Origin of the sequence: Butyrivibrio sp. AE3009 (genome assembly GCF_000420845.1) — a bacterium.
Taxonomy (GTDB): domain Bacteria; phylum Bacillota; class Clostridia; order Lachnospirales; family Lachnospiraceae; genus Butyrivibrio.
Genome location: NZ_ATVS01000011.1, coordinates 57,672 through 107,091, shown reverse-complemented (window position 1 = coordinate 107,091; position 49,420 = coordinate 57,672). Strand labels below are relative to the sequence as shown.

At 45.6% G+C, this 49,420-nt stretch carries 42 protein-coding genes, 2 tRNA genes, 1 pseudogene and 1 riboswitch (1 of these 46 running past the window's edge); of the genes and pseudogenes, 35 read left to right on the top strand and 10 right to left on the bottom strand.

The annotated features are described in order from the left end of the window. The 3 genes and pseudogenes from G588_RS22725 to G588_RS0107985 form a co-directional block, all read left to right on the top strand. Nucleotides 1–1,287: pseudogene (locus G588_RS22725) on the top strand (hypothetical protein); the annotation flags it as partial. Between the two features lie 185 nt (nucleotides 1,288–1,472). Continuing rightward, nucleotides 1,473–3,005, top strand: coding sequence for an alanine/glycine:cation symporter family protein (locus G588_RS0107990; RefSeq protein ID WP_022778224.1), 1,533 nt, complete (start codon nucleotides 1,473–1,475; stop codon nucleotides 3,003–3,005). 29 nt (nucleotides 3,006–3,034) lie between these two features. Then, nucleotides 3,035–3,937, top strand: a complete 903-nt coding sequence (locus G588_RS0107985; RefSeq protein WP_022778223.1) for an SGNH/GDSL hydrolase family protein — start codon at nucleotides 3,035–3,037, stop codon at nucleotides 3,935–3,937. 172 nt (nucleotides 3,938–4,109) lie between these two features. Here the strand turns inward: G588_RS0107985 and G588_RS0107980 are convergent, their stop codons facing one another. Then, nucleotides 4,110–4,538, bottom strand: a complete 429-nt coding sequence (locus G588_RS0107980) for a hypothetical protein (protein ID WP_022778222.1) — start codon at nucleotides 4,536–4,538, stop codon at nucleotides 4,110–4,112. 373 nt (nucleotides 4,539–4,911) lie between these two features. Between G588_RS0107980 and G588_RS0107975 the strand changes: the two genes are divergently transcribed. The 6 genes from G588_RS0107975 to G588_RS0107945 all read left to right on the top strand — a co-directional run bounded on the left by G588_RS0107975 (nucleotide 4,912) and on the right by G588_RS0107945 (nucleotide 10,473). Continuing rightward, the gene (locus G588_RS0107975) at nucleotides 4,912–5,901 is read left to right on the top strand and encodes a LacI family DNA-binding transcriptional regulator (protein ID WP_022778221.1); all 990 of its coding nucleotides are present in this window, start codon (nucleotides 4,912–4,914) and stop codon (nucleotides 5,899–5,901) included. 117 nt (nucleotides 5,902–6,018) lie between these two features. Next, nucleotides 6,019–8,331: a glycogen/starch/alpha-glucan phosphorylase gene (locus tag G588_RS0107970; RefSeq protein WP_022778220.1), complete on the top strand. Its 2,313-nt coding sequence runs from the start codon at nucleotides 6,019–6,021 to the stop codon at nucleotides 8,329–8,331. 153 nt (nucleotides 8,332–8,484) lie between these two features. After that, nucleotides 8,485–8,898 (top strand): acyl-CoA thioesterase, encoded by a 414-nt coding sequence (locus G588_RS0107965; protein WP_022778219.1) that lies wholly within the window; start codon nucleotides 8,485–8,487, stop codon nucleotides 8,896–8,898. Nucleotides 8,899–8,926: 28 nt separating this feature from the next. After that, entirely contained in the window at nucleotides 8,927–9,280 is a 354-nt protein-coding gene (locus G588_RS0107960) for a C-GCAxxG-C-C family protein (protein ID WP_022778218.1), read from the top strand. Nucleotides 9,281–9,410: 130 nt separating this feature from the next. After that, nucleotides 9,411–10,130, top strand: coding sequence for a sulfite exporter TauE/SafE family protein (locus tag G588_RS0107950; protein WP_022778216.1), 720 nt, complete (start codon nucleotides 9,411–9,413; stop codon nucleotides 10,128–10,130). Between the two features lie 37 nt (nucleotides 10,131–10,167). Beyond that, nucleotides 10,168–10,473 (top strand): GIY-YIG nuclease family protein, encoded by a 306-nt coding sequence (locus tag G588_RS0107945; RefSeq protein WP_022778215.1) that lies wholly within the window; start codon nucleotides 10,168–10,170, stop codon nucleotides 10,471–10,473. A gap of 211 nt (nucleotides 10,474–10,684) precedes the next feature. On the opposite strand, the gene G588_RS19625 is transcribed toward G588_RS0107945, so the two are convergent. The 3 genes from G588_RS19625 to G588_RS0107930 are packed head-to-tail and all read right to left on the bottom strand — an operon-like array spanning nucleotide 10,685 to nucleotide 15,491. Continuing rightward, a complete protein-coding gene (locus G588_RS19625) occupies nucleotides 10,685–13,759 on the bottom strand; it encodes a DEAD/DEAH box helicase (RefSeq protein WP_022778214.1) in 3,075 nt (1,024 codons plus the stop codon). Between the two features lie 11 nt (nucleotides 13,760–13,770). Further along, nucleotides 13,771–14,748, bottom strand: coding sequence for an alpha/beta fold hydrolase (locus G588_RS0107935; RefSeq protein ID WP_022778213.1), 978 nt, complete (start codon nucleotides 14,746–14,748; stop codon nucleotides 13,771–13,773). Continuing rightward, nucleotides 14,745–15,491: a glycerophosphodiester phosphodiesterase gene (locus G588_RS0107930; RefSeq protein WP_022778212.1), complete on the bottom strand. Its 747-nt coding sequence runs from the start codon at nucleotides 15,489–15,491 to the stop codon at nucleotides 14,745–14,747. The genes G588_RS0107935 and G588_RS0107930 overlap by 4 nt, the downstream gene beginning before the upstream one ends. Nucleotides 15,492–15,696: 205 nt before the next feature. Here G588_RS0107930 and G588_RS0107925 point away from each other — a divergent pair, with 205 nt between their 5' ends. The 7 genes from G588_RS0107925 to G588_RS0107895 all read left to right on the top strand — a co-directional run bounded on the left by G588_RS0107925 (nucleotide 15,697) and on the right by G588_RS0107895 (nucleotide 22,478). Then, nucleotides 15,697–16,248 (top strand): TetR/AcrR family transcriptional regulator, encoded by a 552-nt coding sequence (locus G588_RS0107925; RefSeq protein WP_022778211.1) that lies wholly within the window; start codon nucleotides 15,697–15,699, stop codon nucleotides 16,246–16,248. Between the two features lie 24 nt (nucleotides 16,249–16,272). Next, nucleotides 16,273–17,208 carry a MurR/RpiR family transcriptional regulator gene (locus G588_RS0107920; protein ID WP_022778210.1) on the top strand — a complete coding sequence of 312 codons (936 nt, stop codon included), beginning with the start codon at nucleotides 16,273–16,275 and terminating at the stop codon, nucleotides 17,206–17,208. 9 nt (nucleotides 17,209–17,217) lie between these two features. Next, nucleotides 17,218–18,522, top strand: coding sequence for an NAD(P)/FAD-dependent oxidoreductase (locus G588_RS0107915; RefSeq protein ID WP_022778209.1), 1,305 nt, complete (start codon nucleotides 17,218–17,220; stop codon nucleotides 18,520–18,522). Nucleotides 18,523–18,548: 26 nt separating this feature from the next. Next, a complete protein-coding gene (gene cmk, locus G588_RS0107910; protein WP_022778208.1) occupies nucleotides 18,549–19,211 on the top strand; it encodes a (d)CMP kinase in 663 nt (220 codons plus the stop codon). A gap of 15 nt (nucleotides 19,212–19,226) precedes the next feature. After that, complete coding sequence (ispH, locus tag G588_RS0107905; RefSeq protein WP_022778207.1) at nucleotides 19,227–20,081, top strand: 4-hydroxy-3-methylbut-2-enyl diphosphate reductase; 855 nt, start codon at nucleotides 19,227–19,229, stop codon at nucleotides 20,079–20,081. Beyond that, nucleotides 20,062–21,204 (top strand): 30S ribosomal protein S1, encoded by a 1,143-nt coding sequence (gene rpsA, locus G588_RS0107900; RefSeq protein ID WP_022778206.1) that lies wholly within the window; start codon nucleotides 20,062–20,064, stop codon nucleotides 21,202–21,204. Before ispH ends, rpsA begins: the two co-directional genes overlap by 20 nt. A 488-nt stretch (nucleotides 21,205–21,692) precedes the next feature. Continuing rightward, on the top strand, nucleotides 21,693–22,478 hold the full coding sequence (locus G588_RS0107895) for a CheR family methyltransferase (protein ID WP_022778205.1): 786 nt from the start codon (nucleotides 21,693–21,695) through the stop codon (nucleotides 22,476–22,478). A gap of 70 nt (nucleotides 22,479–22,548) precedes the next feature. On the opposite strand, the gene sdaAA is transcribed toward G588_RS0107895, so the two are convergent. From sdaAA to G588_RS0107880, 3 genes are read right to left on the bottom strand one after another with little or no spacing between them, the layout of a single operon-like run. Continuing rightward, on the bottom strand, nucleotides 22,549–23,433 hold the full coding sequence (sdaAA, locus tag G588_RS0107890; protein ID WP_022778204.1) for an L-serine ammonia-lyase, iron-sulfur-dependent, subunit alpha: 885 nt from the start codon (nucleotides 23,431–23,433) through the stop codon (nucleotides 22,549–22,551). Between the two features lie 18 nt (nucleotides 23,434–23,451). Next, nucleotides 23,452–24,120, bottom strand: a complete 669-nt coding sequence (sdaAB, locus tag G588_RS0107885; protein ID WP_022778203.1) for an L-serine ammonia-lyase, iron-sulfur-dependent subunit beta — start codon at nucleotides 24,118–24,120, stop codon at nucleotides 23,452–23,454. Nucleotides 24,121–24,158: 38 nt separating this feature from the next. Beyond that, a complete protein-coding gene (locus tag G588_RS0107880; RefSeq protein ID WP_022778202.1) occupies nucleotides 24,159–25,358 on the bottom strand; it encodes a ribonuclease H-like domain-containing protein in 1,200 nt (399 codons plus the stop codon). Between the two features lie 280 nt (nucleotides 25,359–25,638). Between G588_RS0107880 and rsxC the strand changes: the two genes are divergently transcribed. The 6 genes from rsxC (at nucleotide 25,639) to G588_RS0107850 (ending at nucleotide 30,881) form a co-directional block, all read left to right on the top strand. Then, nucleotides 25,639–26,955: an electron transport complex subunit RsxC gene (rsxC, locus tag G588_RS0107875; RefSeq protein WP_022778201.1), complete on the top strand. Its 1,317-nt coding sequence runs from the start codon at nucleotides 25,639–25,641 to the stop codon at nucleotides 26,953–26,955. Between the two features lie 16 nt (nucleotides 26,956–26,971). Further along, the gene (locus G588_RS0107870; protein WP_022778200.1) at nucleotides 26,972–27,922 is read left to right on the top strand and encodes an RnfABCDGE type electron transport complex subunit D; all 951 of its coding nucleotides are present in this window, start codon (nucleotides 26,972–26,974) and stop codon (nucleotides 27,920–27,922) included. After that, the gene (locus G588_RS0107865; protein WP_022778199.1) at nucleotides 27,919–28,530 is read left to right on the top strand and encodes an RnfABCDGE type electron transport complex subunit G; all 612 of its coding nucleotides are present in this window, start codon (nucleotides 27,919–27,921) and stop codon (nucleotides 28,528–28,530) included. Before G588_RS0107870 ends, G588_RS0107865 begins: the two co-directional genes overlap by 4 nt. Then, nucleotides 28,530–29,312 carry an electron transport complex subunit RsxE gene (gene rsxE / locus G588_RS0107860; protein ID WP_022778198.1) on the top strand — a complete coding sequence of 261 codons (783 nt, stop codon included), beginning with the start codon at nucleotides 28,530–28,532 and terminating at the stop codon, nucleotides 29,310–29,312. Before G588_RS0107865 ends, rsxE begins: the two co-directional genes overlap by 1 nt. Nucleotides 29,313–29,314: 2 nt before the next feature. Then, nucleotides 29,315–29,908: an electron transport complex protein RnfA gene (locus G588_RS0107855; RefSeq protein WP_022778197.1), complete on the top strand. Its 594-nt coding sequence runs from the start codon at nucleotides 29,315–29,317 to the stop codon at nucleotides 29,906–29,908. Between the two features lie 178 nt (nucleotides 29,909–30,086). After that, entirely contained in the window at nucleotides 30,087–30,881 is a 795-nt protein-coding gene (locus G588_RS0107850; RefSeq protein WP_022778196.1) for an RnfABCDGE type electron transport complex subunit B, read from the top strand. 53 nt (nucleotides 30,882–30,934) lie between these two features. Here G588_RS0107850 and epsC read toward each other — a convergent pair whose 3' ends face one another. Beyond that, on the bottom strand, nucleotides 30,935–31,834 hold the full coding sequence (epsC, locus tag G588_RS0107845) for a serine O-acetyltransferase EpsC (RefSeq protein ID WP_022778195.1): 900 nt from the start codon (nucleotides 31,832–31,834) through the stop codon (nucleotides 30,935–30,937). Between the two features lie 288 nt (nucleotides 31,835–32,122). Here epsC and G588_RS21465 point away from each other — a divergent pair, with 288 nt between their 5' ends. The 11 genes from G588_RS21465 (at nucleotide 32,123) to G588_RS0107790 (ending at nucleotide 47,367) form a co-directional block, all read left to right on the top strand. Continuing rightward, a complete protein-coding gene (locus G588_RS21465; RefSeq protein ID WP_022778194.1) occupies nucleotides 32,123–33,802 on the top strand; it encodes a flagellar hook protein FlgE in 1,680 nt (559 codons plus the stop codon). A 243-nt stretch (nucleotides 33,803–34,045) separates the two neighbouring features. Then, nucleotides 34,046–34,132: riboswitch (cyclic di-GMP riboswitch) on the top strand. A 267-nt stretch (nucleotides 34,133–34,399) separates the two neighbouring features. Beyond that, entirely contained in the window at nucleotides 34,400–35,227 is an 828-nt protein-coding gene (locus G588_RS21460) for a hypothetical protein (RefSeq protein WP_022778193.1), read from the top strand. Then, nucleotides 35,220–35,816: a signal peptidase I gene (gene lepB, locus G588_RS0107830; protein WP_022778192.1), complete on the top strand. Its 597-nt coding sequence runs from the start codon at nucleotides 35,220–35,222 to the stop codon at nucleotides 35,814–35,816. Before G588_RS21460 ends, lepB begins: the two co-directional genes overlap by 8 nt. A 43-nt stretch (nucleotides 35,817–35,859) precedes the next feature. Next, a complete protein-coding gene (locus tag G588_RS0107825) occupies nucleotides 35,860–40,896 on the top strand; it encodes a Spy0128 family protein (protein ID WP_022778191.1) in 5,037 nt (1,678 codons plus the stop codon). A gap of 104 nt (nucleotides 40,897–41,000) precedes the next feature. Beyond that, nucleotides 41,001–42,398, top strand: coding sequence for a SpaH/EbpB family LPXTG-anchored major pilin (locus G588_RS0107820; protein ID WP_022778190.1), 1,398 nt, complete (start codon nucleotides 41,001–41,003; stop codon nucleotides 42,396–42,398). Nucleotides 42,399–42,588: 190 nt separating this feature from the next. Next, nucleotides 42,589–43,440: a class C sortase gene (locus G588_RS0107815; protein ID WP_022778189.1), complete on the top strand. Its 852-nt coding sequence runs from the start codon at nucleotides 42,589–42,591 to the stop codon at nucleotides 43,438–43,440. Beyond that, nucleotides 43,433–44,500: a Cna B-type domain-containing protein gene (locus G588_RS21455; protein ID WP_022778188.1), complete on the top strand. Its 1,068-nt coding sequence runs from the start codon at nucleotides 43,433–43,435 to the stop codon at nucleotides 44,498–44,500. Before G588_RS0107815 ends, G588_RS21455 begins: the two co-directional genes overlap by 8 nt. A 21-nt stretch (nucleotides 44,501–44,521) precedes the next feature. Further along, a complete protein-coding gene (locus G588_RS21450) occupies nucleotides 44,522–45,229 on the top strand; it encodes a sortase (RefSeq protein WP_022778187.1) in 708 nt (235 codons plus the stop codon). Between the two features lie 225 nt (nucleotides 45,230–45,454). Continuing rightward, nucleotides 45,455–46,228, top strand: coding sequence for an adaptor protein MecA (locus G588_RS0107800; protein ID WP_022778186.1), 774 nt, complete (start codon nucleotides 45,455–45,457; stop codon nucleotides 46,226–46,228). A gap of 13 nt (nucleotides 46,229–46,241) precedes the next feature. After that, nucleotides 46,242–46,985: an arginase family protein gene (locus tag G588_RS19600; protein WP_022778185.1), complete on the top strand. Its 744-nt coding sequence runs from the start codon at nucleotides 46,242–46,244 to the stop codon at nucleotides 46,983–46,985. A 43-nt stretch (nucleotides 46,986–47,028) separates the two neighbouring features. After that, nucleotides 47,029–47,367, top strand: coding sequence for a hypothetical protein (locus G588_RS0107790; RefSeq protein ID WP_022778184.1), 339 nt, complete (start codon nucleotides 47,029–47,031; stop codon nucleotides 47,365–47,367). A gap of 27 nt (nucleotides 47,368–47,394) precedes the next feature. Here the strand turns inward: G588_RS0107790 and G588_RS0107785 are convergent, their stop codons facing one another. Next, nucleotides 47,395–48,759: an MATE family efflux transporter gene (locus G588_RS0107785; RefSeq protein WP_022778183.1), complete on the bottom strand. Its 1,365-nt coding sequence runs from the start codon at nucleotides 48,757–48,759 to the stop codon at nucleotides 47,395–47,397. A 173-nt stretch (nucleotides 48,760–48,932) separates the two neighbouring features. On the opposite strand from G588_RS0107785, the gene G588_RS0107780 reads away from it, so the two are divergent. Both G588_RS0107780 and G588_RS0107775 read left to right on the top strand, forming a co-directional pair. Next, a tRNA-Leu gene (locus G588_RS0107780) sits at nucleotides 48,933–49,015 on the top strand. 50 nt (nucleotides 49,016–49,065) lie between these two features. Next, nucleotides 49,066–49,149 (top strand) — tRNA-Leu (locus tag G588_RS0107775). A 78-nt stretch (nucleotides 49,150–49,227) separates the two neighbouring features. On the opposite strand, the gene G588_RS0107770 is transcribed toward G588_RS0107775, so the two are convergent. After that, nucleotides 49,228–49,420: the 3' end of a CapA family protein gene (locus tag G588_RS0107770; protein WP_022778182.1), read on the bottom strand. 1,133 nt of this gene lie beyond the right edge of the window; only the last 193 of its 1,326 coding nucleotides appear in the window; its start codon lies off the right edge, out of view; its stop codon occupies nucleotides 49,228–49,230.

The window sequence follows — 49,420 nt, the reverse complement described above, 5'->3', positions numbered from 1 at the left end:
GCACCTGCGGATATGGACGCAATGATGGCAGCAATGATGGCTGGAGAGGCAGCACCAGAGGCAGCCGCAGCCGAGGCTCCGATAGATATTCCTGCAGATATACCTGTAGCAGAAGCACCGGTAGAGATGCCTGCAGATATGTCAGTAGCAGAGGCACTTGTAGAAAACGTAGCAGCTGAGGAAGCGCCGGCAGATATGGATGCAATGATGGCAGCGATGATGGCCGGAGAGGCAGCACCAGAGGCAGCCGCAGCCGAGGCCCCGATAGATATCCCTGCAGATATACCTGTGGCAGAGGCACCTGTAGAGATGCCCGCAGATATGTCAGTAGCAGAGGCACTTGTAGAAAACGTAGCAGCAGAAGAAGCGCCCGCAGATATGGACGCAATGATGGCAACAATGATGGCCGGAGAGGCAGCACCAGAGGCAGCCGCCGAGGCCCCGATAGATATCCCCGTCGATATACCTGTAGCAGAGGCACCTGTAGAGATGCCCGCAGATATGTCAGTAGCAGAAGCGCTCGTAGAAAATGTAGCAGCCGAGGAAGCCTCCATAGATATCCCTGTTGCAGAACCGGTTGCTCTGGATGCGGAAGCGCTTGATATAGATCCCGTTCTTGCAGCAATGATCGCTGCAGGAGATGCACCGATGCCGGGAACAGAGACCGCAGAAGCAGCCCCTGAGGTACCCGTTGAAATGGCAGCAGAGATGCCGGCAGCCGAGGAAGCTCCTGTTGAAATGGATGCGATGATGGCAGCAATGATGGCCGGCGAAGCAGCAGCCGAGGCGCCTGCAGATATGCCTGCCCTTGAAGAGATGCCCGCAGATATGTCAATGATGGAGGAAGTTCCGGAAGAGGAGACCTCTGCAGAGATGCCCGATATGATGCTGAACGTCGATGCAGATGCGCTTACAGAGCCTCCTATTGAAGAGGATGCCGTAATCGAAGGAATCAGTCAGACTCTGTCGGAGTTTGATCTGTCACAGGCAGCAGATGCCCTTACAGGTGAAGTGGAAGATATAGAGAAATTCCTTGGAGCTGAGGACTATGAGTACACCAAAGCCATTCTTGGTATGAAGACCACGATCCTTCTTCGCCTCGAGGACGGCAACACCATGGCAATCCTCTTTGATTCCGACGAATTTGATTCACTGGAGAGCGGCTTCGAAAAAGACGGCAAGACAGCTTACAAAGATATCATGAACGACCTTATCAAGGATACCATCAAGCTTGGCGGAGGTTCCAGGATTGAGAGGCACAAGGGAAGCAAGGTTGTAGCAAAATAAATAAAATAGCATTCAAAGGTGTCGTACCTATAACGGTCCGGCACCTTTTTTCTGCCCATCAAGCGCTTTTTGCAAGACAGACAGCATTTTATGCTGACGAAATACCGTAGATCAGGCGTATAATGAAATTATAGATATATTCTTGGGGACAATTTTTTTTTTTGATTAAATCGGAGGAAAAAAGTATGGATGGATTATTGGCGTTTATCACGGCAGTATGTGGGAGAATTCAGGTTGTTTCCGATCTTTTTTGGGACTTCCCCACGAATTTTTCATGGTATTCAAACATTCCCATCTTGGGAAATTTCTCACTGGCTATCATTTTGCTGATTGGCTCGGGTATCTATTTTACGATCAGACTTCGTTTCATTCAGGTTCGCAAATTCAAACATGGCATCGAGGTTCTTAAGAACAGCAAGGCCAAAACAGGAATCTCGCCTCTGGCCTCATTCTTCCTATCAACTGCCATGCGTGTCGGCCCGGGGAATATCCTTGGTGTCACCGGTGCGGTATCGGTGGGCGGCCCCGGAGCCCTGCTCTGGATGTGGATCTCAGCCTTTTTCGGAATGGCAACAGCCTTTGTCGAGTCCACCCTTTCCCAGATATTCAAGGAGGAAAAAGACGGAGAGTACATCGGAGGTATGGCCTTTTACGGCAGAAGACTTCTTAAGAATTCCGCAGTTGTGGGCGTTGTTCTGTCACTGATGTACATCATATATGCTATTTTGTGCTTCCCCGCCCAGGGCTTTAACACGGTTTCTGCAATGGGACAGATCTGCAGTATCGTAAGCGGATCAGACCTTCCTACAACTCATCCCGTATACTGGATCGGCTTTGCCATCGTAATTATTGCAACCGTTGCCGTATCCTTCGGCGGAACCAAAAAGATTTCCAAAGTAACTGACGTTCTCGTACCGATCATGGCTATCGTATACGTGGTTACAGTGCTTGTTCTGATCCTTATCAACTTCACACGTATTCCCTGGTTCTTCTATGCCATTTTTACCGAGGCCTTCAAACCTGAAGCAGTATTTGGCGGAGCCTTCGGAATTGCCCTTATGCAGGGCGTTAAGAGAGGTCTTATGTCCAACGAAGCCGGCCAGGGTACCATCACAATGCCCGCAGCTGCTTCCGATGCAGCGCACCCCTGCGATCAGGGCTGTGTTCAGGCCATCGGCGTATTTTTGGATACAATCGTCATCTGTACACTTACAGGATTTGTTGTTATCATGGGTAGAGTATGGCTTACAGATGCCGCTGACGCATGGTTTGAGCTGGGCAAGCTCCCCAAGTATCTGGCATCGGTCACAGAGCTTACACCCGGAACTTTGTTTAACAGCGCCGTGACCCTTTTGGTATCACTGTGCTTTGGGCTGTTTGCATTTACCTGCCTTCTGGGCTTCATGTCATTTTCTGAGATCTGTGCAAACAGAATCAGCAAGAGCGCCGCATTTATCAATGTTATTCGTGTAATTGACATCGCCGTTATCTGCTTCGGAATGCTTACATCAATCGTAGGAATGGACCTGGGAGCACTGTGGGATCTGTCCGATTTTGCCAACATTCTCATCGCTTATTGCAATATACCTCTTTTGTATATGGGCTTTAAGTATGTTAAAAAAGCACAGGAACACTTCGAGAAAAATGACGGAACTCCCTTCACCTCCAAGGTGATCGGAACAGAAGCGGAGGTCTGGGATAAGAAAGCCAATAAGTAAAAAACAATAAGTAAAAGATGGAGTAATTTATGAAAAATAAGTTTGTAGCAGCCATGATCCTTTCCTGCGTTATGCTGTTTGGATGTGGTCAGAAAGAAATAACCGCCGAGTCCGGAGTTTCAGAGGCTTCATTTGTGGAAGTGGTTGCAGAAGAGGAAGGTAGCGCAGAGGAGGCATCAGCTGATAAGACAGAGGCCCCACAAGCAGAAGAGGCCACAGCGCAGATGTCCCTTACAGACAAGAACGAGGCGGGCTCCGATGCATCAAGCGCTGCTACCACGCAGCCTGCAGATAAGGAAGCAGCCCAAAAAGACGATTCCGCAGCCGTAAGTTCGACAGCTCCCGCAGAACCTGATAATCAGGAGACTACTGCAGAAACTGAGAGCCCTCAGCAGCCGGAAGCAGCCGCAGCAGAGCAGCCTAAGGACTACGGAAGGATCTTTTTTATCGGAGATTCCAGAACCGTAGATATCTTCGACGGAGAAGGCTACGAGATATATGATCTTAATCAGGGCGGTGTGAGAGTATTTGCCGAGAATGGCAAAGGCTATGACTATTTGGTTGAGATTTTGGGACGTTATGATTCGGAATACGATACAGTTGTAACCTGGCTTGGCTGCAATGATCATTACAACATAGAACAGTACAAGACCTATTATGAAGGTCTTCTTGCCAGAGGAATCAACCTTGTGATCTGCAATGTGGGACCCACAGCCAATGAGTGTCTTGACGAATGGGACAGCACCAGATACCGCAACGAAGACATGGCGGCCTTTAACCAGCAGATAACCGCCTGGGCAAACGCACACGGAGTCAAAGTTATCGACATGTACTCCTACGTCTATTCCAATCTTCAGATTGACTCCGACGGAATCCACTACAGCCCCAAACCCAACTCCTTTGAATGGAGCTTTATCATGGGCTCCATGTGATTGGTGAATGCAGTAAACCTAGCTGAATTAATGGGACTGCACGGGGAAAATACCGGAAAACACGCAGTTCTTGTACGACGCGATGATTTTCGAAACGAGAGAAAAAAGGAATGTCGACTATCCATGAAAGTGAATAGGAGTCATTCCTTTTTTGAGTTACTCAGTATTAAATTTAAGCTGCGGGTCTATTGGAAGCAGATGACTGATTTGCAGCGGCCTGTTTTGCAGCTTTTCTCTTCAGATCTCTGATGTAGCAGTATACGTTAGCTGTGATACAGAAAACAATGCCGAGGAAATTGATATAAGTCTCGCTGTTTTCATCCATCTTCATACCGTAAACGGTGATGAGGTATACAATGATCAAAGGGATAAAGCATTTCAAAACGGTCAGAATGGAGTGCTTCAGGTACAAAAGACCAAAGGTTATAAGCTCGAAACAATCCTGATGTGCTACAGCTACAGAAGTTGCCATTATAATTGCGCAGCCCTGAATAAACAGGAAAAACGCAATATCAAATTCAGCCCCGGATAACACGAAGTAGCTTGCAGAAACAGCCAGTGAAATGAAAACATCAATAACAAATCTTAAGCTAGGCTTCATCTCTTACATCCTCCCCACAATCCTTTTTTCATCATAGACAAAATCCTCCTTGATATAGAATTTATGCGCCATTTGATTATATTTAACGGAAACATGCCAGTATTTTACTGCGTTCTCCTAATTCTATCTACCTAAATATTGCTATTTATCAAGCTTTTATGGCATAAATCTACATCCACCCCCCCATAAATACGAAGCTTTGACCATCCATTATCTCCTGGCCGCACATATTAGCTGCCATAGCTAATCCGCCTATATTTTGTAGGCTGATGTTTTTATGCAATTTTCATTGGACATACCTGTCGTAAAAAGTTATGATTATATCATGTACGGAAAACGCTTTCCGAAAAAACGGGTACAGTAAGGAGAATAAATGGTTTCCATCAAAGATGTCGCCAGGGAAGCAGGCGTAGCCATATCAACTGTTTCCAAGGTGCTAAACAACTATCCCAACGTCAGCGAAGCAACCAAAGCCAAGGTAAATGAAGTAGTTGAACGCTTGGGGTTTGTACCAAACGCCGTAGCCGCTACCCTTTCTTCCAAGAAGGCAGGCAGAGTTGCACTTCTCATCAAGCTCAATCTTGAGACCCAGGCCAGTGACGAGATCGGCATGCAGTACATATCAGGAGCCGTCCATAAGGCCAAGGAACTGCAGCTGGATGTCATCACCGTTTTTACTTCCATGATCGAAGATATGAACCTTGAGGAAGTCACCAGCTATTTTGCCTCCCAGGGGATTAAGGGCATCATCGTTTACGGCCTAACCACTAAGGACAAGGTCCTTCATAGGCTCATTGACAGCGGAAAATTCAAGATGGTGGTCATCGACGCACCAATGGTAAATGACACTACATCATCCGTCAGCGTCGACCATGAAAAAGCGCAATATGACGTTGCCAAGAAGACCATTACGGAGAACAAGTGCAAGAAGGTTCTGTACATTGCCGGAGAAGAAAACGGCTATGTCACCGCAGAGAGGCTTAATGGTATCAAGAAGCTCTGCACCGAGAAAAAGCTCAAGCTCACCGTAAGAAACGGCGGTTTCTCTGAGCTTAAGGCCAGAGAGATCACCATGAAATTTGCCAAGAATACAAACTGCGTTGTCTGCGCCTCGGATCTTATGGCCATCGGAGCCATGAAGGCTCTGATAGACATGGACATCTTCAGACCGGTCTGCGGCTTTGACGGGATACTGCTCATGGGCTACGCCGGTAAGCAGATGAACACAGTCAAGCAGGACTTTGTTAAGATCTCTGAGGAAGCTCTTATTGAGCTGGACAGACTTATGAGCGGAGAGAAGGGCAGAAAAGTAGTGATACCCCATACTCTGGTGAGAATCAAGTATGAGGATATTATCCGCTGAGATTATTTTGTAAGAAAAAACTTGCGGAAAACGTTTTCTCATGGTAAAGTATGTATTATGAATTAAGAAAACGTTTTCCTGGGAAAATTGTTTTTTATTGCGAGAGGAGATATTAAAATGTCTAAGCACACCAACATGCAGCGCGACGTTCTGGTTCTTAATCTTGAAGAGCAGCTTGAGCAGCTGGCTGACGAGAAGTTTGGCAAGAGCCTAAGGGAACTTACGGACCGCGAGACCTACTTCGTTCTTCTGGAGATGACAACACGTCTTATGAATGTTGCCGAGGTTTATAACGGTGAGAAGAAGGTTTACTACATTTCAATGGAGTTCCTTATCGGTAAGCTTCTTTCCAACAACCTTATCAACTTGAGAGTATATGACAGAGTTAAGGCTATTCTTGAGAAGAACGGCAAGAATCTTGCAGATATAGAGGAGTGCGAGCCTGAGCCTTCACTTGGTAACGGCGGTCTCGGAAGACTTGCAGCATGTTTCCTTGATTCCATCGCAACCCTTGGACTGGCCGGAGAGGGCATCGGACTCAATTATCACTTCGGACTTTTTAAGCAGGTATTCAAGGATCACCTTCAGAATGCAGAGAAGAACGACTGGATCGAAGACCAGTCCTGGCTTGAGAAGACAGATACTACCTTCGAGGTATCTTTTGGCGATAAGAAGGTTGTTTCCCGTCTCTATAACATGGATGTTGTGGGCTATGACACCGGAGTTAACAAGCTCCGCCTCTTTGACATTGAGTCCGTAGATGAGAGCCTTGTTAAAAAAGGCATCGACTTTGACAAGACCAAAATAGATAAGAACCTTACTCTTTTCCTCTATCCGGATGATTCCGATGAGGCAGGTAATCTTCTTAGAATATATCAGGAGTATTTCCTGGTTTCAAATGCAGCACAGCTTATCTTAAGAGAGCAGAAGGAGCGTCAGTATGACCTTCACGAGCTCCATAACCATGCGGTTATCCAGATCAACGATACACATCCTACAATGATCATTCCTGAGCTTATCAGGATTCTTGTTGAGGAGAAAGCCTTCAATATCGATGAGGCCATCAACGTTGTAAGTAAGACCTGTGCCTACACCAACCACACAATCCTGGCAGAGGCTCTTGAGACCTGGCCCCTTGAGTATCTTGAGAAGGTGGTTCCTCAGCTTGTTCCTTACATCAAGGAGCTGGATAAGAGAATCCGCGACAAGTACAAGAGAAATTCCAAGGTTTGGATCATCGACAAGCAGAAGAAGGTACATATGGCCTTCATCGATATCCACTATGGCTTCTCAATCAATGGTGTAGCAGCTATTCATACAGAGATCCTCAAGAACAGTGAACTTAATGATTTCTACAAGCTCTATCCTGAGAAGTTCAACAACAAGACCAACGGAATCACCTTCCGCAGATGGCTTCTTTCCTGTAACCATCCGTTGGCAGATTTCCTGTCAGAGACCATCGGAGACGGCTTCAAGAAGGATGCAAACAAACTTGAGAAGCTCCTTGACCACATCGACGATGAGGCAGTTCTCGATAAGCTCGAGGCCATCAAGAGAGGCAAAAAAGAGGAGCTGGTTGCTTACCTCAAGGAGCACGAGGGAGTAGAGGTTGATCCCGATTCCATTTTTGACATTCAGGTAAAGAGACTTCACGAGTACAAGAGACAGCAGATGAATGCTCTTTACATTATCCATAAATACCTTGAGATCAAGGGCGGCAAGAAGCCTGCAAGACCTCTTACCTTCATCTTTGGTGCCAAGGCTGCTCCTGCCTATGTAATCGCAAGAGACATCATCCACCTTATTCTTGTTCTTCAGGAGATCATCAACAACGATCCTGATGTTAACAAGTACATGAAGGTAGTTATGGTAGAGAACTACAATGTAAGCTACGCTGAGAGACTTATCCCTGCCTGCGATGTATCAGAACAGATCTCTCTTGCATCCAAGGAAGCTTCCGGAACCGGCAATATGAAGTTCATGCTGAACGGCGCCGTAACCCTTGGAACAGACGATGGTGCCAACGTAGAGATCCACGAGCTTGTAGGCGATGACAACATCTACATCTTCGGTGTCAGCGCTGATGAAGTAATCGAGCACTACAAGAAGGCTGATTACGTTTCCAAGGATTACTACAAGAAGAGTAAAGTAATCAAGGAAGCTGTTGATTTCATCACCAGCAAGGAAGCCCTTAAGGTTGGTCACAAGGAGAACCTCAAGAGACTCCACGACGAGCTCCTTAACAAGGACTGGTTCATGACTCTCATCGACCTTGAGAGCTACATAGAGAAGAAGGATCAGATCTTCGCTGATTACGAGAACCGTGATAAGTGGAAGAAGATGATGCTGACCAACATTGCAAAAGCAGGATTCTTCTCCTCAGACAGAACAATAAATGAATATAACAGAGATATCTGGCATCTAAACTAAGTTAGGGCTTGAACTGAATCCACGCGCCCCGGACAGAAATGTTCGGGGCGTTTTTTCATCTTATGTTCCTGATTTTTTCCTTTACCTTAACTGACCATGGCGATATAGTAAGATGTGACATTTTTTGGTTGGCTTTCAACATGAGGTTATGACATGGACTATATTCATACAGTGCAATATTACGAAACTGACAGGATGGGGATCACACACCATTCCAACTACATCAGGTGGATGGAGGAGGCAAGGGTGGATTTTCTTTCGCAGATAGGCTGGGATTACGCCAGACTTGAGGAGATGGGGATCATCTCCCCGGTCCTTAATGTAACCTGTGATTACAAGAAGACAACGACCTTCGCTGATCAGGTTTCGATAAGTGTTTCAGTAAAAGAGTTCAAGGGAGTTAAGCTCCACCTTGCTTATGAAATGAAGAATAAGGACGGAAATGTGGTTTGCCTGGGCACATCATCCCATGCTTTTCTTAATACGGAGGGCAGACCAATAAGGATGAAGCAGGAGTATCCTGAATTATTTAACACTCTTTCCGGGCTTGTTGCAGCAGACAATTGATTTTAGTTTTTTATAGGAGGATATCATTATGACAGAATTAGAAACTAAGGCCAGGAATTTTCACAAAAATGGCAATAACTGTTCAACTTCCCTGGCGTTAGCATTTGCAGAGACGCTTGGTGTATCTGAGGATGAGGCAAAGAACCTGGTGCCTGCTCCAAGAAGTATTGATGGTAAATGCGGAACATATCTGAGCGTTGTAGCTATGCTTGAAAAACTTGGTATAGATAAGGCTGCCGAATATGAGAAGGCCTTTCTTGATAAGAACGGAAGTCTTGATTGTAAGACCCTGATCGCTCAGAGAACCGGCACAGGCAGAACCTGCAATGATCTTGTTGGCGAAGCTGCTGCCATGCTTGAAGAGATGATAAAGAATGCCTGAGCATGCTCTTGTAAACACAGGGGCGCAGCTGACTGCTGATGATAATGCCATAATAAGTACTATTGCTAAAGTAATCTGCATTTTACTGGCAATTTGGATAGTCAAAAATACAGATAAGTAAAGGGATTTTATGATCTTTTGGATAATTGCAACGATTTGTGCCTTTTTTGTTAAGGGCCAGTGCGGGTTTGCCAACACTCTCGTTTTTACCTCAATACTGAGCTTTGGCAATGCCAATATAAATATTTCTCCGGTGGAGCTGATCCTTGGCTATCCCACCAATCTGATAATCAGCTGGAAAGAGCGCAGATCCATAGATTTAAAAATCTGCATCCCGCTATCGGTTCTGGTGATTGCCGGCAGCCTTGGAGGTGTTCTTTTTCTTAAAAATGCTGATGTGACAGTCATTAAGATTATCTTCGGCGTGCTTGTGATTTTGGTTGGTATAGAGATGCTCTTTAGAGAGTTTTCTTCGAAAAAAGCGAAGCAGTCGAGGATACTTCTGACGGTCATAGGTATTTTATCAGGCTTTTTGTGCGGCCTATACGGCGTGGGAGCACTGCTTGGCGCATATATAGGCAGAGTGACTGAGGATTCCAAGGCTTTCAAGGCAAATATCTGCCTGGTCTTTGTGATTGAGAACTCCTTTAGGATCATTCTCTACAGTCTGTATGGAATAATCACCTTAGAAGCTCTGAAGATGGCTCTATGGCTGGCACCATGCATGCTGGCCGGTCTTGGGGCAGGCATGCTCAGCGCCCGTGTGATCGACGAGAAATATGTGAAAAAGATTGTGATAATTATGCTGATCATTTCCGGAATAGCCTTGATACTTACTAATGCAGCCTGATTTGTATTTGCTGCTTTTTCCGCGGTAAAATAAGTATATGGAAAAAAAGAATTACACCTATTTGGTAGAATGTGCCGATGGCACTTTATATTGCGGCTGGACCAATGACCTGGAAAAGCGGATGGCGGCTCATAATGAAGGCAAGGGGGCGAAATATACCAAACCAAGGCTTCCGGTAAAGCTCGTTTATTATGAGGAGTTTGAGACCAAAGAAGAGGCCATGAAAAGAGAGTACAGCATCAAGCAGCTAACCAGAAAGCAGAAAGAGAAGCTGATCAGCGGTTGGCCAATACCATTATCTATGAAGGCGGAGAACCGCAAGAAATTACAGATGAAGAGGTAGAGGCATTGCTTAATGAGCATCAAACCGAGCCGCAAGGAATTGAGTGGAAGAAATTTTGATCTATTGACAATGTAGATGACAAGGGGACGATTTTTATACCAATGGGGACGGTTCTAAATGGTAAAGTTTTTTCTTTGCAAAAACTTTACCATTTAGAACCGTCCCCATTGGTATAAAAATCGCCCCCGTATCACATCCTCAAGCTCTACTATCACCCCAACAGCTCCAGCAGATCCTTCCTCGAAAGGCTCGGAGTGCTAAGTGAATCCGAAGATAAGAGCTGCTCAGCCAGCTCTTTTTTCTTGTTCTGAAGGAGAATAATTCTCTCCTCAATAGTGTCCTGCATGATAAGCCTGTATACGGTCACCACGTTCTTCTGGCCGATTCTGTGGGCTCTGTCGGTGGCCTGATTCTCGACGGCGCGGTTCCACCAGTGGTCGTAGTGGATGACGATGTCTGCTGCAGTCAGGTTAAGGCCTGTGCCGCCGGCTTTAAGCGAGATGCAGAATACAGGTGTTTCATCTTCCTGGAAGGTGTCAACCATTTTGATGCGATCTTCCTTCTTGGTGGCACCGGTAAGGAGATAGTAGCTGATGCCTTCTTTCTTAAGCAGGGCAGTGAGTCTCTCCAGCATTGATGTAAACTGGGAGAATACCAGCATCTTGTGGCCACTCTCTGCAGCACTTTTAATCATCTCAAGGCACAGATCCGCCTTGGCGCTGCCTCCCTGATAGCCATCATAAACAAGGCCGGGATCGCAGCAGATCTGGCGAAGTCTTGTAAGCTCCGACAAGATAACGATCCTGTCCTTCTTGAAATCTTCATCGCTCTTAAGCTCCACCATCATCTTGATATGCTGAAGCCTTGCTTTGTAGAGCTCTGCCTGCTCCTTGGTCATGGGAGCGTAGATGTTTTCCTCAAGCTTATCCGGAAGGTCCTTAAGGACATCCTTCTTAAGACGACGCATCACAAAAGGCGCGATCATCTTGCGAAGCCTCTCCATGGCACTTTCATCCTTCTCGGAAACAGCAGGTCCCTCCAGCACGTCGTGGAATTTTTTGTAGCTGAAAAGATACCCCGGCATACAATAATCAAATATGCTCCAGAGCTCGCTGAGCCTGTTCTCTATAGGAGTTCCGGTAAGGGCAATCTTAAAGGAAGCGCTGATGGACTTAACTGCCTTTGCACCTTGCGTGCTTGGATTCTTGATAAACTGTGCTTCATCAATGATCTCACATTCAAAGGAAAGATACTTGTACAGCTCAATATCTCTTCTCAAAAGGTCATAGGAAGTAATGATAACATCGGTACCTTCCTCGTTAATCTCCGAGGTGACCCTCTCTCTGTCGGGCTTTATTCCAACCGCCAGCTCGCAGTGTAGCTGCGGTGTAAACTTCTGTATCTCATGCTGCCAGTTGTAGACCAGGGAAGCAGGACACACGATAAGGGAGCACTTATTCTTTTTGCCCTCCTTAATATTTTTCTCCTTGATGGAAAGCAAAAGAGTAAGCACCTGCAGCGTCTTACCAAGGCCCATATCATCTGCCAGTACGGCGCCAAAGCCGTTTTTCCTAAGTCTTGCAAACCACTGGAAGCCGGTCTTCTGGTAATCTCTGAGAACCTCCGACAGACTCTCGGGCAGAGGAATAGCTTTTTCGTCTTCGTTAAAAGAGTCCACCAAAGCCTTGAATTCTCTGCTTCTTGACAGATGCGGCCCCAAAAAGTCCTTACTCTGTCCCGACAGATCGTCCAGGAACAGCGCCCTGAACTTAGGCACCGCTGCGTGTCCCTCAAGAATATCCTTGGAAGTCAGCGACAGACCGTCCCTTAGTGTATACAGTAGCTCCATCTCATTGCCTGAGAGGTCCACGATATCTCCGGACTTAAGCCTGAAGTATTTTTTCTTCCTGTCGTATCTGGTAAGAATCTCGTCCAGCTCATCATTTGTCAGATCCTCCGGCACTATGGACAGCTGCAGAAGGTCTGAAACAACGGACACACCAAGAGAGATCTTGGGCGACTTAACAATATGAACAGCCTTGATGTTATCGGACAGATAGACCTCTCCGATGCGGTCAAGGGACGGAATGTCATCGGTAATAAAGGTATAGATCCTATCGCTTTCTGCGGATTCGCCCCCGAGGATCAGAAGTCCTTTTTCCGCATCAAGCTTGTCAAAATGGGGGCTGATGGCCTTGGCGGCCTGATTTTCTGCAAAAAGATTGCGTCTTATAACGGGGAGCTGCTCCTTGTCACGGGCATCGTTTGCATCAAAAGCCGAGGCCTCCTCGAAAACATGATAGGCCTCTTCGGTATTTTTTCCCTCATGATAAAGAGCCTGCAGGTCGCAGGTTACGGTGAAGTCGTCAGGCATGTCGATATAGAGCCTGAATTTCGGAATATCGGGAGTGTACATGGATGCCTCAAAACCATCGGAGCCTACGTTGAAATACTCCTCGATGACAGGCAGGAGCCCCGTTGAAAAAACAGGCAGATCCTTTTCCGAAATAAACAGCTCATTCTCAGTCCTTCTTGCGGACAGGAATCTAAGGAAAGGAATAACAGGCTCAGCGTCCACTCTCGGGATCATGTGGAGCTTCCTGCGCCTCTCGAAATACAGATAGGAATAGCCCTCGAACATGGTAAAAGAGCTGGCTTCGAAGGTGATGCCTCCCGGCGTCTTGTCAATGTGAAGGTCAATGGGCGGAAATACGGGAACTATCTCCAGATAGCGCTCCTCGCTGTATTTTGCCCGGAAATCGTTATTCACGTAGTAAACTCCTGAAACGGAGCTAAAGAACTCGTCAATCTCATGGCCCTCAAGCTCGATCTGCTTGCTGTGGCCCTTGGCGTAGGAGTAGGTGAAGCCATTCTGTTTATGTCTGAAATAATCCTTAAGGAATCTGATTATCTTTTTTGACGCATCGGAGAAGGCCGACAGATCGTGGGTGAATTCCAGATGCTTGCCGTAGCTGACGGTGCTGTTCTCATCAATTGCTTTGATAAGCTCCGCGATGTCCTTAAGCACGTAGCTGTGGCCCTGACCGGAATATATGTTGAAGCTTAAGGTGATCTTGTCCTTGTTAAAAACGAGATGTGGCTCAAGCTCCACCAGCGCTGCCTTCTTGTATAAAAGAGGCGTATCGGATTCGGGAGCGTAGGCTCTCAGCAGATTTTTGGTCTCAAAGGAGGTGTAGTGGAAGTCCTTGGGAGCATCGGAAATAAAGCGTCTTCCGGAGGCGCTTATGGATCCTGTCTTAAAAAAATCGTTACTGTTATTTGGCATTTTTCCATTCCTTAGTGAGTCAGATATCCCTCGAGAGTTGCAAAAACATCCCGAAAATAAGCTTTTCTTGTGGCTTCATCGGCATTGAAGATCTCATGTTTGGAGGTGGGATAGGGGTGAATCCTGGCAGCGGGAGCCAGTCCGCTAAACTCTTCATAACCCGCCTCGTCTATAAGATGATCGCGGCCTGCGGTCATAATGGTGATGGGAAGTCGTAGCTTTCCCGCATTTCTCATAATATCATCGTGAACCCGCATACTGGCAAGGGCCCAGCCATAGGTTGCGCCCCTTGTCTGATAGTGCTGATCCCTTATTCTTAGCATTAGCTGGTAATCGAATCTGGGTCTGGAAAGAGCACTGCTCTTGTCAAAATCCGGATTGGGATCAAAGTGCTTCTGATTGGGCCCCAGGTCGTACATTTTTCTGAAGATTATCGCATAGGCCTTAAGGAGAATGCGAAGGACGGGATTGACATTGCCCGCCAGTAGCTTGAACATCGGGGAACTAAGGATAGCTCCCTTGTAGTAACCATCATAGGTCTCAAGAAAAAGAGTGCTTATGGCGCCTCCCATTGAGTGGGCGATGATGAACATATCAAGGCCCCTGCTCTCGGGAACCACCACCTTGTCCACGAAACGGTGAAGGTCCTCCACGTAGGTCCTGTAGCTGTCGATATAGATGGTGTCCACTGCCTTGGGTTTTCCCCCGGAATAGCCGTGACCTCTTTGTTCCAGGAAAAAGACCTTGTAGCCAGCTTGGGTGAGATACCAGATGTATTCATGGAATTTGCCGAAGAATTCGCCAAGACCGTGAACCAGAGTGATGCTGGCTTTTGGGGCTCCTTCGGGATCGCATACATAGTAGTTAAAATCTATGTTGCCCCTGCCCTTTAGCTGACCTCTGGTGACATATTTTTTGCGCCAGTCCTTGACTTCGTTTTCCATGGCGGAGAGGAAATCTTCCTCCCCAAGGAGCTTAACATTATTCATGCTTCCTCCGATTCTCTGTAGCTAAGAAGGGAATTGGCTTTGTCCGGATAATTGGTTATGATGGCGTTTACTCCCAGCTCAATGCATCTCTTGATATCAGCGGTGCTGTTGACGGTCCATACGTTTACATCAAGTCCGTGTTTTCTGCAGTCTTCCATGAAATGAGGGTACTGCAGGTTGTAAAGAGCGGGGTGAAGTGCATCGACGCCCTGCTGATGTCCGTAGAGGGGCATGTCGAGGGATCCGTCCGCATACAAAAAGCCCAGTTTGGCGTCGGGATCGATCTCTTTTATCTTCATGATCGAATAATGGTTGAAGGAAGAGTAGATGACTCTGTCCTGCCAGTTCTTTTTATGGGTAAGATCAACGATCTTTTCCTCGATTCCGGGGTAAAAGAAGACGCCGGTCTTGAGTTCTATATTGATGGTGAGTCCTGTGGGATCCAGGAGATTAAATACTTCCTCCATGGTTGGAATTGTGGCATCCTCATAAAAAAGATTGCCATTGCAGAAATTGAACTTCTTAAGCTCAGCCAGAGTATAGTCTCTGACAAATCCCGCACCGTTACTGGTTCTGTCTATTTTTTCATCATGACAGACGACAATCGCGCCGTCCTTGGTAAGCTGAATATCCAGTTCAACGCCGTCGGCTCCCATTTTGGCCGCAAGATCAAAGGCCGAGAGGGTGTTCTCCGGGGCGTGGCCGCTGGCTCCTCGATGTGCCCAGATAAGTGGTCTGCTCATATTTATTACCCCCGTTTGGTAAAAAATGTCATCTATTAATTGTATCATTTTAGAAGATGCCATTCAATTGAAAAAGCGTCATAAAATCTGAGTGAAACTTAGTGAATCCATTGACAGAGGTGGGCTCATTCTGTAAAATAATAACGCGTGTCATTGAAAATCTTAATGACATTCTATTAAAAAATCTTTGGGGAGGCATAAAAACATGTCCAGAAAAGCAACCATTACGCAGAAAGAAATAGTAAATGCGGCATTCAAGATTACCAAAAGAGAAGGTTTTGAGCAGATAACATCAAGGAAGCTTGCGGCAGCAGCAGGATGCTCCACACAGCCTATTTTCCGCATTTATGAAAATATGGATGCGCTTAAAAAGGACGTTTACGATAAGGCAGCCGTTTACTACGAAGATTATTACAACGATTACACCAAGTCCCACGAGGTTCCTTTCGTTGACCTGGGTCTTGCGTACATCGGATTTGCTCAGAAGTATCCTCATCTGTTCAGACTCCTTTTCATCTCTGAGCAGGGACCTGAGTCCAAGAGCATGTATGACCTTGTAAATGGCAGTAATGAGAATGTTGTTAAAGAGATAAACAAGGCAGTTGCCAAGGGTGCAGGTAATGCACAGGATCTTTTCATGAAGATGTGGATCTTCATCCACGGCGCAGGCTGCATGGCTGTGACCGGGGATTATGATCTGGATGAGGCTTCATCCGTAAGTATGCTTGAGTCAGCCTACATGGCTTTCAGCAAGTAATAAGCGTTTATCAAGGGGGATGTAATGCGCTTCGAAGCGGATGTTGATGTTATTACCAGAATAAATGAATGTTATCCCAGGATGAGTAAGGGCAAGAAGTCAATTGCCACCTATATCTGTGACCACTATGAGCAGGCTGTTTTCATGACTGCGGCAGAGCTTGGCAGGATCGTGGGAATGAGTGAATCCACCGTTGTCCGTTTTGCCATGAGCCTTGGCTACGATGGTTATCCCGAGTTTCAGAAGGCGCTTTCTGTTTGGGTCAGCGACAAATTTGGCTCAGTTCAGAAGGTGGGAAGGAAGTTTGGCAAGAGCAATGAAGGCGAGATATTGTCCACCATCCTTCAGTCGGATATTTCGAATATAGAGCACACGATCAACAACATCGACGTGGCAGCCTTCAAGACTGCCGTTGACATTATACTTAAGGCCAGGAACCTTTATATCGTGGGCATCAGAAGCTGCGAGCCCCTGGCGGATTTCCTGCACTTTTACATGAATATGATAAGAGGCAACAACTTCCTTATCAAAACCACCAATGTCAGCGAGATGTTTGAGCAGATGATAAGGATCAACGACAGGGACGCAATCATAGGAATCAGCTTCCCCAGATATTCCATGAGAACCTTGAAGTGCATGGAGTTTGCCAATGACAGGAATGCCAAGGTCATCACCATTACAGATTCTGTTCATTCGCCCATGAACCTGTATTCCTCCTGTAACCTTCTTGCCAAGAGCGAGATGGCTTCCATCGTTGATTCACTGGTGGCGCCCCTTAGCGTTATCAATGCGCTGGTGGTGGCTCTGTGTATGAAAAAGCCTAACGAGGTTCAGGCAGACCTTAAGATGCTGGAAGAGACCTGGAATAATTATCAGGTTTATTTAAATGATGAGATTGATTTTGCTTCCGACGATCCGATGATCGGTTATCCTTACAGATCAGGGAACGTCAACAAGTAGGAGAGTTTAGTGAAGAAAATTGCAGTTATCGGCTGCGGTGCGGCCGGCATGATGGCGGCGCTGGCTGCCGCGAATAGCGGTGGTAGCGTCACTATTTTTGAAAAAAACGAAAAGCCCGGTAAAAAGATCTACATCACCGGCAAGGGCAGGTGCAATGTCACCAACGCCTGCGAGGTGGAGGACTATTTTAACTATGTTAAAAGAAATCCCAGGTTCCTCTACAGCGCTGTTTATGATTTTGACAACAGGGCCGTTATGGACTTTTTTGAAAGTAACGGCTGTAAGCTGAAGGTTGAGCGCGGAGACAGGGTTTTTCCCGTATCCGACCATTCTTCGGATATAATCAAGACACTGTACAATGCTGTGGTTAAGGCAGGCGTCACTGTGGTGTTTAATGCCAATGTCCTGTCGGTGGAGAGTAGCGGCGGCGTGGTTTCAGCCCTGACTTATTCAGTGGATGACGATCCCATAACCCGCGAGGAGTTCGACAGCATCATTGTATGTACCGGCGGAATGAGCTATCCTTCCACAGGTTCCACAGGAGACGGCTACAGGTTTGCCAAGGATGCGGGACACAGTATCAAGGAGCCTCTTCCCTCACTGGTTCCCTTCGAGGTAAAAGAGAGCTGGTGCAAGGATCTGCAGGGCTTGTCTCTTAAAAATGTGGGTCTCAAGCTCTTTTTATCTGATAAGGGCGACACTAAGGCCGGTAACGGGACCGGTGAGAACGGCGGATCCAAGAAGGCCAAGAAACCCAAAGCTGTGTATGACGGCTTTGGAGAGATGCTTTTTACCCACTTCGGTATCAGCGGTCCTCTCGTTCTTACTGCCAGCTGCCATTATGAGAAGGACAAGCTTGGCAAGGTGTTCATTGATCTTAAGCCTGCGCTTAATGAGGAACAGCTTGATAAGAGGGTCCTCAGGGACTTCGAAGAGGGACTTAACAAGCATTTTAAAAATGTGCTGGGAGGTCTTTTCCCATCGAAGCTTATCCCGGTTATGATAGAGCTGTCGGGCATAGATCCCGAGAAGCCCGTTCACGAGATCACCAAGGAGGAGAGACAGGCATTTGTTAAGCTGATCAAGAACCTGCCAATGGAGATCACAGGAACGAGAGGCTTTAACGAAGCAATCATCACAAGAGGCGGCGTCAACGTCAAGGAGATCAACCCTTCCACCATGGAGTCCAAGCTTGTTAAGGGACTGTATTTTGCGGGAGAGGTTCTTGATGTGGATACCGAGACCGGCGGCTTTAATCTTCAGGTTGCCTGGTCAACAGGGCATCTTAGCGGTGTTTCCGCAGCGGAAGAATAAAAATTTTTTACGAGGAGTTATATATTATGGCAAAGAGCATTGCAATTGACGGACCTGCAGGAGCAGGCAAGAGCACTATCGCCAAGATGGTTGCTAAGGAACTTGGATTTATTTATGTTGATACGGGCGCCATGTACAGAGCCATGGCCCTTTATATGATAAATAACGGTATCAAGGCAGAGGAGAGCGACAAGATCAGCGCAACCTGCCAAACTGCGGACATCACCATCAAATATGAGGATGGCGTTCAGGTAGTTTATCTTAACGGAGAGAATGTCAACGGACTTATCAGAACCGAAGCTGTGGGAAATATGGCATCTGCCAGCAGTGTTAACGGTGATGTGAGAAAAAAGCTGGTGGAGCTTCAGCAGAAACTTGCAGAGACCACGGATGTTGTTATGGACGGCAGGGATATCGGAACCGTGGTTCTTCCCGGTGCGGATCTTAAGGTATTTCTTACAGCAAGCTCAAGAGTAAGAGCAAAGAGACGTTACAAGGAGCTTACAGAGAAGGGCGTTGCCTGCGATATCGAGACCATCGAGAAGGACATCATCGACAGAGACTACAGAGACAGCCACAGAGAGAATTCTCCTCTCAAGCAGGCTGAGGATGCGATCCTTGTGGACTCTTCATATATGACCATAGAGGAAGTTGCCGGTAAGATCATAGAGCTCTATAGAGCTAAATGAGGAAAGAGAGGCTATATGGAAGTAGTACTTGCCGAACATGCGGGCTTTTGCTTTGGCGTAACCAAGGCAGTGGAAACCGTCTATGAGCAGATAGAAAAAAACAGTGGCGCGAATATTTATACATACGGCCCCATAATCCATAACGAGACTGTGGTTGCAGACCTTGAGAAAAAGGGCGTTAAGGTTATTAACAGCCAGGAAGAACTTGAAAATCTTCATGAAGGGATAATTATTATCAGATCCCACGGAGTTACTAAGGAAGTTCACAGGAAAATCGAGGAAAGCGGTCTGACGATCATTGATGCCACCTGCCCTTTTGTTAAAAGAATACATAAGATCGTGGCAGAAGAGAGCGAAAAAGGTCAAGGAATTATTGTTATAGGCAGCGCGGATCACCCGGAAGTAGAAGGAATTGTAAGCTATGCGGGGGACGATGTTTGGGTATGCGACAGCCGCGAAAGTGCCGAAAACTTCGACAAAAATAAGGATAAGCAATATACAGTTGTTGCGCAGACTACATTTAACAGAAATAAATTTAAAGAAAACGTTGAAATCTTTAAAAATAATGGTTACAATATTAATGTTGTGAATACAATATGCAATGCTACTGACGAAAGACAGTCTGAGGCGGAGAGGATCGCCCAGGGAGCTGATGCCATGATTGTTATTGGCGGAGCACACAGCTCCAATTCTAGGAAACTCTATGAGATATGTCAGCAGCGATGCAAATATACATATTTTATTCACACAACGGATGACCTACATCTGGAATTACCTGACACTACCAGAATTGTTGGGATTACCGCCGGGGCTTCAACCCCAAAGAACATTATTGAGGAGGTTCAGAATTATGTCAGAACAAACTTTTGAACAGATGCTTAACGAATCGTTCAAAACAATTCACACAGGGGAGGTTGTTGAGGGAACTGTTATTGACGTTAAGCCTGACGAGATAATCCTTAACATTGGCTATAAGTCCGACGGAATCTTGACTAAGAGCGAATACAGCAATGACAACAGCATTGACCTTACAACCGCCGTTAAGGTTGGCGATACAATGGACGTTAAGGTCCTTAAGACCAACGATGCAGACGGACAGGTCATTCTTTCGTACAAGAGACTTGCCATCGACAGAGGCAACAAGAGAATTGAGGAAGCCTTCAACAACAAGGAAGTACTTACAGCTAAGGTTGTTCAGGTACTTGAGGGTGGTCTTACAGTAGTAGTTGATGAAGTTAGAATCTTCATCCCTGCTTCACTTGTATCAGACAGCTATGAGAAGGATCTTTCCAAGTATCAGGATCAGGAGATCCAGTTCGTTGTAACTGAGTACAATCCTAAGAGACGCAGATATATCGGTAACAGAAGAATGCTTGTAACAGCTGAGAAGGCTGAGCAGGCTAAGAAGCTCTTCGATACCATCAAGGCCGGCGACGTAGTTGACGGTGTAGTTAAGAACGTTACAGACTTCGGTGCTTTCATCGATCTTGGCGGCGCAGACGGACTCCTTCATATCTCAGAGATGAGCTGGGGCCGTGTTGAGAGCCCTAAGAAGGTATTCAAGGTTGGCGATACAGTTAAGGTTCTTGTTAAGAGCATCGACGGAAGCAAGATCGCTCTTTCAAGAAAGTTCGACGACGAGAATCCTTGGAAGGATGCAACAACCAAGTATGCGGTTGGCAACGTTGTTAAGGGTAAGGTAGCCAGAATGACTGACTTCGGTGCATTCATCGAGCTTGAGCCCGGTATCGATGCACTCCTTCATGTTTCACAGATCGCTAAGGAACATGTTGAGAAGCCTTCAGATGTACTTAAGGTTGGCCAGGAAGTTGAAGCTAAGATCGTTGACTTCAACGAGGATGACAAGAAAATCAGCCTTTCAATCAAGGCACTCTTTGCACCTGAGCCTGCTGAGGAAGCAGCTCCTGCAGAGGATGAGGGCGATGTAGTTTCTGTTGATATCGACAAGGTAATCGCCGAGCAGGAAGATTAATTCCCACTTATATGAATATTATTGGCCGGTAGCGTAAGCTGCCGGCCTTTTTATATTGTGTGGGGTGAGGGGGGAAGAGGACGAGAGGACGAGCAAAGCGGCGGTGGCCGGGGGATGGGCTGATACAATAAAATTTTTGCTACCTTCGCTCAGTGATTTATTGCATTTCATCTAGGCGACCGGTCTCATTTCACCCTGTTCAGAACAGTCGACCGGTCACCTATCTGAAACGCTCATAAATCATCATCGCGGAGCTAATGACAAAAATTTTATTGCTGCAAGCCCTTCCCCGTCCTCATTAGACTTTCGGTCAATAGCCTCACATCGGAAGAGCCTTTTACGCCACTAATTTTGCGCTGCCTAAGACATAATTAGCAATATAAATTATCGATAAACTATTTATATATATTTAATTTTACATACAATTAGAACTTAAATATAATTAAAGTAGCTGTAATTATTATTGTGTGTAGGAGGGAAGTACATTCATGGAATACGATTACGAGTGGTTTAAAAAGGGTGTCTATGACCTCACCAAAATTGACCTTAACGCTTACAAAGAAAAGCAGATGAAGAGAAGAATCGATACACTTATCGGAAAGTATGAGGTTAAAGGTTATGACGGATTCCTTGCGCTGATCAAAAAAGACCGAGAGGCGCTTGATTCATTCGTTACTTACCTCACTATCAACGTATCTGAGTTCTTCAGAAACCAGGATCAGTGGAATCTTATGGACAAGGAGATGGTTCCCGAGCTTATGAATAAGTTCGGCAAGAATCTCAAGATCTGGAGCGCCGCCTGTTCCACAGGCGATGAGCCTTATACCATCGTTATGATGCTGTCCAAGCATATTCCGCTAAATCAGATAAATGTTTATGCAACGGACCTTGACGCAGTTGTACTTGCCAAAGCCAAGGCAGCCATCTACGACAAGAAGGAAGTTGCAGGCGTTCCCGAGGAGTTCAAGAAGAAATACTTCACAGAAACTCCCGACGGCAAAATGAAGGTATCCAGCGAGATCACATCCCGCGTAACCTTCAAGCAGGCAGACCTTTTAAGGGATCCTTATCCGAAGGATTGTCACCTTATCGTTTGCCGTAACGTACTTATCTACTTCACTGAGGAAGCTAAGGACGATATTTTCAGAAAGTATTATGCTAACCTTAAGCCCGGCGGAATCCTCTTTATCGGAAGTACAGAGCAGATTGTTAACTACAAGGATATCGGATTCGTTCGTAAGAATTCATTCTATTATGAGAAACCTATGAGCTAAGAATATAGCAATACAAGGGGCCGATTCTGAATCAGAACCGGCCCTGTTTTATTGCCTTATTTTATGCTTTTTACTTCTCGCCGAACACTTTTTTCTTAAGCATCTGACCTGTCGGCGTCGTCGCAAGTCCGCCACCTGCTGTCTCTTTCAGGGAACCCGGGAGTGCATTTCCAACCTCCCTCATGGCATCTATACATTCATCACAGGGGATCTTGGATCCGACACCCGCCAGCGCAATCTCAGCGCTGGAAAAAGCGATCATAACTCCCGAAGCATTTCTCTTGATACAAGGAATCTCCACAAGTCCCGCCACCGGGTCACAGACAAGTCCCATCTGACTGGAGAGGGCAATAGCGCAGGCATCTGCAGCCTGGTCCGGTGCTCCGCCCATGAGCTCTGTCATGGCGGCTGCGGCCATGGCTGAAGCGCTGCCGCACTCGGCCTGGCATCCGCCTTCTGCTCCGGCTATGCTGGCCTTGTTTGCTATTACCATGCCGAAGGCTCCGGCGGTAAACATGGACATGATCACATCCTTCTCATCAAGGCCTTTTTCCTCCATCAGGGAGATAAGGCACCCCGGCAGGATTCCGCAGCTCCCCGCAGTGGGGGCGGCCACGATCCTTCCCATGGATGCGTTGCATCCCGCAACGGCCAGGGAGCGGGCAATGGCTCCGGACATGAAACTTCCGCAGATACCGCCGTTATTCTTTTTGCTGTACTCGTTTACAAGATAAGCTTCGCCGCCGGTCAGGCCAGACATTGATTTCTGATCCTTTTTCATGCCAAAGACAACGGCTTCTTTCATTACCCTGAAACTGTCGGTCATCCGGGCATACAGCTCTTCTTCGGATATTTCCATGCTGCGGGCCTGATCCTCCAGAACGAGGCTGCTTATCTTGACCCTGGCGTTATCCGCAGCATCGGTCAGCTCTTTTATTGATTCATATTTAAGCATACAGGTACATAACTCCCATCATATTCTTCTTATCAGGATTGCATTGTCCACGCTCCTAAGGAGCTTGATATCTTCTATAAGATGCTCCGGAGGAACCCCGTCAATCTCAATTGTCATAATGGCATTTCCTCCCTTTTCCTCGCGGGAGAGCCTGAAGTTACAGATATTAAGGCTGGAATAAAAGAAATGCATGAAATTGGTAACCTTGGCGATTACACCGGGTTTATCCTTGTGCATGATAAGAAGCGTATTCTTTTCCCCGCTGAACTCAACCTTCATTCCGTTGATGCTGTCAACGCGGATGTTTCCGCCGCCGATACTGCAGCCCAGCACGGTTCCCGTCTCTCCCCCGGGGAGAGTGTAGTTGATAAGGGCAGTGTTGGGATGGGCGCCGGGTATATTTTTTTTGATAAAAGAGTATTTGATACCCCTGTCCCTGGCGATCTCCAGGGCATCCCTGATCTCCTCGGAATCAGAGTCAAAGCCCATGATGCCTGCCATCAGCGCTCTGTCTGTGCCGTGGCCTTTATAGGTCTGGGCAAAAGAACCGGATAGCGTAACTTCAACGCTTTCCGGCTTCTGTTCGTTCATTATTTTGTTTACTACACGGCCAAGCCTTACGGCTCCTGCGGTGTGAGAACTGGAGGGACCTATCATTACAGGCCCGATAATGTCAAAAACGTTCATAAATACTTCCTTTTGAATAAATCAAATGCTTATCCTGATCATGCATTAAGAATATGTGCTATCACATGGCAGGCGTAGAGACTCATGGCAAACCTGCTTTTTTTCATGTTCTCATTAAGATCAAAATAGTAGTCCTTATCTTCGTAGTCGGTTTTGAAGAAGGGAGAAAAAACAAGATCCCATTCCTTCAGATACTGACCGGCCTTGCGGGTATAGCAGTTGGATGGAGTGGCTTTTTCCCTGTAGGCCTTGTCAACGAAGCCTGCGATGGACTTATGTATAGCGGTATCTTCCCTGGGAAGATAGTAATAATCCTTGTAGTTGGCGTAGTAGTACTTAAGCTCAGCTTCATACAGTGGAACCCTGAGCGTAGCTTCATCGCCTTCTGCCTTGAAATAGCAGCCGTCGTAGTTGCCGGACAAAGAAGCGGGCAGTGCGATTGGAAGGGACAGCTTCATATAAACTTCCTTCTTCTGGCTGCCTTCATAATCCTTGTAATAATTGGCCTGAACCTTCCGAGCCTTAAGGGGCAGATGCAGGGCAAAATCATCCTCGTAATACTTAGAAGGGTCGATCTCTTCATCGGTTCTTACAGACAGTTTAGGGAGATTTTCGAACAGTTTAAAAAATCTCTCGTACAACAGCATCGGAAGAAGCTGGAACATGCCCTTGATATCCTCCTCATTGTGAAGAAGGAGGAGCCTTAAGTCCTCAGCATCTTTGGATTGTGCATATCTTTGATACACCGGAATCAGCTTGCCGCCGTCGTACTGATCCTCCCTGTTGATTCCAAGGTACAGCTCTATGGTCTTTTGCTTGCAGTCCGGGAGCCCCAACAGATTCTTGTATGGCGCGATCTTTCTGTAGATGTCAAAAGATTCCATCTGGTCCATAGGGCTCTTGAACAAATACTTCTCGTATTTATTTTCCAAAAAAGGAATATCAAATCTGTTGCCGTTAAAGTGCACCAACACTTTGAAATCCTTGGCAAAGGCGATAAAAGATGACAATACTTCAGCTTCCTGCGATACGTTCTCTGCAAAGAGCTGGCAGCTTCGCCAATGGTTCTTCTCATAATAGGCGAGGCCTATGCAGTACAGATCCGCAGTCTTGGCTGACAGACCGGTGGTCTCTATGTCAATGAACAATATCTCTTCTGAAGGATAACCTATTAATTCCGGAATTTTTGCAATGATCTCGTTGCCGTTAAATATCAGTTCCTCGCTAGTCTTTATCATACCTGCTCCACCCTTTCCGAAAGTCCCCTACCTTCATTATTCTATCATATTTGATGAGTCAATGGGGACGGTTCTTTGTGACTCACGAAGCGAGTCACAAAGAACCGTCCCCATTGACTCACAACCGCCCGTTGACTTACATCTGGCGAAATTGTCAGAAAAATTCTCATAAATGTGGAATTATTACACGAATATTAGTATACTAGAATATAGGTTATTGTTCGCTCCGAGGTTCTTCCGGAGCAAGTAATTCTAAAAAAATTCGAAAGAAGGGTAGGAAATGGCAAGAGGTACGTTTGAGGGTGGAATCCATCCGTACGAGGGGAAAGAACTGTCTAAGGACAAACCCATTAAGTCTGTGCTGCCAAAGGGTGAGCTGGTATATCCGTTATCCCAGCACATCGGTGCACCGGCCAAGCCCATCGTGGCTGTAGGCGATCATGTCCTTACAGGTCAAAAGATTGCGGAAGCAGGCGGATTCGTTTCTGCAAACATTTTTTCAACGGTCTCCGGAACTGTTAAGTCTATCGAACCAAGAAGACTTGCGACAGGCGCTATGTGCAGCAGCATCATAGTGGAGAACGATGAGAAGTACGAAGAAGTTGAGTTTAAACCGGCTAAGCCATACGAGGAGATGACCGCAGAGGACAAGATCGCGGCCGTCAGAGAGGCCGGCGTTGTCGGAATGGGCGGAGCAGGCTTTCCTACCGCGGTTAAGTTTGCCCCTAAGGAACCCGACAAAATCGATTATGTTATCGCCAATTGCTCAGAGTGTGAGCCTTATCTTACATCCGACTACAGACGTATGATAGAGGAACCTGAGCTTCTTTTGGAAGGTCTTAAGATAGCTGTCAGCATTTTCCCCAACGCAAGAGGTATTCTTGCCATTGAGGATAACAAGCCTGATGCCATCGCCAAATTCAAAGAATTAACCAAAGATGAAGAAAAGATCAGCGTAAAGGAAGTAAAGACCAAGTACCCTGAGGGTGCTGAGCGTATGCTTATTTATGCTTGTACCGGAAGAGAGATCAACTCTTCAATGCTCCCTGCGGATGCGGGCTGTATTGTGGACAACGTTGATACTCTTTGTGCTGTCTGCAGAGCAGTAAAAGAGGGCAGACCTCTTATGGAGAGAATCGTTACCATCACCGGTGACGCCATTGCAGAGCCAAGGAACTATAAGGTAAGGATCGGCACCAACTACCGCGAGCTCGTTGATGACGCCGGCGGTTTTGCTCACGAGCCTGCCAAGATCATTTCCGGTGGTCCCATGATGGGCTTCGCCATCTTTGATCTTGATGTTCCCACAACCAAGACTGCATCGGCTCTTACCTGCCTTACCAAGGATGCGGTATCCGAGCTTGAGCCTTCAGCCTGCATTAACTGTGCACGTTGCGTGGAGGTATGCCCTGAGAGACTTATCCCCAAGAACCTGGCAGATGCCGTTGAGCACAACGATGAAAAGACATTCCTTAACTACTACGGAATGGAATGCTGCGAGTGCGGATGCTGCAGTTACATCTGCCCTGCAAGACGTCAGCTTACTCAGCTCATCAAGGGCATGAGAAAGATTCAGCTGGCAAATAGGAAAAAGTGAGGGAGGACATCAATAAATGAGTGATTTAAGAAGAGTGTCATCCAATCCCCACGTTAGATCCAAGACAACCACTTCAAATATCATGATGTGGGTTGTTATTGCCCTGCTTCCTGCAGCTGGTTATGGTATCTACAATTTTGGTTTGGATGCGCTGATCATACTTTTGCTTTCTGTGGCTTCCTGCGTGCTTTCAGAGTTTATCTATGAGAAAGCTCTGCACAAGCCTGTAACCGTAGGTGATCTGTCAGCGGTGGTAACAGGTCTTTTACTTGGAATGAACCTGCCTTCCACAGTGCCGTGGTGGATCCCCGTTCTTGGCGGTGTTTTCTCAATAATCATGGTCAAGCAGATCTTCGGAGGTCTTGGACAGAACTTCATGAACCCTGCACTGGGCGGAAGGTGCTTTCTTGTAATTTCCTTCCCGGCCCTTATGACCAATTTCATCGTTCCCGATACCTATACCGGAGCTACACCTCTTGCTCTGCTAAAGAGCGGTGTTCAGCCCAATGTTATGGATATGCTTATCGGTAGAACAGCAGGAACCATCGGTGAGACCTCAATGCTTTGCATTGCAATAGGTGCAATGATACTGTTCGCAGTAGGAATCATCGATTACATTATTCCTTTTACCTACATCATCACCTTCGTGCTTTTTGTGGGACTGTTTGGCGGCTACGGCTTTAACTGGTCCTATATCTCCGCACATGTGGCAGGCGGCGGACTTATGCTTGGTGCCTTCTTCATGGCAACGGACTATGTTACATGTCCCATCACCACTAAGGGAAAATACATATATGCCTTTATACTGGGACTTCTCACCGGAATTTTCAGAATCTTCGGCGCCAACGCTGAGGGTGTTTCCTTTGCGATTGTAATCGGTAACCTTCTGGTTCCTCTCATCGAGAAGTTCACAATTCCGAGAGCCTTCGGAATCAAGAAAACTAAAAAGGAGGCGAAAAAAGCATGAACGATACAAAGAGCATGATCAAAAACGCCTTTATCCTTTTTGCTATAACACTTGTGGCCGGAGTTCTTCTGGGAATCGTATATCAGGTTACCAAGGACCCCATCGCTTATCAGGACAAGCTTGCGCAGGACAAGGCTAATCAGTCTGTTTTTGCATCCGCTCAGACCTTTGATGATCTTGATCTGGATCAGGCCGCAGCGGACAAGGTTGCCTCAGCTCATTCCGGAGTTACCATCGAGAGCGTCAAGGAAGCCAAGGATGCATCAGGTGCTTCCGCGGGATACGTTATTCAGGTTAAATCCAAGGGCTACGGCGACTTCATTCAGTACACCGTGGGCATTACCAAAGAAGGCAATATCAACGGTATATCCATTATCAGTATTGCTGAGACACCCGGACTTGGAATGAACGCAGAGAAGGTAGTTGCTCCTCAGTTTGTGGACAAGCAGGCTACTCAGTTCAGCGTAGTCAAGAACGGACAGTTATCGGATGCCGGCACCCAGATCGAAGCCATCTCAGGTGCAACCATTACTTCAAGAGCAGTTACAGAGGGCGTTAACGCCGCCGTTGAATACTTTGAAACCGCACTTGTGAAAGGAGGTAACTGATGAGCACAGAAGCTAAAAAAGGCGCTTTGGGCTTCAGAGCAGATACCCCGGGCGAAAGATTTTTTAACGGTCTCATTGCGGAGAACCCTACACTGGTCCTTATGATCGGTATGTGTCCCACCCTTGCCGTTACTTCATCGGCTATAAACGGCCTTGGAATGGGACTGGCAACTACATTTGTACTGGCACTTAGTAACGCAGTTATTTCAGCCCTTAGAAAGGTGATTCCCAACACCGTAAGAATCCCTTCCTTCATCGTTGTTATAGCTTCCTTCGTTACATTGGTTGAGCTTCTTATGAAGGCTTATGTTCCGGCACTTAACAAGGCGCTGGGCGTATATATCCCTCTTATCGTTGTTAACTGTATCATCTTCGGTAGAGCGGAGGCCTATGCCAGCAAGCACGGAATAGTTCCTTCCTTCTTCGACGGAATCGGAATGGGAATAGGCTTTACCTGCGCCATTACCGTTATCGGTCTTATCCGTGAGTTCATCGGAGCAGGAACTGCTTTTGATGTGCAGATCCTTGGTGAAGGCACAGTGGTTCCCGGTGCGGTTGGAGCTTTCCTTTCAACCTATAAGCCCATCAGCATCTTTATCCAGCAGGCCGGAGCTTTCATCGTTCTTGCTTTCCTTATCGCCATCATGAACAAGATAAAGATGAATCTGGCTAAAAAAGGTAAAGACACATCCAAGTTCGGACAGGGATGCTGCAGTTCCTCTGAGGAGGCCGCAGCAGATAAGATCCTTGCGGATAAAAAGAATGAGAAGGAGGCTGATTGATTATGGGAGAGACAATTGTTAATCTTGTGGGCCTTATGATAACAGCTTCGCTTGTAAATAACGTAGTACTTAGTCAGTTCCTTGGCCTGTGTCCTTTCCTGGGTGTTTCCAAGAAGACGGATACTGCCCTTGGAATGGGCGGAGCCTGCATTTTCGTTATTACACTGGCTTCACTGGTTTGTAGTCTGATCTACAAGTTTATATTAGATCCCTTGGATCTTTCGTATCTTAAGACCATAGTATTTATCCTTGTTATCGCCATGCTGGTTCAGTTCGTTGAGATGATCCTGAAGAAATACATCGTATCCCTTTATCAGGCACTGGGTGTATATCTTCCCCTTATCACAACCAACTGCGCAGTTCTCGGTGTTGCCCTCAACAACGTAACAGACGGCTACTATGAGAACCCTCTTACCAGCACACTGGTTGGTTTTGCAACAGCTGTTGGATTTACCATCGCTATCGTAATCCTGGCCGGTCTTCGTGAGAAGATGGAATACAACGATATTCCGGCACCTTTCAAGGGAATGCCTCTTGTACTTCTTACCTCAGGACTTATGGCTATTGCGTTTACCGGATTCAGCGCACTGAAATGAGCGATATAAGGAATGAGTAAACACAGTGTTGTGCTTGCACAAAACAATGTGTTTATGAAATGACTTAACGTACATGAGGAAGTAGGATGGTAATCTGGATTCCGAATGTACGTAGCATGACGAGAACGTAAGTGGAGTCATGCGTATATCGCGGAATAAAATATAAAGGAGACGTACTATGATCACTGGAATTATCATTGCAACCTGCGTTGTGGCCGGTGTCGGAATAGTTATAGGTTTTATTCTTGGCGTGGCAGACCTTAAGTTGCATGTAGAAGTAGATGAGAAGGAAGCAGCTATTTTGGAAGCTCTTCCCGGAAATAACTGCGGTGGCTGCGGATATCCCGGATGTTCGGGCTGCGCTGCGGCCATTGCTAAGGGCGAAGCGGCAGTTAACCAATGCCCTGTAGGAGGCGCACCTGTTGCTGCAGCAATCTCAGCAGTTATGGGCGTAGAGGCTATTGAGACGGAAAAACAGGTTGCCTATGTTCACTGTAACGGCAACTGCGAGAACGCTACCCAGCAGTATGAATATGACGGAGTTTCCGACTGCCGTCTGCAGATGCAGGCGCCCGGCAGCGGTTCCAAGACTTGTTCCTTTGGCTGTCTTGGCGGCGGCTCCTGCGTATCCGTATGTCAGTTTGATGCCATCCACATCGTAAATGGTGTGGCAGTAGTGGATAAGGATGAATGTAAGGCCTGCGGCAAGTGTATCGACATCTGCCCGAGACACCTCATCGACCTTATTCCTTACAGCGCAAAACAGGTTGTTGCCTGCATGTCCAAGGACATGGGCAAAGCCGTTAACGGTTACTGTAAGGTGGGATGTATCGCCTGTCATATCTGCGAAAAGAATTGTCCTGCCGGAGCCATTACCGTTGAGAACAACGTAGCTTCCATCGACCAGAGCAAGTGTACTCACTGCGGTACCTGCGTGGAGAAATGCCCGAAGAAGGCAATAAAAGATATTTAACAATAAAGCGATAAAGGGGACAGTCCCCATTAACAAGGACTGTCCCCTATTAGTTACTGATTTTTCATACTAATCCTGCTCCCCGCCGGAACAGAAGCAGTGATAAATGCGTTAGCACCGATAACAGATCCTTCACCGATAACAGTCTCACCGCCAAGAATTGAAGCTCCTGAATAGATAGTAACATTGTCTTCAATGGTGGGGTGACGTTTGATTCCCTTAAGAGCCTGACCGCCTCTCGTTGAGAGACCGCCGATTGTTACGCCCTGATATATTTTGACATGTTCTCCGATTATGGAGGTCTCGCCGATTACAATTCCGGTTCCGTGGTCTATCATGAGATATTTGCCAAGGGTTGCTCCGGGATGGATGTCGATACCGGTCTTGCTGTGGGCATATTCCGTCATCATTCTGGGAATAAGCGGCACATTAAGAAGATACAGCTCATGGGCTATTCTGTTGATTGTGGTGGCCAGAAGTCCCGGATAGGAGAGGATTATCTCCCCCTTACTGTAGGCTGCCGGATCTCCTTCATAGCAGGCCTGAAGATCTGTGTCAATGTACTCCCTTATCTTGGGAAGCTTTTTGAAGAACTCATGTGTAATGCAGCGTGAACCGCAGTCCAGGGTCTCATCGCCGGCATTTTTGTAATCGGGGCTGTGATGGAATGCGATAGCGATCTGCTTCTGCATATTGTAGATAACGTCCTCGATAACTACGGCTATTCTGTTGTTGTCGTTGTAGCTCTTGTAGACCTTGTCTCTGTAATAGCCGGGATATATGATTCGGATCAGCTTGATGACGATGTCCTTAACCGCATCACGGTCAGGCTGATTATAGACATCCATCTGATCCACATCCCGTCCCTTCTCATAGTCTGAGAGGATCAGATCTACTATACTTTTTATCTCATTCTTTAATTCTTCGTTGTTATTGCTCTTCTTAAAATCCATTTTTTGACTCCATATCTTCTATATTAATAATTTGTAAGCATTTACAATGTTACGAAATGTTTAATATAGTTCTTCGGGCTTTATGACTATGTTGCTTTACTAAGCTATAGTATACATCATGAATCCTGCTTGTTAAAACATTTTTTCAATAAGACCTAAATAAAATCAAGCTTTCGGCCGATATAGCAAATGACAGATAGTATATTCTTTTCCGGCAAAGGGATAGCCGCTATAAAAGTACAGGGACGTACATGGGAAAAGAACTTGTTATTTGGAGGTACGTGCCCTATGATGAGATCTCTTTGGTCCGGTGTCTCAGGTCTTAAAACCCACCAGATGGAAATGGATGTAATTGGTAATAACATTGCCAATGTAAATACAACTTCTTATAAATCACAGGCAACAGGATTTACGGATATCCTGTATCAGACAGTTCGCCAGGGAGCAGGAGCGGGTGATAATACCGCCACGGTCAATGCTTCCCAGGTTGGTCTTGGATCTAAGGTCGGATCAATCTATACCAACATCACCAGGCAGGGGTCAGCAGTTACAACAAATAACGCCTTTGACCTTATGATCACAGGTGATTCATTCTTCGTGGTTACTCTTCCTGACGGAACTCAGGCTTTTACAAGAGACGGATCTTTTACCATTGACGGTGCCGGTAATTTCGTAACCCAGAATAACGGCTATATCTGCAATATGATCGCCGGGGAGGGGATATCCGGAACTCCAGCCGTTATGACTGAGCGTACCAGGACTATGGCCGGACAGGCAACGTCCGAAGCTTACCTTAAAGGAAACATCAACAAGGATGATGAAGTCCTTGAGGAGGGAAGAGTTCTTCAGCTCGAAGTTTATGGCAAGGACGGCAGGACCTATACGATCAAGCTTAAAGTCGACAATGCGGGAGACAGCGATGACAGCACATACCGCGTTTCAATAGACAAGATCCTGGATGACAACGGTAAGAAAATTGATAACAGTGTATCTAACGATATTCTCCTTACATACAACAAGCATGACGGAACACTTGATGGTATAGCACCGATCTCACCGCTTAGTGCAACAATCAAAGAGACTCCCGGCACCGGGGAAGGTGTCACTGAGACCAACATAACTCTTGAAGGCAACCTTTCAAGTTATACTTACAATACAACGGTGACCGGCAAGGACGGCAAGCATTACACACTGACCTATGGATTGCATCCGAGCTCCGAAACTGAGAACGGATATACTTTGAGATTATATTCCGCAAGAGATGAAGACGGAGTATTGAAAACCTTCGATGATATGTCAGTGGAGCTTAAGTACAATGAGGAATCCGGACAGTTGGAGGCCATCGGCGAGGAAAACACCAAGACCACAACCTTCAGGTTTGACAATATCCTTAACAACCTTGGACCGATCACCTTTGATCTTGGCAACACCAAGGTTCCTGATCCCGCCGGAAGTTCCTACCAGTTCATGTTTGGAGGAGATGCGGCAGCCATCGGTAATCTTAATGTGGACTTTAGCAACACAACCAATTACGCCAACACCATGGGAGGTACAACCTCATCGATATACGCGTATAAGGGTGATCTGCAGGGACAAAATAAAGGATATCCCAACGGAGAACTAAGCGGCCTGTCAATTACCAATGACGGTTCAATATACGGAAGCTACACCAACGGCCAGACAGTCAAGATCTCTCAGATAATCGTGGCACAGTTCAGTAATGCCATGGGCCTTGAAAAGATAGGTGATAACCTCTACAAAGCTTCACTTAATTCAGGAGAACCTATATACATGGACATCACACAGGATGGCGGTTATATGTCCTCGGGATACCTGGAAGGCAGTAATATCGACCTTGCCAAGGAATTCACTGATATGATCACAACCCAGCGCGGTTTCCAAGCCAACAGCCGCGTAATTACTACATCTGACGAGATGTTGCAGATACTTAAGGGACTTAAACGATAAGCTAAAAGCAGATAAAAAAAGGAAACTTTAAGGGACCCAATTTATAATTATAAATAAAATATGAAATTTTATTTGCAGAGCCGGACTGAGATTCCGGCTCTTTTTTTCAGATACTGTGATTTTTTTGTGAAAAAAGGATTGAAATATGATTAGCAATAGTTTATATTCTAGTTACAACATTTTGCGAATAATGTTAGCTTAATAAAGATAATATTATTTACATTTACTTAACTTAATAACAACAGGAAATAAAGGCAAAACCGTCGAAAGATGGTGACGCAAAGCTACAGGGTCTTAATCACTTTATGTGACAGATAGCCAGTTGCTGGTGCTTCGGATAGCACCAAAAAAAGCGACCGTGTCTGTTAAAGGATTATACAGACGGTCTTTTTTATTGAAATTACAGTACGCAGGCAGTTCATGGATGAACACATGGCATTGGTAATGGCATGGTAGTACAGGGATATGTAATTTTCTCGACAACAGGTTTTTAGCTTTGCATTTGCCTCTCCGTATTATAAGGTATTTTGCAGAGTACTAAAGGTTTAGTCCGATGCAAAGTGCCTTTTTTCATGTGGGAAAACGGGAAAAGAGAAAATGGCGGATTTGAATTTAAAGAAGCTCAGCCGTGCGGAACTTTTGGAAATGATGATCGGATTTTCCGAAGAAGCTGAGAGTGCCAAGAGGCATGAGAAGGAACTCAAGGAAGAGTTCGAGAGAGAAAAGCTGCAGTTGCAGCACGAGATGGCCGAAGAGAGAGCAGCAATGCTCAAATCCTTCGACGATGAGAAGGCTGAGATGCGTACCAAGTTCAACGAACAGAAGACGCAGATGCAGGCCAAATTTGACAAAGATATAGAGGGACTTAAGTCAAGACTTGATAAGGAAAAGAAGGATCTTGTACAGCAGGTTGATGACAAAATGAGCAAGATTCAGTCGTCAGGAACCTTGGCGGAGGCATCACTTAAGCTCGGAGGCATCTTCGATGCTGGGCAGAAGGCCGCAGACCTCTATGTTCAGACAATCCAGGATCAGGCTAAAAGGGAATACGAGGATTTCAAGAAACAGATGGTGGAATCCCGCAGAAGAATGGACCTGATAGAGAGTGAAGCCAAAAGACGCTGCGAAGAAATGATAAACGCAGCCGGCGGTGATGGCAAAGAGATGCTCAAAGCCATTCTTGATAGCATGAATAATGCAAAAATTGTAGCCAAAGACAGCAGCAAGACAGATACAACGGAGGGACAGGCACCTAAGGAAGAGACAGCACAGGCAGAGACAATTTCAGAAGAGACAGCTAAGGAAGCCCCTAAGGCAAAAAAGACTACAAAATCCAATACAGAAACAGATAATGTAACACAGACCGATGCGCCGCCTGTTAAGAGAAAACGTGGCAGGCCGAGGAAAATAAGAGTTGATGAGTAAGAAAAAAAAGGAACCCCGGAGAAGGCCGACTCTTGACGAGCTTAAGAGCGAACTCAAGAGGGAGAACAACAAAAAGGAATATAAGAAAGTTCTTAGGAACTCAATTATAGTAGTTGTTGTTGTGGCAGCGCTGGCGGTTCTTGTTTCCAGTTTTTATGTTACAGCTCTCAAGGTTACGGGTGACAGCATGACCCCGACTCTTGAGACGGGACAGATAGTCATAGCAAGTAACAGCACGGTTTTTGAGACCGGCGATCTTCTTGCTTTTTACTATAACAACAAGGTTCTTGTTAAGCGAGTTATCGGATCCCCGGGCGACTGGGTAACGATAGATGACGCCGGAAACGTTATGGTCAACGGAGTTCTGATCGATGAACCATACATTACCGACAAGAGTCTGGAACCCACGGATCTTGAATTCCCGTATCAGGTCCCGGAGAACAGATGGTTTGTTTTGGGAGATCACAGAAGCGTTTCCATTGATTCCAGATCCAGTGTAATAGGATGTGTGACAAGGGAACAGCTCATAGGAAGGGTAATGTTCAGAGTATTTCCCTTTGACGCTTTTGGTGTTATTCAAGATAGATGAAACGTTGTAAGAAGTAATATTAATAGATTAGGGGTAACGAAACATGCGCAAAGCTGATGAAAATCGCGCAGAAAACTACATCAGAAAGCACAGCAGATTCAAAAAGTGGATTGCGTTCGCTGTATGTCTTTCTCTTCTGTCCGGTACAGTAACATTTTATATGTTGAATAAGCCAGCAACGGCTATGACTGAGGAAGGAGCCAAGCAGGTCGGTCTTGTACTTGAAACAGCAGACAATGCTTACGAGCAGGGACTGATCAAGCAGATGGAGAACGAAGAGGCCAAGAAGTCAGAGGATGGTGAGAAGACCGAAGAGTCAGCCGGCGCACAGGCTTCAGGAGAGGACAATTCTGCCGCAGCTTCATCAGGAAGTTCCGCAGTTGCAGCAAGCTCAGAGAGTTCAGAGAGCAAGCCTGAAGGTGCTTCTGAAGGAAAGCCCGAGGCTGCAGCAACTGATGCTTCTTCTACAGGATCAAGCGAAGGCGCATCTACAGGTAGTTCCTCAGGTGCATCAACCGGCAGCTCATCATCAGCAGCATCCGATGCATCAAGCAGTGCATCAACCGGCGATAGCAGTTCTGATACAAGTTCCGCAGCCGCCAGTGCTTCATCAGCTGAGACCTCAGCAGATGCATCATCAGAGAGTTCATCTGAAGAGACCAAGGTTTCTGACAAAGATATCAAGAGTGATGTCAAGATTACCGTTGTTTATAAAGATACAAACGGAGAACAGATTGCTGATTCCAAGGAACTTTCAATTACGGAATCATTTGACTTGACCAAGGAAGTCAAGAGCTTCGAAGGTTATGTTTTTGATAAAGGAACAGTTGATGAGACTCAGGTAATACTCATCACCAAGAAAACAGCTTCTTCCAAGTCGGGAGAAAATCAGGATGCAGCTTCCACCGCTTCCAGCGATGATGAAGTTCAGACCTATACTTATTACCAGGTAACAACAGCATCCGGTGAGACAAAAGATATTCTTGAAGATACAGATCTTCTTCTTACATACTACAAAGCTAATACACAGACCAGCTTCACAGCCAGTGACCTTATGGTTACGGTTAAGGCAGAGCTTTCCGATCCTTCAGCACTTCCTGAGGGAGTTGAGCTTAAGATAGCTGAGATCAGTTCCAGGTCTGAGGATTATAACTACGCTGCTTACATGGAGGCGCTTAACGACAACGCTGATAAGATCGCCGATAAGGACGCAGAAGAGAAGCAGTCCTACAATGAGAAGAACACTCTTCTTTATGACATCGCCTTCAAGCTTGATGGTGTTGAGTATCAGCCCAAGGCAGGAACGGTATCTATCTCACTTAGCCTTAATCAGAATCAGTTGTCTGATGAGATTGGAGCAGCTGATGCCGATGGCGTAAGCGTTGTACATCTTCCGGTTAAAGACGAGATCATGGACAATGTGAATGCTACCAGTGATGCGACAGACATCAAGGCTTCCGATATCAATGTTGAGGTGGTCAAGGGTAGCGATGTAGATCTTTCCGGCGATACCGATAAGGTTTCCTTCGAAACGGATTCCTTCTCTGCATACGCTCTTGTATACAGCGAATATGGAATTGTTTCCTGGACAGGAACTGAGCATATGTCAGCCCGTGACATTGCTGATGCACTCGGCGATAACACATCCTTCGGTGCCGTTGCGGGAACCTTTGAGTCAGCAGATAATACCGATGTTGAGTCAAATATCGCAGTGGGAACCCTTAAGAGTGTAATAGAATTCGGTAACTCATCAACTGTATTTACACACATTCAGTTTGACGGATACTTTATTACCAAGAATTCCACCAAGGACGGAACCTTTAAGTTTGGACTTTATTCACAGCCATATTCCGATACCAACAGAAATCCCAGCAAGATCGGTAATTTCAATATCGAAGTTAAGGATGGTACCGGTACAGTCAATCTCTTACAGCTGTTTGATCAGGATACTCTTCAGAGTAACGCAAGACTTTACGTTTATGAGGTTGATACAAAGGGCAATGTAGTTCCTGACGGTGAGACCTTTGTAGCAGCGGACGGAACCAAGTATACCGTAACCTATGATGTAAACGATCTTCCAACTGAAGATGATAATGATATCGTTGGTTCCTTCTCAAGTTCATATGTTGAGAACAATGCAAGCGGTGAGAACCTTTACAACAAGCTCAAGCATGTTGATGGCAATACAGTATATATCAAGAACTCGGATAATTCTTACACTGTTTACTCTTATCCTAATAACAGTGCGGGAACAACGGTTCAGGGAGCATTCCCGATATCCGTTTCAAACCTGTTGTCTACAGCATCCGAGGCATCCCGCAAGTTTGCACTTCTTGATGACACCAAGGACGTTATGGTGCTCAATGTCATCGGAACAAGCGATGGTTTCCGTAAGGATCTGACAAAGACAATTTTCCAGAAGTTTGGTATCAGCGGTGATATCAATAACTACCTTACGAGTGAAGGACTTACAATAGGTGACAAGCTCTGTGTTATTAACCTTGACCTGACCAATTGTCCTGAATACAAGATGGAGCAGTTCCTGGTTCATACAGAAAAGGAAAGCGGTAAGACCGGTGAGGGATGGCTTGAACTTGCCAACCAGATCATCATCAATCCTTTGCAGAGAAATGCGGCTAATGACCTTCTTCCTTACACAGGAACATTGGTGCTTGACACTGTATCAGGTACTTTCGTAGCTCCTGAAGCTACTGTTGATATCAATAACGGTGCTGTACCGGGATCAGTAATCGCAGGCTACATGATCCAGAGAAGAGAGATCCATAAGCTTACGGTTCGCAGATACCTCGATCAGCAGGCTTCAATGATGATCAACAATGTGGTTGATGACACTGACAACATTAAGCTTAAGATTGATAAATATGTAGATGGCATTCTTGCCAAGGCAGAAGATACAGGCAAGTTCAGTTTCATGATGGTAATGCTTGCCAAGGATTGTAACGGACATTATTATTGGAAGCCTGTAACCTGGGATACCAGAAATGAGGGATCTACTGTTACCTTTGATATTAACCCATGGCTTCTTGGAATGACTTATGGAAGCGGTGATACCAAGGAATCTCAGAATGCAAGCACCTACTATTTTGTAATCTTTGAGAATGATCCGACAGGTAATTATTCTAAGGACAACACTGCGATACTTGCAAAGATTAAGTATTACAAGGGCGGTGAGGTAGAGCCCCTTTACTACAGAATCGATGCAACTGAATCTGCGGATTTACAGAATAATCCGGGCACAGGATATTTCAATGATGCCCACAGAATATCATCATCCAAGGAACTGGAGCAGTTCCGGAATGTGGCCTTCTATAATGAGACCAAGGGTAAATCAGCTCTCAGAATTCACAAGATGGTGGTTAACGATTTCGGCTCCGGATTCGTAAGAGACAATACCGGAACAGCGCTCCTTGACAATGTAACCTTTAGAATTACCAATAATTCGACCAAGAATTATGTAGTTATGAAGGGCTTCACAGGAAAAGCAGATACCAAGGGTGAGGCTATCGAGTACAACTCAGGTAAGCCCACAGGTAAGAAATATGTTGTAACCTACAACAGAAGTGCTCAGTGGACCATCTCCGATCTTCCAGCAGGAACTTATGTAGTGGAAGAGGTGGCAGACGGACTTACCTTTACTTACGATCCTTATACTAATAAGAGCACATATCTTACAACTACCAACCTTTCAAGAGTTACCAAGTATGACGTAACAGTTGATAAGGAAGGCGGCAACTGGCTTGGTACCGGAGGAAATAACTATAGAGCTGTATTCTCTTGTGACATTCCGAATCATTTTGACAAGGCACCTACAGATGTAAAGGTTGGTTATGATGATATACCCAATGCTTCACATACACAGACGGTTCAGGTATGTAACTACTACAGTATTCCTATAGGACCTATACAGATCACCAAGAACTTCACCGGTGGAACCTGGAAAGAAGACATGGCATTTACCTTCACAATGGAAGGAATCGGATTCTCTATGAAGGATTCAGCCGGTAATCCAATCGACTTCAGTGTGAACCCTGAGCTTGCTCAGCAGCCAATGCCTGTAGGAGCTTCCAACGGAGTAGCAAGTGTGACAGTAACCGGTAAAGATGCGGTTAACAATGTTGCAACTGTTCAGTTCGGAGCTATACCATTCAGATTTGAAGGTACTTATCTGTACAAGATAACTGAGGACAGCTCAGGACAGATACCGGGCGTAAGCTACGACAGCAGAACCTATTACGTCAAGATTGAAGTTGATAAGTACTATACAAAGTTTGAGAAGTCATACACCTATGACAACATGGCTAATCCTGCCAAGTATACCAAGGATACTACACTTGCCGAAGATTTCTATTATCTTGGCGGTAACGTAACCTATGCAACGGATGAAGCCTTCAAGAATGTGGTTGCCACCTGCAAGCTTAGACTTGGAAGCAATCCCGATACAGTTAACCCTGATAAGAACGCATTCATTATCACTTACGGTTCGGGAGATGTAACGGATGTAGCATTCAACAACGTGCTTTCCGGTAAGCTCACAGTTACCAAGAAGTGGCTCGAAGGCAGTACAGGCGCCGATATCTCAAGCAAGCGTACATATCTTATTGTATATGTATGGCAGAGAGTTAACGGAGGTGAGTGGACAGAATACACATCCACCGAACTCTCAGCAAGTAATAAGTGGACCCAGACCATTACCGATCTTCCTTTATATGATGCCAAAGGCAATCGTTATGAATACACCGTTAAGGAGTCAGATGATTACCTGGCAACATACAGAGTAACTTACAAGTATAACGGTAAGACAATAAAGGGAAATGATCAGTCGGCAGTAACAGTTGACGGATCCAAGGCCAAGAATACAGGTTATGTTATGAAGCTTGGCTCAGACGGTAAGAACTTCGGTACAGTAACAATTATCAATGAAGAGGTTTATTCAAATACACTTCCTTCTACCGGAGGAGTGGGAACAGCTCCGTTTATGATCATCGGAATTATGATGGCAGCGGCTGCTTTGATAGCGGGATTGTTCTTCGGAAGAAGAAAAAAGAACGTTATCGGATAACCAAGGTTTAAAGCGTTAAGCTTAAGAACAGGTGCTCATTTGCACCGGATATAAAAGGACTGGATTTATACAAGACTCAAGATTCAAAAGGAGAGGAAAAGGAAATGAAAGGATTAAAGAAAGTTTTAACCGGAATTCTTGCCGCAACCATGGTATTCGCTATGGGAATCACTGCTACAGCGGCAGAAGCAACAACCACAACCACAGCTACTATCACTATTGATAGTAAGAATAGCAGCAATACTAACCCTGATGCTGTTATCACTTACGATTATTTTCAGATTTTAAAGGCTGATATCGTTAGTGGTGAGCAGGTAGCTTACTATGTAACAGATAAGAAGCTTGCTGATGCAGTAAGCGGAACAGGATATTTCACAGCAAAGAAGTCTGCTGATGGTTCACGTTACAATGTAACACTTAAGGATGGTCTCACAGGATCTGATTTAGGTGAGAAGATCGCAGCAGCTCTTAATAACGATACAGTAAAAGGTGCAGTAAGTGTAAAGGGACAGTTCAAGTCTGCTAACGGCGTTGCCAAGCAGGAGCTTGAGCCTGGTTACTACCTCATTCTTTCAAGCCTTGGTACTGTAGCAGCAGTTCAGACAGTTGGTGAAGTAACAATCAATGAGAAGAACTCATACCCTACAATCACAAAGGCTGATGATAAGGATTTCGCTCAGATGTTTGATACTGTTGTAACCTACACTCTTACAGTTGATGTTCCCAAGAGCGTAGCTAAGAAGCCTATCACAGTTGTTGATACAGCAACTGTTGGCCTTACACTTGATTCTAAGGTAGTTGCAACTGTTGAGGGCAAAGAGGTAGGCAAGTATGAGTGGTCAGAGCCTGTTGCTAAGAACGGCAAAAACGAGTACACAACTGTTATTCCTGAGGAGACAGTTGCTAAGTACGCAGGTTCCAAGATCGTTCTTACTTACACAGCAACAGTTAACGAGAATGCTGTAGTTCGTGTTAACGAAGAGAACAGCGCTCACCTTGTATATGACAACTACAATTCAGCAGAGACAGATCATGTTGATGTTGCAACACTTGGCGTAGAAATCGTTAAGGTTGACGGCGCAACAGGCAAGGCTATCACAGGTGCTGAGTTCACACTTTGGAGCGCAAAGGAAGGCGGCAATCAGATCGCAGTTGTTAAGGAAGGTGATCATTACCGTATTGCTAAGTCTAATGAGACAGGCGTAAACATCGCAGTTGATGCGAACGGTAAGGCTACAATCGTTGGTCTTGATGCTACTAAGTATTACCTTCAGGAGGAAAAGGCACCTGCAGGATACAACATGATCGAGGACAGATATGAGCTTGTTGTTAACGGCACATTAACAGTTCCTGAGCCTATCAAGATTGCTAACTTCACAGGCCGTACTCTTCCTTCAACAGGTGGAATCGGAACCACAATCTTCTACATCCTTGGCGGTATCCTTATCATCGCAGGTGTAGCATACTTCATGGTTCGCAGAAAGGCTGATGCACAGGCTTAATCGACCCGGGTTTATGAAAAAGTTTTATAATACAATTGAATCTTGTTTCTTTTAAATGAAACTGACTGTATTTCTAAAGGAGAGTGTCGATCCACGGAAGCTGGGGAGCTTCCAAGACAAACTTCTTTAGAAATGCAGGAATTGGTTCAAAAATAGGTAATTGTTCATATTTCACGGGATAAGATGATTGATGGATAAGAAGAACTTAAAAAGGATTATTCCCAATATAGTATTCAGTTTGATTTTTTTCGTTGGACTTGCAATTTTTTTATACCCGTCGGTAAGTAATTACATTAATTCAAAGCATCAGAGTAGGGTTATTTCCAACTATCAGGAGGTACTTGACGAAATCTCCCAAGAGGATTACAGCAGGTATTGGGAAGAAGCCCGAAAGTATAACGAAGAACTGGCTACAAGGCCTTTTAGTTTTACATTTTCCGATGAAGAACTGGAGCGTTACAACAGTGTGATGAATCCAACCGGAAGCGGAATAATCGGATACATAGAGATCGAAAACATCGGAGTTAACCTTCCGATATACCATGGAACAGATGAGTCTGTTCTTCAGGTAGGTATAGGACATCTTGAGGGAACCTCATTTCCCACAGGAGACACCGGTACTCATACAGTACTGTCAGGGCACAGAGGACTTCCATCCTCCAAGCTTTTTTCAGACCTGGATCAGATGATCGTAGGTGATACATTTTTATTACATATACTAGATCAGACTTTTGCATATCAGATTGATAAGATTAACATTGTTCTCCCGGAGGAGACCAATGATCTGGCAATTGTCTCAGGAGAAGACTATGTCACGCTTGTGACCTGCACACCCTATGGTGTGAATACTCACAGGCTCCTTGTAAGAGCAAAGCGTGTTGATTATAACGAAGAAACAAAGCTGATAGTTCCTGCGGATGCAACAAGATACGGAAATCTTGTTGTGGCACCGTTCCTCGGAGCCCCGCTGATACTTATCGCATTTTTATTTTATTTGTTTGCGACATCCAAACGTCGTACAAAGAGGAAGAAACATGATTAAGTTAGGAAAAGACATTTTTAGTAAAATAGTGTCTGTGGCAGTAGCTGCTGTTATGGTCCTTACCCTTTTACCGGGAAGGAGCGTATCTGCTGCTGATATTGACCTTTCTAAGAAGGGCAGTATGACCGTGATTCACCATTCTGCTGATGACGAGCCGCTTGAAGGCGTAAAGTCCAGAATATATCGCGTGGCATCTGTGGACGCTTCAGGTAAGTACACGGTTCTTGATGAGTTCAGCGGTTGCTTCTCGGATTCAAGTTTCTTCAACAACGGGTATGACTTCGATGCATGGAAGTCCTGCGTTGACGGCGTTAAGGAATATGTTAAGGCTACCAATGTTAAGCCCTACAAAGAAGGTGTTTCCGACAAGCAGGGCAAGACCTATTACGAAGACCTTGATCTTGGTGTATATCTGGTTATAAGTGATAACCTGGTAGATAAGAAGTTCGTTCACTCATTTGCTTCCTTTGTATATCCTGTACCGCTTCTTGAAAGAGGTAAGGAATCAGAGGTCATGGAATGGGTTTATGATGTTGAGGTAGCTCCCAAAAAGGAGAGCGTAGAGAGAATTATCGACGAGGAATTCGTTGTGTACAAGCGTTGGTCTGATTCAGGATATGAATCAAACAGACCAAGTGAGATCACAGTTAAGATCTATTGTGACTCCAGTGTTTACAAAACAGTTAAGCTTAATTCTTCCAACAACTGGAAATACTCCTGGACGTATGAGCCGGGACATGAGTGGAAGCTGGTTGAGACTTCAACAGGTAATAACTACACCGCTTCACTTTCCAAGTCCAAGGATGAGAACAAATATACCTTTGTATTTACCAATACATACAATCCACCTGAGACTCCTCCGGGAAATCCTCCCGAGGATCCCTCAGAACCTGTGACTCCTGACCTTCCTTCGGTTTTGGGAGCAATAAGGGATCTGCCTGAGGTTCTAGGTGCGAGAAGACTTCCACAGACAGGACAGCTGTGGTGGCCACTTCCTATACTTGTTCTCTTTGGAGTGTTCTTCATATTTAAGGGGATCAGGAAGAACAGTAAGGCATAATGTTTAAGGGAGCTGCAGTTTATGGGGATGAATATTAAGCTGCAGGGTATGATGCAGTTCATTTTTGAAAGGCGCATCAGACAAATGAAAAAGCTATCTGGTTATTTTTATATTTTATTGGGAATTGTATTTCTTGGCACTGCGGCATTCATCGTTAAGAATAATCTTGATGAGAACGCATCTGCCGGAGAGGCTTCGGACCACCTTTTAAGTGAAGTTATTGAGCAGGTTCCGGATGTGGTACTTGCCTCAGAAGACCACGGCGATATGCCGGTGGTGGACGTAGAGGGCAGGAGTTTCATCGGAACGGTTCAGATTCCTGAGCTTGGTCTTCTTCTTCCTATTCAGAGTGAATGGGCATCCGACAACGCCAAGGTTTCTGTTTGCAGATATGAGGGCTCTGCTTATGAGAACAATCTCATTGTTGCAGGCCATAACTACATTGAGCATTTCGGCAGGCTTGAGGAACTCACCACCGGAGACAGCGTTGTTGTTACTGACATGAATGGTAAGAGCTTCTACTACGAGGTTGTCAACATTGAGACACTTGGTGCTTATGATGTTGAAGAGATGGAATCAGGTGACTGGGATCTTACACTTTTCACTTGTACAGTAGGAGGTTCCAACCGCATTACAGTCAGATGTGAGGCAACGGGACAGGTCAGTGCCACCGGCGATACACCTGATGTTATCAAGGCTGCGGAAGAGAGCAAGCACATAAGAAAATAAGAATATTTAGGATATGATAAGGGTTTTCACTGATTTAAGATGCAGTGAAAACCTTTTTTTATACTAATAGTTTATAGTATTATTAGTGTTTTTTTACCACACTGCACTATGCAAGTGCAGGTAAATAGTAATATAATTACTGTAAGAAAACATATATTTTTATGCATTAGAGGATTGTTACATTCAAGGATGAACGGTAATTTCCATGGAGAGGAGATGATGCGCATGATCATAGTAAAAATGAATGAAACAACAGTTGAATGCAGTATAGCCGCATCAGAACTTCATGAGATCGGCCTCACACCTGAGGCAGTAGTTAACGGAGCGGAGAACACCACATCATTTTTTGCTCAGCTTAATAAAGAGGTTGGACAGCAGCTTGACTATGACCCTGAGACAGAGGTCATGATGATGAGCAAGAATATGATGATGGATGGCAGTGTCCGCATTTTTGCAGTGAAGATGAGTAATGAGGACATTCAGAAGGCTGCTGACAGGATCAGAGGAGCCGCAGAGACAGTCCTTAGGTTACTTACTCAGGAAAGAGTAGACGAGATCAAGAGAAAGACCGGTAAGGACAAGGGAGTAGCCCTTAATGAGGTTATTACCAATGTTACCGATACAATAAACAGGTTCTACGGAAGAAACGGTGAAGAGGAGTTTGCACTTGATCATCCGGCAGCCACCTATCAGCCTCTCTCCGAATATGCCAGATATATGATGGAGTTTGAGGATATTTCCGAGGCTGAGCGTTTTGCCAAAGTGGTTCAGAGGCTTCCGATTGTTGATTCCGCTCTTTACAAGCACAAAGGAAGATACTATCTGCTGGCGGGTCTTATGTCAGGAGAAGAGGGAATAATCTATGAGATGAGAAGAGCCGGAGTTGAGTACTCACAGCTTCTTACGGTTAATTCTCCCGAATCCCTGTTTATAGAGGAACATGCAGAGTGCATAATAGAAGAGGATGCATTGATCCATTTGGCTGATCTTAAGAAATAATATGCGAGGCTGTATGAAGAAGGACATCTGGGTATTTAATTTTTCGGGAATATATGACAATGAGAGCTTTTATCTTAGTGATAAAGGCTCTTTTAACGTACTTGATATGACGGGAATCTCAGGAACCAACTGCATGTGCGATGACAGTGCGGTGCAGAGAATAAGGCAGATATTTGCTGATAACGGAGTATCTCCCTATGGGATCCACTTTATCGACAACGGTAATTATCATTATATGTCCGCGCTGGTGGCGGAGATGATAGGGGAGCCTTTTTCACTGGTGGTTCTTGATCATCATCCCGATATGCAGCCACCTATGTTTGGGGATATATTGTCCTGCGGAGGCTGGGTGAAGGAGGTCTTTGACAAGAACCCGGGGGTAAGGGACATACATATCATAGGGGCAGACAGAGGGCTCATTTCCGAGTTGGCAGAAGAGGATCGGCAGAGGGTTACTTTTTATGATCTCAAGGATATCTTTGGAGAGGGAATAAGGCTTCCGGATACGGGATATCCTGTGTTTTTATCCATAGATAAGGATGTGGTCTCGGATAAGGAGCTGACTACCAACTGGGATCAGGGAGAGATGACAAGGGAGCAGCTTCTTTCCTTTGTAAAAGAGATGCTGGCTAAAAAGGATGTTATCGCCATGGATATCTGCGGAGAGTGCGCACCGGACCAGGAGGGGTGCGATGTTACAAAGGCTGCCGCTGAAAATGACAGTTTAAATAAGGCTTTGCTGGACTGTGCGATATAGCGTATAATATTAATTACTACATTATATATCACTTGGAGGGCATATGGAAAAAAGGTTCAGGGAGTACATAAGACACTTTGAGAAGCTCGACTATGACGTTTTATCCGAGGAAGAGATAATAAACGAAAGAGAAGGACTTATAATGGAGATAGGCATGCTTCATCAGGAAATGATAAGGTGCCTTATTGCAGTGATGGGGCTTTTGATGTGTGCCTGTATCTTTTTGTCAGCGGCGCTGGGAACAACTTCCTGGGTACATTATATCTGCGCTGCAGTGATGGCTATTGCAGCAGCGGTTCTGTCAATGTCCTACAGAAAGCTGGGAGATGTAGTCAAAAAACTTAGCGTATATGCAGATAAGCTGGCTCAGATCCGGGTATAAAGCAGGCATATTATAAATACAGAAGGTTCAGGCTTCGTCGCGGCGTACCGCGGCGAAGCTTTTTCTTATGTGTTTCAGTACTATAAGATACAAGATAATTGAGAATATTCCCGCAGTGAGCCAGGCCAGTCCGTCACCTGCAACTGCAAGAGCATAGCTGCCTATTCTCATGGAGATAAAGGCAGTGGCAAGCCTTGTCAGGAGTTCAACGATACCGAGGGTAAGCGCTGTTTTACCATAGCCGCAGGCCTGCATTGCATTTCTGTATATGAAGATCATTCCGAGGGGTATATAGAAGAGAATGCATTCATTTACGTAGGTCCAGGCGTAGGGCATGTATGAAGAGAGGTCCACTCCGCTGTCGAAGAAGAGACTGATGACTCTGGGAAGGAGAAGGAGACTCAGGGCTGCATTTAAAATGGAATATACCACAGCTATCTTCATGGCATCCTTGGTGCCCTGATGAACTCTGTCGAGGTCTCCGTAGCCGTAGTTCTGGCCAACGTAGGCAGCCATAGTCTGGCCAAGGGAGGGCATTCCGGCGGTCATGAGGTTAACTACTTTGCCGGCGGCTGTAAAGCCCCCTACGGCCACTGAACCATAGATATTTATTGACGACTGCATTACCATGGTTCCGGAGGCAGTGATACCGAATTGCAGAGCCATAGGGACGCCGATATTAAGCTGCTTGAAACTGTAATCTTTATTGAGCCGCCAGTCGGATCGTCTGGGCTTAAGGACATCGATCTTTTTGATGATATAGATGATGCACAAAAGGGCGGATATACCCTGGGATACGTCTGTAGCCAGGGCTGCGCCGAAGGTGCCAAGTTTAAAGCCTAAAATGAACACCAGATCAAGAACGATGTTTAAAAGGGCTGCAAAAATCAGGAAATAGAGAGGAGTTCTGCTGTTACCGATGGCGCGAAGGGAGGCTGCCATAAGGTTATAACCGATGAGGGCAAAGCTCCCAAGACATATGGTTATGATATAGGCATAGGCGTCATCATAGATATCCGCAGGGGTATTCATGAGCTTGAGAAGCGGATGCATGATCAGATAGGAAATAACAGTGATGATGGCAGTACTGATAATTCCAAGAAGGATGGCGTTGGCAAAGGCTCGTCTTGTACCTTCTTTGTCACCGGCTCCAAACTTCTGGCTTATAAGAACTGTATAGCCTGTAGTCATTCCGTTGGCAAGACCCATTACAAGGAACATGATAGTTCCTGTAGAACCTACTGCAGCAAGGGCGCCGGGGCTTACGAATCGTCCGACTATGACGGTATCTACCATATTGTAGAACTGTTGGAAAACAAATCCCAGAAAGATAGGGATAACAAATTTGAGAATTATTGGAAGGGGTTTACCCTGCGTCATTTTATTATTCATGAAATCCGCCCTCTGCCTGAAAGTACGTGGCTCCTGATATCATTTTATACTATAATGCGTAAACTTAATAATTAAATATAAGTTAAATGCGCATTTTTTGAAATTTTGAGTCAATTCTTTGGCAAAACCTATTGACATAGAGCAAAAAAATCGGTATTATACAATAGTTGCTTGCAGGAGTGGCGGAATGGCAGACGCGCATGGTTCAGGTCCATGTGTTGGCAACAACATGAGGGTTCAAGTCCCTTCTCCTGCACTAGGTTATACCTGGTGCAATGGATTAGGTTAACTATATATACTTGATACGCGGAAGTGTCGGAATTGGCAGACGAGCAAGACTAAGGATCTTGTGATGCTTACATCGTGAGGGTTCAAGTCCCTTCTTCCGCACGAATAAAAAGGAATCAGTTCATTGAACTGGTTCCTTTTTATTCGTGCGGAAGAAGGGACTTGAACTAATTAGTTTATTTACTTCCAACTGTCTCCCCACACTGTATTGCATATATCAAAGCACTGCTGCTTGGAGAAGCTGTTGTCCTGTATGTCGATGGCATTGGTGGCTGCCATTTCATCCGTATAGGTGGAGAGTGGATAAACACTGACTCCGTGGTACTGCCTTGACAGATGGGCTACCAGAGCTTCAACGGCGTGATCGGTGATG

What these genes read in the sequence shown, in the direction of transcription:
- sdaAA (WP_022778204.1), bottom strand. Translation starts at nt 23,433, where the DNA reads ATGCTTAAATATGAATCAATAAAAGAGCTGACCGATGCTGCGGATAAC.
- G588_RS0107945 (WP_022778215.1), top strand. Translation starts at nt 10,168, where the DNA reads ATGGAAAAAAAGAATTACACCTATTTGGTAGAATGTGCCGATGGCACT.
- lepB (WP_022778192.1), top strand. Translation starts at nt 35,220, where the DNA reads ATGAGTAAGAAAAAAAAGGAACCCCGGAGAAGGCCGACTCTTGACGAG.
- G588_RS0107865 (WP_022778199.1), top strand. Translation starts at nt 27,919, where the DNA reads ATGAACGATACAAAGAGCATGATCAAAAACGCCTTTATCCTTTTTGCT.
- G588_RS0107820 (WP_022778190.1), top strand. Translation starts at nt 41,001, where the DNA reads ATGAAAGGATTAAAGAAAGTTTTAACCGGAATTCTTGCCGCAACCATG.
- G588_RS0107985 (WP_022778223.1), top strand. Translation starts at nt 3,035, where the DNA reads ATGAAAAATAAGTTTGTAGCAGCCATGATCCTTTCCTGCGTTATGCTG.
- G588_RS0107925 (WP_022778211.1), top strand. Translation starts at nt 15,697, where the DNA reads ATGTCCAGAAAAGCAACCATTACGCAGAAAGAAATAGTAAATGCGGCA.
- G588_RS0107935 (WP_022778213.1), bottom strand. Translation starts at nt 14,748, where the DNA reads ATGAATAATGTTAAGCTCCTTGGGGAGGAAGATTTCCTCTCCGCCATG.
- G588_RS0107880 (WP_022778202.1), bottom strand. Translation starts at nt 25,358, where the DNA reads ATGATAAAGACTAGCGAGGAACTGATATTTAACGGCAACGAGATCATT.
- rpsA (WP_022778206.1), top strand. Translation starts at nt 20,062, where the DNA reads ATGTCAGAACAAACTTTTGAACAGATGCTTAACGAATCGTTCAAAACA.
- G588_RS21455 (WP_022778188.1), top strand. Translation starts at nt 43,433, where the DNA reads ATGATTAAGTTAGGAAAAGACATTTTTAGTAAAATAGTGTCTGTGGCA.
- G588_RS0107930 (WP_022778212.1), bottom strand. Translation starts at nt 15,491, where the DNA reads ATGAGCAGACCACTTATCTGGGCACATCGAGGAGCCAGCGGCCACGCC.
- G588_RS0107895 (WP_022778205.1), top strand. Translation starts at nt 21,693, where the DNA reads ATGGAATACGATTACGAGTGGTTTAAAAAGGGTGTCTATGACCTCACC.
- cmk (WP_022778208.1), top strand. Translation starts at nt 18,549, where the DNA reads ATGGCAAAGAGCATTGCAATTGACGGACCTGCAGGAGCAGGCAAGAGC.
- G588_RS0107785 (WP_022778183.1), bottom strand. Translation starts at nt 48,759, where the DNA reads ATGAATAATAAAATGACGCAGGGTAAACCCCTTCCAATAATTCTCAAA.
- G588_RS0107990 (WP_022778224.1), top strand. Translation starts at nt 1,473, where the DNA reads ATGGATGGATTATTGGCGTTTATCACGGCAGTATGTGGGAGAATTCAG.
- ispH (WP_022778207.1), top strand. Translation starts at nt 19,227, where the DNA reads ATGGAAGTAGTACTTGCCGAACATGCGGGCTTTTGCTTTGGCGTAACC.
- G588_RS0107790 (WP_022778184.1), top strand. Translation starts at nt 47,029, where the DNA reads ATGGAAAAAAGGTTCAGGGAGTACATAAGACACTTTGAGAAGCTCGAC.
- G588_RS0107825 (WP_022778191.1), top strand. Translation starts at nt 35,860, where the DNA reads ATGCGCAAAGCTGATGAAAATCGCGCAGAAAACTACATCAGAAAGCAC.
- G588_RS0107980 (WP_022778222.1), bottom strand. Translation starts at nt 4,538, where the DNA reads ATGAAGCCTAGCTTAAGATTTGTTATTGATGTTTTCATTTCACTGGCT.
- rsxC (WP_022778201.1), top strand. Translation starts at nt 25,639, where the DNA reads ATGGCAAGAGGTACGTTTGAGGGTGGAATCCATCCGTACGAGGGGAAA.
- G588_RS0107975 (WP_022778221.1), top strand. Translation starts at nt 4,912, where the DNA reads ATGGTTTCCATCAAAGATGTCGCCAGGGAAGCAGGCGTAGCCATATCA.
- G588_RS19625 (WP_022778214.1), bottom strand. Translation starts at nt 13,759, where the DNA reads ATGCCAAATAACAGTAACGATTTTTTTAAGACAGGATCCATAAGCGCC.
- G588_RS21460 (WP_022778193.1), top strand. Translation starts at nt 34,400, where the DNA reads ATGGCGGATTTGAATTTAAAGAAGCTCAGCCGTGCGGAACTTTTGGAA.
- G588_RS19600 (WP_022778185.1), top strand. Translation starts at nt 46,242, where the DNA reads ATGAAGAAGGACATCTGGGTATTTAATTTTTCGGGAATATATGACAAT.
- G588_RS0107950 (WP_022778216.1), top strand. Translation starts at nt 9,411, where the DNA reads ATGATCTTTTGGATAATTGCAACGATTTGTGCCTTTTTTGTTAAGGGC.
- sdaAB (WP_022778203.1), bottom strand. Translation starts at nt 24,120, where the DNA reads ATGAACGTTTTTGACATTATCGGGCCTGTAATGATAGGTCCCTCCAGT.
- rsxE (WP_022778198.1), top strand. Translation starts at nt 28,530, where the DNA reads ATGAGCACAGAAGCTAAAAAAGGCGCTTTGGGCTTCAGAGCAGATACC.
- G588_RS0107960 (WP_022778218.1), top strand. Translation starts at nt 8,927, where the DNA reads ATGACAGAATTAGAAACTAAGGCCAGGAATTTTCACAAAAATGGCAAT.
- G588_RS21465 (WP_022778194.1), top strand. Translation starts at nt 32,123, where the DNA reads ATGATGAGATCTCTTTGGTCCGGTGTCTCAGGTCTTAAAACCCACCAG.
- G588_RS0107870 (WP_022778200.1), top strand. Translation starts at nt 26,972, where the DNA reads ATGAGTGATTTAAGAAGAGTGTCATCCAATCCCCACGTTAGATCCAAG.
- G588_RS0107855 (WP_022778197.1), top strand. Translation starts at nt 29,315, where the DNA reads ATGGGAGAGACAATTGTTAATCTTGTGGGCCTTATGATAACAGCTTCG.
- G588_RS0107965 (WP_022778219.1), top strand. Translation starts at nt 8,485, where the DNA reads ATGGACTATATTCATACAGTGCAATATTACGAAACTGACAGGATGGGG.
- G588_RS0107920 (WP_022778210.1), top strand. Translation starts at nt 16,273, where the DNA reads ATGCGCTTCGAAGCGGATGTTGATGTTATTACCAGAATAAATGAATGT.
- G588_RS0107850 (WP_022778196.1), top strand. Translation starts at nt 30,087, where the DNA reads ATGATCACTGGAATTATCATTGCAACCTGCGTTGTGGCCGGTGTCGGA.
- G588_RS0107970 (WP_022778220.1), top strand. Translation starts at nt 6,019, where the DNA reads ATGTCTAAGCACACCAACATGCAGCGCGACGTTCTGGTTCTTAATCTT.
- G588_RS21450 (WP_022778187.1), top strand. Translation starts at nt 44,522, where the DNA reads ATGGGGATGAATATTAAGCTGCAGGGTATGATGCAGTTCATTTTTGAA.
- epsC (WP_022778195.1), bottom strand. Translation starts at nt 31,834, where the DNA reads ATGGATTTTAAGAAGAGCAATAACAACGAAGAATTAAAGAATGAGATA.
- G588_RS0107815 (WP_022778189.1), top strand. Translation starts at nt 42,589, where the DNA reads ATGGATAAGAAGAACTTAAAAAGGATTATTCCCAATATAGTATTCAGT.
- G588_RS0107800 (WP_022778186.1), top strand. Translation starts at nt 45,455, where the DNA reads ATGATCATAGTAAAAATGAATGAAACAACAGTTGAATGCAGTATAGCC.